Below are 57,671 nucleotides of genomic sequence, written 5' to 3'. Positions count from 1 at the left end.
GGTGCGGCTCGCCTTCGCGCCGCCACTGGTACTCGCCGCCGGTCTCCAGCCGACGGTGCGGCGTGGCTCCCCCGCCCCGCGGGTACGCTCGCGCGTGGCGACGGCGGACCTCCTCGGCGAGCACATCGAGCCCGACGCCGCCGAGGCGGGACGTGGTTCCGGTGAAGTACCGGTCGATGACCTCCTGGGCCAGTCCCACCGCTTCGAAGATCTGCGCGCCGGTGTACGACGCGACGGTCGACACCCCCATCTTGCTCATGACCTTGAGCACACCCTTGCCCAGAGCCTTGATGAGGTTCGCGACGGCCTGCTCCGGCTCCACCCCTGGCAGCAGCGTGCCCCGGCGGGCGAGGTTTTCGACACTCTCCATGGCCAGGTACGGGTTCACCGCCCCGGCTCCATAGCCGATCAGTAGGGCGACATGGTGCACCTCACGCACATCGCCGGCTTCGACGACCAGCCCCACCTTCGTTCGGCTCTTCTCACGAATGAGGTGGTGGTGCACTGCTGAGGTCAGCAACAACGACGGTATGGGCGCGAGGGTGGTGTCGGAGTTCCGGTCGGAGAGAACCACGATCCGCGTGCCCGAGTCGATCGCCTTCGACACTTCCGCACAGATCTCATCCAGCCGCCTGGCCAGCGCAGCACCGCCGCCGGCGACGTCGTACAACCCGCGCACCACGTGTGTGGCGTAGCCGGGCAGGTCACCGTCGTGGTTGATGTGGATGATCTTCGCGAGCTGGTCGTTGTCGATGACGGGGAACGGCAGCACCAGCTGGCGACACGACGCCGGACCCGGCTCGAGCACGTTGCCTTCCGGCCCGATGGTGCCGGCCAGCGAAGTGACGAGCTCCTCGCGGATGGCATCCAACGGCGGGTTGGTGACCTGCGCGAACAGCTGAGAGAAGTAGTCGAACAGCAGTCGTGGACGGTCCGAGAGCGCGGCGATCGGGGTGTCCGTGCCCATCGAGCCGATCGGCTCGGCCGCCGTCTTGGCCATCGGCGCGAGCAGGACGCGCAGCTCCTCCTCGGTGTACCCGAACGTCTGCTGCCGGCGTGTCACGCTGGCATGCGTGTGCACCACGTGTTCGCGCTCGTGCAGGTCGTCCAGGCGCATCAGACCGGCGTGCAGCCATTCGCCGTACGGCTCGGCGGCGGCCAGCGCGTCCATCACCTCGTCGTCGTCCAGGATGCGGTGTTCGACGAGGTCGGCGAGGAACATCCGGCCGGGCTCCAGCCGGCCCTTACGCGCGATCCTCGCCGGGTCGATGTCCAGCACGCCGGCCTCGGAGGCCAACACCACCAGGCCGTCGTCGGTGACCCAGTAGCGCCCCGGACGCAAGCCGTTGCGGTCCAGGACAGCGCCGATCTGCGCGCCGTCGGTGAACACGACGCACGCCGGGCCGTCCCACGGCTCCATGATCGTGCTGTGGAACTCGAAGAAGTCGCGGCGAGCCGCCGAGATGCCGTGGTGGTTCTCCCACGCTTCGGGGATCATCATCCGCACCGCGTGCGGCAGGCTCCGCCCGCCGAGATGCAGTAGCTCCAAGACCTCGTCGAAGGAGGCCGAGTCGCTGCCGGCGGGGTCGATGATCGGGTACAGGCGCTCCAGATCCCCCGGAATGACCTCGCTGACCAGCTGTGACTCTCGGGCGCGCATCCAGTTGCGGTTGCCCTGCACGGTGTTGATCTCGCCGTTGTGGGCCACGAACCGGTACGGGTGGGCCAGTGGCCAGCTCGGGAAGGTGTTGGTGGAGAACCGCGAGTGGACGACGGCCAGGGCCGAGGTCAACCGGTGGTCGGACAGGTCGCCGAAGAACGGCTCCAGCTGGCCGGTGGTCAACATGCCCTTGTAGACGATGGTGCGCGCCGACAAGCTCGGAAAGTACGTGTCGGTACTGCGTTCGACCCGCTTGCGCAGCGCGAAGGCCCGGCGGTCGAGGGCGATCCCGGTCACCGCCTCGCCGGTCGGTGTGGGCTCTTCAGCGGCCACGAAGACTTGCCGGATGACCGGCAACGTCGACCTGGCCGTCCGCCCCAGCAGCTCCGGGGTGGTAGGCACGTCACGCCAGCCCAGGACCCGCAGGCCCTCGTCAGCGGCGATCCGCTGCACGGCTTCGACGCCGGTCTCCGGGTCCTCCGGGGAGAGGAACACCAGGCCGGTGGCATAGGAGCCGACCGGCGGCAGGTCGAAGTCGACGACGTCGCGGTAGAACGCGTCGGGGATCTGCAACAGGATCCCGGCGCCGTCGCCGGAATCCGGTTCCGCCCCCGAGGCACCCCGGTGGTCCAGATTGCTCAGGGCAGTCAGCCCGTGGTCGACGATCTCACGGCTGGCCACGCCGTCCAGGGTGGCCACGAAGGCCACGCCACAGGCATCGTGTTCGAAGCGCGGATCGTACAAACCCTGGGCGTGAGGGGTGAAGCGCATGTGCACTCCCGTCGGCGAAATTGGCGGCGGGTGCAGGGACAGCGCTGGCCCGTGCGTTTTGGGGTTGTGGAGATTACACCACTTGACGACATGGTGCGTTGTCGAGTGCTTCGATGATACGGTGCGTCGGGACCTGCAACGATGTCCGTCGCGCCCCGAACGTCAAGAATCCGCGCTGACACGACCGCCGAGGCCACAGATCATGAGGTCTGTGCCGCCATACACCGGCAGATTTCCGGATTATTCGGCCTCTTGCCGTGATACATGTCCAACCCAGAATTTCAAGCCACGCCGACCGCGCACCTGTGGGTTCAGGAGGTCTCGCCGGGACCGTTGTGTGCCGCCGACCGGGTCGGCGCGTCGCTGGCGTCAGCATCCCGCTCGTCGACGGCACTGTCGGCATCGTCGGCCTCCCCCGAGCCGGCGTCGTCAGCGGCGGCCTCGTCCGCATCGCCGTCGTCGGCGGTGCCATCGTGCTCGCTGGTGCTCGACGTGTCGTCGTCGGGCAGCGCGAACACCTCGTCGTCACCGGTGCTCTTCCGGTCCCCGTCCGAGGCGTCGGACGACGACGCTGCGAACGGATCGGTGTCGTCGTAGAAGCCGCGCAGCGTCTCAGGATCCTCCCGGCCCGGCCGCCGCCGCGCGGAGATCACCACGTAGGCGATCGCACCCAAGAACACCAGCCCGGTGACCCAGAGGTTCACCCGGATTCCCGCGATCTCGTTGGCCGGATCGACGCGCAGGTACTCCCAGAACCCGCGGCCCAGGGTGTAGCCGGCGACGTACAGGGCGAACACCCGGCCGTGGCCGAGGCGGAAGCGCCGGTCGGCCCAGAGCAACAACAACGCCACGAACACGGCCCACAGCGACTCGTACAGGAACGTGGGGTGGAACGTCGGCGAGTCGGCGTACTCGACCGGCCGGTGGTCGGCGTGGATCTCCAGGGCCCACGGCAGATCGGTCGGGCGGCCGAACAGCTCCTGGTTGAACCAGTTGCCCCAACGCCCGATCGCCTGCGCCAGCAGGACGCCGGGGGCCAGCGCGTCGGCCATGGCCGGCAGCGGAACGCCCCGGCGCCGGCAGCCGATCCACACACCGACCGCACCCAGGGCGATCGCACCCCAGATCCCCAGGCCGCCCTTCCAGATCTGCAGCGCCCGCCACGGGTCGGCGCCGTCGGTGAAGTAGAGGTCGTAGTCGGTGATGACGTGATACAGCCGGCCGCCGACGATGCCGAACGGAACCGCCCAGACGGCGACGTCGGCCACCACACCGGGCTCGCCGCCGCGGGCCAGCCAGCGCTTGTTGCCCAGCCAGATCGCCACGACGATGCCGGCCATGATGCACAGCGCATAGGCGCGCAACTCGAACGGGCCGATGGACCACTCCGCCTGGCTGGGGCTCGGAATGGACGCGGGCAGCATGGCTGGAATCACTGGCCGACCGTATCGGGCCGGGCCCGGTGGGGTGTCATCGAGGTCCCTCCTATGACCGGGCGAGCCTCACGGCGTCGCGTCACCCGCCGGCGTCTCGGCGCCCTCGCCGGCCGCGTCATCGCCTGCGTCGCCAGCCGGCGTCTCGATGCTGCCGCCGGCCGCGACGGTCTCGACAGCCTGGGTGATGCCGTCCGGCGTCCACGACGTGCTCGGTAGCAGCTCACCGTTGATGAACACGGTGGGGGTCCCGGTCACGTCGAAGTCGCGGGCACCGTCTTCCACGGCACGAGACCAGTCTTTGTAGGTGTCGTCACGCACGCACGACTCGTAGTCGCCGCCGATGCCGGCCTGCTCGCCCAGGTCGACCAACGAGCCCGTCGACCACTGCGTGCCCTGGGAGGCGAACGCGGCGTCGATGAACTCCGTGCTCATGTCCTCATCGGAGGCGCAGGCGAACGCATTGTTCGCCCGGCTGGAGTAGACCCCGCCGGTGTAGGTGACCGGGTGGTACACGATGTTCGCCTCGCCGGACTCCACCAGCTGGTCGATCGCGGGAGCATTGGTGTTCTTGAACTCCGCACAGTGCGGGCAGAGGAAGTCCATCCAGTAGTCGATGGTCACCGGCGCGGCCTCGTCGCCGACCATGATGCCTTGCGCCTCGTCGTTGGCGATGTCGAGGCCCTTGCCCTCGTTGACGTTCGCCGGCACGGCCGTCGGGCCGTCGTCGCCCCGGCTGGCCGCCACGGCAACCGCGATGATGGCCACGGCTGCCACGACTGCGCCGGCGATCCCGAAGCGCATCGTGCGTTCGCGTTTGCGGTCACGACGGGCCTGCTCTTCGCGCATCGCCTTGACACGTTCGCGGGCCTCAGCCTTCTTGCTGCTCATCGGTGCGCTTCCTTCTCAAGCGGGACGACGGACGATAGTTGACGACGGTAAAACTGTGCTGCTGATGCCGAAGTTCCTCGACACGGTCACGATGACGTCACGGCGTTGTCGACCGCGGCGCGGAACTCCTCGGCCGACATGCCGGCCGGGTCCTCGAGGGGTTCGCCGTTGAGCATCACCGTCGGAGTCGACTCGATGTCGTGTTCTCTCATCGCGTCGAGGACGGTAGCACCCCAGTCACTGTACGTGCCTTCGCGCACGCAAGACTCGAATTGCGCGCTGGTGATGCCGGCCGCCTCACCGTGGGCCACCAGCTCGTCCACAGTGTACCCACCAGCTCCTTCCTCCGGCTGGTGTGCGAACAGTTCCGCCTTGTACTCGGCCGGGCGGCCTGCGTCGGCGGCACAGCCGAAGGCGTTGGCGGCCCGCTCGGACTCCTCGCCGAGGAACGCCGCGGGGTGGTAGATCACCTGCGCGGTGCCGTCGGCTGCGATCTCGGTCAGGACCCCGCCGTTCTCGGCCTCGAACTCGCCGCAGGCCGGGCATTGGAAGTCCAGCCAGTAGTCGATCGTCACCGGCGCCGAAGCGTCCCCGACCGCCACACCGGTCCCATCCGCCGTGGCGGCCTCGGGCACCGCACCGGTGCCCTCCGGACGGTCCGGACGCAGCAGCACGATCGCCACGACGACCACCACGAGCAACACCACGCCGGAGATGCCGAAACGCAGCATCCGCTCGCGCTGACGGGCCCGCCGTGCCTGTTCCAGCCGTTCGGCTTCGGCCCGTTGGCGGGCCGAAGCCTTCTTGGCGCTCATCGCCGGCGGACGCCCTCGGCCAGGGAACCGGCGAGCTCGGCCACCTCCGCAACACCGGCAGCGTCGTCGTCGGCCTCGAGCATCCTGCGCACGAACGCCGAACCGACCACGACGCCGTCGGCGAAACCGGCGATCTCGGCGGCTTGGTCGGCGTTCGAAACCCCCAGGCCCACGCTGATCGGCAGGTCGGTGGTCTTGCGGGTCCGTTCCACCAGGACGGCCGCCGCGTCGCCGACCTGTTCGCGCGTGCCGGTGACCCCCATGACCGACGTGGCGTAGACGAAGCCGCGGCACTGCGCCGTGGTCATCGCGATGCGCTCGTCCGTGGACGACGGCGCTACCAAGAACACGGTGTCGAGGTCGTGCGCTCGCGCGGGCGGGATCCAATCGTCGGTCGCATCGGGGGTGAGGTCGGGAGTGATGACCCCCGCGCCGCCCGCGGCGGCGAGATCACGCGCGAAGCGCTCGGGACCGTAGCGAGCCAGCGGGTTCCAGTACGACATCACCACCGCTTGCGCGCCGGTCGCCGCGACGGCTTCGACCACCCGCAACACGTCCGGCGTCGTCGTCCCCGCACGCAGGGCGGCGTCGGCCGCGGCCTGGATGACGGGACCGTCGATGAGCGGGTCGCTGTACGGCAGCCCGACTTCGATGATGTCCACGCCGGAATCGACCAGGGCCCGCATGGCCGTGATGGACCCCTCGACGCTGGGGAAGCCGGCCGGCAGGTAACCCACCAGCGCCGAGCGTCCCTCGGCGCGCGCCTTCTCGAACACCACCGCCGTCGTCACTGCTGGTCTCCGTTCTCGTCGAGCAGATCGAACCACCGCGCCGCGGTGTCGAGGTCCTTGTCACCGCGCCCGGAGAGGTTGACGACGATCACGGCGTCGGGTCCCAGCGCCTCCCCCAGCCGACGCGCCCCGGCCAGGGCATGGGCGCTCTCGATAGCGGGGATGATGCCCTCGGTCCGGCACAGCAGCTGGAATGCCTCCATCGCCGCGGAGTCGTCCACCGGCTCGTACGTGGCCCGGCCGGAGTCCTTCAGCCAGGCATGCTCCGGTCCGACACCGGGATAGTCCAGGCCCGCGGAGATCGAATGCGACTCGACGGTCTGCCCCATGTCGTCCTGCAGCAGGTACGAGCGTGCCCCGTGCAGCACACCGGGCGCGCCCGCGGTGATGGTCGCGGCGTGCCGGCCGGTGGCGACGCCGTCCCCGCCGGCTTCGTAGCCGTGCAGGGCGACGTCGGCGTCATCGACGAAGGCGCTGAAGATGCCCATGGCGTTGGAGCCGCCTCCGACGCAGGCCGCCACGGCGTCGGGCAACCGGCCGACGGTGTCGAGGATCTGCTGTCGAGCCTCGACACCGATGACGCGCTGCAGATCGCGGACCATCGTGGGGAACGGGTGCGGGCCGGCGACCGTGCCGAAGATGTAGTTGGTGGTGTCGACGTTGGTGACCCAGTCGCGCAACGCTTCGTTGATCGCGTCCTTCAGTGTCCGCGAACCCGTGGACACCGGCACCACCGTGGCACCGAGCAGTCGCATCCGAGCGACGTTGAGCGCCTGCCGGCGGGTGTCCTCCTCGCCCATGTAGATGACGCACTCCAGGCCCATCAACGCCGCGGCCGTCGCGGTGGCCACGCCGTGCTGGCCCGCACCGGTCTCGGCGATGACCCGCTGCTTGCCGATGCGCCTGGTCAGCAGCGCCTGCCCGAGCACCGCGTTGATCTTGTGCGCACCGGTGTGGGTGAGGTCTTCGCGTTTGAGGAAGACACGCGCGCCGGACGCGGCCTCCGCGCCGAACCGCTTCGCCTCGGTCAACGGCGTCGGCCGGCCGACGTACGTGGTGAGCAGGTGATCGAGCTCGGCGCCGAAGCTGTCGTCTGCGCGGGCCGCCTGATACTCGCGGTCGAGCTCATCCAGCGCCGCGATCAGCGCTTCCGGAACGTACCGGCCGCCATACGGGCCGAATCGGCCGCGGGTGTCCTGCATGGGAACGTGCTCCGCCTCGGGCAACGTGTCCACCCGATCTCCTCGTGATGAGTGTGGTTCTACTGAGGTGTGGTGCTCACGGCCGCCTTGCCGTCAGTCACGTCTACGGCGACGGTATCGCAGCCGGGCCTGGGCAGCTCAGCCGCGGCCGGATGCTGTGGATCGTGTCGATCCGCTTGACGAGCTGTCAGTGCCGTAGTTACGTTCCTGCGATTCGAGAAAGCTACCGGCGCGTAACGAACGAGCCGGTTCAGGCGCCGCGAAAGGTCTGTCATGTCAGCATACGAAGGCATCGGCCGCCGGACGTTCCTCGCCCGGATGGGGGTGCTCGGCGCCGTCGCCGCCTCCGGCGGCCTGCTCGCCGGAGGCCGCGGCACGGCGTCCGCGGCCGGCCTGCACCTGCCGGGCCTGGTGGACCTGCTGCGGCCCGTACTCGCCGAGCTGTCCCGCGACACCATCAACGGCCTGGTCGTCATGGTCTGCCCCGGGCCGGACGACTACTCCGCAGCGCAGGGCACACCCCGGCCCGAACCGGGCGCCCTCGAGGCCGGCGCCACCGACTTCATGCTGGGCGCGCTGGACAATTTCGTCCCGTTCCCCGACCAACTCGCGACTCCCCTGGCCGCAGCGTTGTCCACGGCGGTGGACGACATAGGCATCCAGCTACCGCCCTCGTTGCTCGGGCCGCTGCTCGACTCCATCGGGACGCTGGACCAGGCCCTGGCCGTTCTGTTGCGCAGCGATACGGCACTGCCGCTGTCGATCGCCGTCGCCCTGCTGCTCAACGTCGTGGCTACCCAGGTCAACCCGCTTGCCGTCAACGGAGCGTTCCTCTCCCCGTTCGCCCGGCTCACGCTGGAGGAGAAGTGCCGGGCGTTCGAACTGCTCGAAGGGCCCGACGCCGACCTGGTCGCGCTGCTCGACGCGCGGCTGACCGAGCCGCTGCGCAGCTCGGTCTCGGGGCTCTTGCAGTTCATCGGCGGTGCGCTGCTGGAGTTCTCCGCCTTCGGCGCCTACAACGAATCCGCCGTCTTCGATCCGCAGACCAAGACACTCACCGCCCGGCCGGTCGGCTGGCAGCTGGCCGGCTACCAGCCGGACGGCGTGGTAGACGGCTGGGACGACTTCATCGGCTACTACGAGGGACGTACTGAGGTGGACGCCTGATGCGCGACGTCATCGTGATCGGCGCCGGCGGCGGTGGCCCCGTCGTCGCCAAGGAGCTGGCGGCCCAAGGGCTGGACGTGCTGATGCTCGAAGCCGGCCCCCGCCACGCCGATCCGGCCAGCGAGTGGACGCACTACGAGAACGACGCCAACAACCCGCTGACCGGATTCCTCCGGTTCGGGCCGAGCGACCGTTCGGCTCCCGCGTGGTACCGCGAGACGCCGCAGAACTCCTTCGTCTGGCAGCTCAGCGGCGTGGGCGGCACCACCCAGCACTACTTCGGCAACTGCCCGCGGGCCTACCCCGGCGTGTTCAGCGGCTATGACGGACCGGACCGCGACGCCTACGACACCGCACACGTGTTCCCGTTCACCTACGACGAGCTACGGCCGTACTACGAATGGGTCGAGACGACGCTGCCCGTCCAGACCTCGGCCATGGGCACCAAGGAGCAGACGTTCTTCCGCGGCTGCGAAGGCATCGGGTTGCCGGTCCAGACGACGAAGACGACCACGCGCGACTCGTTCCGGCCGCAGGAGAACGCCATCCTGCAACCCGGCGGCTGGGCGGGCAAGGTGAGCGGGCGCGACGATCCCCGGCTGCGCTATCCGGAGTCCACCGGGTGCACCTTCTGCGGATACTGCTTCCAGGGGTGCACGAAGCCGCACGGGGCGCCGCGCAACCTGGCCGCCAAGCGCTCGACAGACAACAGTTACGTGCCGATGGCGCTGACCGCCGACGTGTGGGCGTCCGGCGGGAAGCCGGTGACGCTGCTCGCCGACGCCTACGTCACCGAGATCCACACCGAGAAGCGCGCCGGGGAGCTCGTGGCCACCGGGGTCACCTGGCGCACCGGAGCTACCGGGGAGACGAACCGCGAAGACGCGCGCGTGGTCGTCCTGGCCGGCGGCTGTACCGAGAACCCCCGGCTGTGGCTCAACAGCGGGCTGCCCAACCCGAACGACTGGGTGGGCCGCGGCTACACCGACCACTTCTTCGACTGGGTCATCGGCCTGTTCGACGAGCGCACCGAGTCGAGCAAGGGTGCGGCTTCAGCAGCACGAGCCGACTTCCCCGGCCACGGAAGCATGGAGAACGTCGGACTGCCGCCCGGGCTCCAGCAGTTCGCCGCGGTCTTCTCCGACAGCGGCATCCGCGGCCATTACGACAACGGTCGCGGTGCGACCGGGCCGTGGGACGGCGCGGCGGGGCGCATGATCGGTGCGGAGTTGAAGGACGCGCTGATGAACGGGGTCGACCGGCTGCTGAACATCCTCGTGATCACCGACGACGACGTGGAGGCCCAGAACCGGGTGACGCTGTCGGCGCTGCCGGCCGACGAGCACGGACCGGTGCCGAAGGTCCGGTTCGCTCAGCGTCGGCGCTCGGCGCGCACGCTGCGCAATCGCGAGTACGTCTCCGCCCGGGCGGCGGAGACGCTGCGGGCGGCTGGTGCTCGGACCGTGATCCGGATCGACTGGCCGCCGCTGTTGTTGCACGTGCAGTCGTCGATGCGGATGGGGACCTCCGAAGCGGATTCCGTGCTTGACGCGAACGGCGAGGCCCGGTGGGTGAAGCAGCTGTTCATCGCGGACAACTCGGCGCTGGCGAACTCGCTTGGTGGGCCCAATCCGACGTTGACGACGCAGGCTCTGGCCACGCGGACCGCGGAGAAGATCTTCTCGATGTACTTCGGCGGTCAGGGCTGGGTGCACGCCGAGTCGCCGGTGCCGTCCACCGATACGCGCATCTCCGAGCGGCTCGGCGAGCTCGGGCTCTGACGAGCAGTCAGGCGCTGGGGCGGCGGGGTTTCACACCGGTGGACTCAGTCGTCGTCGGACCATTCTTCGTCCAGGCGATCCATCTCGGCGGTACGCTCCCTGGCGCGGGCGATGGCGGTCTCAGCCTCCTCGACCGTGTCGTACGGGCCCATCCGGCGATCGTTCGGGCACCCCAGCTGCGGCTCCACCGCTGCGTGGTCCAAGCACCAGTACCAAGGTCCCTCCGCCATGCGGTTGCCCTCCTGTCGGTCGTGCTTCGCCCGGCTCGGTCGCCGTGCCGATCATTACCTAGACTGGCACACCATGTCCTCCGTCGTCCCTGGCATCGTTTCGCCACGCCGCCCGGTCCCCGCGTCCATCGCGCGTCCGGAGTACGTCGACCAGCCCGGTCCCGCCCCGTTCACCGGGTCGGAAGTGAAGGATTCCGAGACCATCGAGCGAATCCGCGCCGCGGCCCAGTTGGCGGCACGCGCGCTGGCCGAGGTCGGCAAGCGGGTCGAACCGGGCGTCACCACCGACGAGCTCGACGCCGTCGGCCACGAGTTCCTCTGCGACCACGGCGCCTACCCGTCGACGCTCGGCTATCGCGGCTTCCCCAAGTCGTTGTGCACCAGCGTCAACGAGGTCATCTGTCACGGGATCCCCGACTCCACGGTCGTCACCGACGGCGACATCGTGAACATCGACATCACCGCGTACCTCAACGGTGTCCACGGGGACAACAACGCCACTTTCCTCGCCGGCGACGTCGACGAGGAGTCGCGCCTGCTGGTCCAGCGCACCCGCGAAGCCCTCGATCGCGCCATCAAGGCGGTCAAGCCGGGCCGTCAGATCAACGTGATCGGCCGGGTCATCGAGTCCTACGCGAAGCGTTTCGGTTACGGTGTGGTGCGCGAATTCACCGGCCACGGCGTGGGCGAGGCGTTCCACTCCGGGTTGGTCATCCCGCACTACGACGATCCGGGCTCCACCACCGTCATGGAGCCGGGCATGGTGTTCACCATCGAGCCGATGCTCAATCTCGGCACGCACGAGTGGACCATGTGGGACGACGGCTGGACCGTGGTCACCAAGGACCTGCGCCGCTCGGCCCAGTTCGAGCACACCCTGCTCGTCACCGAGTCCGGCGCGGAGATCCTCACCCTCCCCTGACCCCTCCACACCTGTAGCGACACCAGCCGCCATCGGCCAAGCTTGATCCTGTGACTTCCACGACGCACGGCTTCGGCATCGACATCGGCGGCAGCGGCATCAAGGGTGCGCCGGTCGACCTCGCCGAGGGCGCGTTCGCCGACGACCGCGTGCGCATCGACACCCCGGAGCCGTCCACCCCCGACAACGTTCTGGACGTCGTCCTCGAGATCCTCGCGCGCTTCGAGTGGCGCGGGGCGTTCGGGTGCACGTTCCCCGGCATCGTCCGGAACGGCGTCATCGGCTCTGCCGCCAACGTCGACGACGCCTGGCTCGACTTTCCGCTGGAGAAGGTGCTGCGGGAACGGACCAGCCAGCAGGTCGTCGTGGTCAACGACGCCGACGCCGTGGGCGTGGCCGAGGACCAACGCGGCGCGGCCGCCGACGTCGACGGACTCGTCATCGTCACCACGCTCGGCACCGGCATCGGCAGTGCCCTCCTGCACCACGGGCAACTGCTGCCCAACACCGAGTTCGGGCACCTCTATCTCGCCAACGGCCAGGAGACCGAGCATTGGGCGGCCGCATCGGTGCGCAAGGACGAAGACCTGAGTTGGGCGGCGTGGGCGCAGCGGCTCCAGGACTTTTACGCCCACCTGGAATTCATCTTCTCCCCCGACCTGTTCGTCGTCGGCGGGGGCGTGAGCAAGAAGGCGGACAGGTTTCTGCCGTTGCTCGATCTGCAGACGCCGATCGTGCCCGCCGTCCTGCGCAATGACGGCGGAATCATCGGGGCCGCCATGCTCGCGGCCGAACGGTTCACGTGACCAGATGCACGACGACCCGGTTCACAGACCGGGTCGTCGTACGTCCTGGAGGACTCGTCGAGCAACCTGGCCGGGGACAGGGCCGACGATGTCTCCGTGACGTTCGGAGCCGGTCACCCGTACATGATGTACGGGACCACGAGCAACGCGATCAGGGCCACCAACAGGCCGACGCCCTTGACCGGCTGCCCGGGGCCCACCAGCCAGCGGCGTAGCTGACGAAGCCGCAGCGGGCGGTACCGACCGTAGGGTAGACAAGACACCTGAGTACCTCCGATAGTTCTGTGGTCTCCGGTCGCCCTTTCCTACGGCCGTCCGGAAACCCCAGGTTCATACTGGTCAATCCCGGACGGGACTCCTTTATTCACTTGTACCGATGATCTTGATCATGCTGAGTCCACCGGTCAATCACGATGTCCGCCATGTGGGCGGCGGTCGGTGCCGTTCGGGCTCGACCTGTGCCGGAGGTATCCTGGACGGGGAGGACGAGTCGGCCGGGCGGCCGCGTCGGGACCTACACAGGTCTCGCCGAGGAAAGTCCGGACTCCACAGGGCAAGGTGGTGGGTAACGCCCACCCGGGGTGACCCGCGGGACAGTGCCACAGAAAGCAGACCGCCGCCGTGTCCTGCACGCGCGGTAAGGGTGAAACGGTGGTGTAAGAGACCACCAGCGTCCCGGGTGACCGGGACGGCTCGGTAAACCCCACCTGGAGCAAGGTCAGACAGGGAACGTCCGAGGGCTGCCCGCCCGAGTTCCCGGGTAGACCGCTCGAGGCCGTCGGCAACGGCGGTCCTAGATGGATGGTCGCCGGTTCCGGTTCGCCGGAACCACAGAATCCGGCTTACAGGCCGACTCGTTCTCCAGTTCCGTCGCCGAGGTCCCCTGTCTCGGGGTTGATCTGCACCATCATCGGTTTGTAACCGTTGGCCACAGCTGGCTGTTTGCGGACTTCTTACGGACCAAGATCACGTGGGCTCCCCGTTGCTGCGTCAACAGTCATCCGGGAACCGATCGTGCTGGTTGACCCGGATGGGCTCCTGACACCTGGCGCTTCTGTTTCAAACTCTGCTCGCCCCGGCGTTCAGACTCGGCAGATTCCGATTCCGGCCCGGAACGTGTTCATCACAACTCCCCTGTGCTGACGTGCGTACCACGCCGCGGACGCCGCCACTGAGTTACGACGCCCGCGCCGGGTGCCAGGCGGGCAGGTGTTCGGGGCTACGTGGGTACAGCTCCTGGTCCTCGATGAGCAGCTCCGGGTCGGCTTCACCCTCGGAGTCGTCGGAGGCGATGCCACCGTACGGTGCATTCTCGTAGTCGAACTCAGCCCTGATCTCACCACCAGCGGCCACCTGAAACGTCGCGTTGTACCAGGTGCCGGTTTGCTCCTGGTACATATCCTCGCGCAGTTCCGAAGCGGCAATGACACCGTCCTCATCCATGCGGACCTTCTTGCGAGGGCTACTGTCGTCCGTGGTCACGTACAGCCGCCCGCGGATCATGTCCCCGGCCGCGGTGACCTCCAGCGTGAGCAGGTGCCAACCATCCGGCGCGGACGCGACCATCGCCCGGCCGATTTCGTTCAGCTTGCTCTGATCCGGGATGCTCACTTCGGCTTCCTCTTCGTCGGGCGGTTCCTGATGATCTCGGTATCGGGTTCCTCGCCGGTCGGTCCATGGATGATCACGAACATCGTAGGTCGTGGCCCCTCCCTATAGCGGACCTTGATCTCCACGTCGACCGTCCCGCCGCTGCGGACGATCTTGCGCCAGCGATTCTCCAAGGTGGCGAACTTGGATCGGTCGACCTGCTGACCCATCGGCACGAGGTTGATCCTGTCCCCGTTACCACCGAGGACACTGGCGATGAGGTGGCCGGCGTCGTCCTTGTCTGCTTTCCCGGGAAGGGTCCGCTGGTGGTGCTCGTTGCGCGGTGCTGGCGGGCCATCGGTCAAAGTCGCCTCGACCAGGACCACGCGCCCCTGATCATCGGTCGTGTACACAGCGCCCTCGTCGACCACGATGATCGTGTTGGGCGGGGGGTTCTTGCGGATCTCCTCGTGCTCGTCACCGGCACCCCTGATGTGGATAACGGGCAGCGGCGAAGGGGTGAGCGCGACGGCGGCGGCGTTGTCAGAAACCCCACCTTCTGGCGAACTGTCGTCATGACGCCGTAGTTCTTCGAGTTTGCCGATCTCCCCGGTGAGGACAGTGCCGAGCTCGTTGCGGAGCGAGCGCACGTCGCCCTCCATCGCCCGCTCGGCGGCGTCCAGTTCGCCGAGAAGAGAGGCGTTCTGGGAGCGTTCGACCAGTCGGCGCACATTCTCCATCTCGCCGCGCAGGACGTCGAGTACGCCGTCGGTCTCACCCGGAACATCCTTGTCCCGGACCTCCGTCAGCGCCTCGACCGCGTCCGCGATCGGCCGCTCCGCTTCGCCGCCCTGCATGAAGGTCAGACTTTCACGGGCCTTCTACGGCCCTCAACAGGGCGGGCCAAGACGAGGCCGCTCCCACGATCCCGACGCCGGTCAGGGGCTGGATGCTCCCCCCTTCACAGAATCCGGCTTACAGGCCGACTCGTTCTCCAGTTCCGTCGCCGAGGTCCCCTGTCTCGGGGTTGATCCGCACCATCCGACGCGCGACGCTGAAGAGTCCGTCCCGCTCACTACGCTCCGCATCCACACCAAGGGCAACATCAAGGGGCAACACGAAGGGGCGACATGGACAGCAAACTCAACAACCATCTGGCTGCACTGTTGTGGCTCGGCTGCGTCATGCTCAGCCTCGGCTTGGTCCTGCTCCTAGCGGGGGTCAACGAAGGGCCAGGCCTCTACGACGACGGCGCAGGCGACGGCCTGATCGGCCGGGGTCGTCCTGGACTCGCTCGGGACGATCCTGCTGGCCGGCTGGCTCGTCGCCGGTGCCGCCTGCTGGCAGATCCGCAACCCCCGCAAGAGCGGTCGGCTGGCCTCGTCCTCGGCGACGAGCCACGCGCCGTGACCCGGCGGGAAGACGCACCGTGAGGGGATCAATCCGGTAGCGGAGATCATGAGGCGAGGACGGCGCCAGCGCGCCGCCAGCTGCCCATGATCATCGGCAGTGCGACGGTCAACGCACCGCACCAGCCGCACCGACCCGTCGAAGACGACAGCACCGCCGATTTCACCGCTGCGGTGTGCTGCGCAGCTCGGACAACACTGCGCCGTACAAGAGGTGGTCCGCGGCCAGCGCGAGCCGTTCGCCGGTGCTGCGCCGACGAGCCGGCTGCAACCCGAGCGCCGGCGACAGCCCCAACTCGAACGCCAGCCACAGCGCGAGGCCGAACGCGGGTCCCGCACCGGGACGTCGCCGGATCCGGGCCGGCAAGGCTCCGAACAAGGCGCCGCCCATGGCGCCGTAGCCCCAGTGCAGCAGCACGATGAACGAATCACGCGCCTCGTCGGACAGGTTGCGTACCAGATTCGGCGCCTGCTCGGAGGTGATCATCTCCGGCGGGGTCTTCTCCAGCAGCCCGAGTGAGGTGCTGAGCACGCGCAACCCGCCCATGCTCATGGCCGCGACCGTGCCACGCAACGCGCCGTGCACGATGTCGGTACTGCCCCAGGTGGTGGGTTCGGATGACGTGCTTGGCATCGTGAGCTCCCGCCGTCATGCCCGATCTGTCCACGTCGATCTGTCCACGTCGACCACGAGGTACCCGGCCGGTGTACCGGCAAAACCCACGGACGTTGGCGTCTCAGCCGAGTGCGGTGTCCAGCGCGGCCCAGTCCACGTCTCGAGGGCTGTGTGCCAGCGCCGTGGCCAGCAATCCCAGCCGAGCCTGCCGGACCTGCGCATCGTCAGCCATGACGAGCACGTCGTCGAAGAACGCGTTCACCGCTTCGACCCAGCTACCGGCGGCGTCGGCGAAGTCGACGACGCGGTCGCCGGAGCGGTCGCCCAGCGCCTGAACCGCCTCGATGAGGCGTTGTTCGGCCGGCTCGGTCAGCAGCGCCGGATCGTAGCTGGGCGAGGTTCCAGCCGGGACGATCCGCGCGATGCGCTGCACGGCGGCCACGACCTCGCGGAACGAATCGTCGCTGGCCCGGGCGCGCACCGCCTCCAGGGTCTGCACCGCCTGGCGCGGAGCGTCCGCACCCGGCAGCACGGCGTTCACGAAGTCCGGTGGAGCACCTTCGTCCCGCAACTGCTGGGCGAACCGGGCGGCGACGAACTCACGAGCCGCACTCGCCGCTTCGTCCGGCACGTCGATGCCCTGGGCCCGCAGCCGGTCGGCCGCTGTGGCGAGCCCGCCGTCGACGGTGACGCTCGCCAGGTCCGGCGTTTCGCGCAGGATGCGCACGACGCCCAGCGCGGCTCGGCGCAGCCCGAACGGGTCGGAGCTGCCGGTCGGCTTGGCGCCCAGCGCGAACATCGTCATCAGCAAGTCGAACCGGTCGGCCAGCGCGAGCACCGCGCCCGGCAAGCTCGCGGGCAGCGCATCGCTGGTGTGGCGCGGCAACTCCAACTCGTACAGCGCCTGCGCGACCGCCTCGCTCTCGCCGGCACGCAGCGCGTACTCCCGCGCCATGACGCCGGCCAGGCTCGACAGTTCGACGACCATCTGGGTGGCGAGGTCGAACTTGGCCAAGGCCGCAGCTCGCGCCAGCGCCGCAGACCCGTCGGCTCCGAGGGCCAGCCCTTTGCCCAGATCACCTGCGATGGCCGCGATGCGCGCCGCGCGGTCGGCCATCGACCCCGCCTTCTCCTCGAAGGTCAGCTGCGTCAGCCGAGCCCGGAACTCTTCGGGCGCCACCTGCAGGTCGGCACGCCAGAAGAACGCGGCATCCTCGTAGCGCGCCCGCAGCACGGCCTCGTTGCCGGCCCGGACGCGGTCGGCGTCGCACGCGCCGTTGGCCACCGCGACGAACTTCGGCAACAACCGGCCGTCCTGATCGCGCACCGGCAGGTAGCGCTGGTGCTTGCGCATGACGGTGGTCAGGACCTGCTCGGGCAGGTCGAGATAGGCGGTGTCGAAGTTCCCGAGCAGGGCGTTCGGCTCTTCGACGAGGTTGGTGATCTCGTCGATCAGCCCAGCCTCCCCGTCGACGTCGATGCGCCCGCCGGCCTGTTCGGCCAGGGCTTCTGCGGCGGTGACCACGTCGGCGCGGCGCGCCGCGGTGTCGACGACCACACCATGCCCGGCCAGGAACTCGCGGTAGCCCGCCGCCGAGGCGACCTCGACCACCGGTTCGTCGGCCTCTCGGTGCACGCGGGTCGTGCGCCCGCTCACCAGCGACGACACGACCACGGGTACGCGCACCTCGCCGAGCAACGCAGTCAGCCAGCGAATCGGGCGCGAGAACGACAGCTCGGGGTCGTTCCAGCGCATGTTCTTCTCGGCGCGCAGTTCGCTCACCACGGCGCCGAGTACCTCGGCCAGGACATCGACCGCTCCCCGCCCGGCATCGGTGACGGTCAGTGCGACGTGCTCGTTGCCGCCGAAATCTGCCTGCGACAGTTCGTCGATGCTGACCCCCTGGCTGCGGGCGAAGCCCTGCAGGGCCTTGGTCGGCGCGCCGTCGGCGTCGTAAGCGGCGCTGACCTTGGGGCCGCGGATGGTTCGTTGCGCGTCCGGTTCACGCGGGTGGACATCGTCGATCTGGACCACGATCCGCCGCGGTGTCCCGTCGACGACGACGGCGCCGTGCTGGAGGCGCGTAGCACCGAGTTTGGTGGTCACGGCCGACCGCACAGCCTCGACGGTGTTGGTGACCTCGTGGGGAGGCAACTCCTCGGTGCCGATCTCGAACAACAACGGCGCTGGCGCCGTCGGCTCGGCCTGGCGCGCATCGGGCGCTCCGGGCAGCAACGGCTCGGTGTCCGAGGACGCCCGCGGCTGCGGCGCGGTCCCCAACGGGTGGCCGAGCTCGTCTCGCCGCTCGGCCCACAGCGACGCCACCTCGCGGGCCAGGCCGCGCATCCGGGCGAAAGACTTGGCGCGCTCGGTGGTGCTGATGGCACCCCTGGAGTCGAGGACGTTGAAGGTGTGGGAGCACTTCAGCACGTAGGTGTAGGCCGGCACCGGCAGGCGCTGCTCGATCAGCCGGCCCGCCTCGGTCGCGTAGGTCTCGAACAGGGCCCGGTTGGCCTCCACGTCGGCGTCGTCGAGGTAATAGCGCGACATCTCGTACTCGGCCTGGCCGAACGCTTCGCCGTAGGTGATGCCGGGCGCGTAGACGATGTCCTTGAAGTGCTGGACACCCTGCAGCGCCATGATGATGCGCTCGATGCCGTAGGTGATCTCGACCGAGACCGGGTCGAGCGTCTGGCCACCGGCCTGCTGGAAATACGTGAACTGGGTGATCTCGAGCCCGTCGAGCCAGACCTCCCAGCCCAGTCCCCAGGCGCCGAGGGCCGGCGAGGCCCAGTTGTCTTCGACGAACCGGATGTCGTGGGCCCGCACGTCGATGCCCAAGGCCTCGAGGCTGGCCAGGTAGATCTCCTGCGGATCACCCGGATCGGGTTTGAGGATGACCTGGAATTGCGTGTGCGTCTGCAGCCGGTTCGGGTTCTCGCCGTACCTGGAGTCGTCCGGACGCACGCTCGGCTCGACGTAGGCCACGTGCCACGGCTCGGGACCGAGGACGCGAAGGATCGTCGCCGGGTTCATCGTTCCGGCGCCGACCTCGGTATTGAACGGCTGCACCATCAGGCAGCCGCGGTCGGTCCAGTACTTCGTGAGCGCAAGCAGCGCGTCCTGCATCGTGAGCACGGGGAAGACCTTAATAGCGCGCGCGCGGCGGGACTAATCCAACCCGAGGAACGGTGCGAATCCGATCGGAGCGGCTACGGCCCGGACGCAGCGCCGGCCCGAGCTCGCCCGGCCGCGACGATCTCGCCGTGTGGGACGGCGAACCAGCCGTCGTCGTGGTCCGCCCAGCGCTGCCAACCGCGTGCCAGCCGGTCGAGGTCGCCCCAGGTGGCCAGTCCGCGGTCGATCGCTTGGCGCGCGAAGGCGGACTCCCGCACGCGGTCCGCCCACATCCGGCCCCACCAGAGCCGTTCCTCCGGTGCCGCGAAGCACCACACGCTCGCCGTCGCCGCGACGTCGGTCAGCCCAGCCGTCCTCGCCCACGAGAGCAGCCGACGGCCCGCGTCGGGTTCGCCCCCGTTGCCCCGGGCCAGCGTCCGGTACAGATCGAGCCACTCATCCAGCTCCGGGACCTGCGGGAACCAGTGCATCCCGGCGTAGTCACTGTCGCGAGCTGCTACCACGCCGCCGGCGCGGCAGACTCGATCCATTTCTCGCAGCGCCGCCACCGGGTCTGGAACATGTTGCAACAGCTGGTGGGCGTGAACGACGTCGAACGACGCCGCGGGGAAGTCCAAGCCGAACACGTCACCGACGCGGAACTCGACGTTGTCGATACCCTCCGCCGTCTCGCGCGCGCTGTCCAGTGGCGCGTCGGTGCTGTCGACTCCGACCACCAGGCCGGGCGCCACGAGCGTGGCGATCTCCGCCGTGATGCTGCCGGGCCCACAGCCGACGTCCAGGACGTCGGCGCCGGGCACGAACCGGTCAACCACGTAAGCCGCCGAGTTCGCCACCGTCCGCCACGCGTGGGACCGCAGCACGCTGGGGTGATGCCCGTGTGTGTAGGTGGCGCCGGCCATGACCGTTCACCATAAGCCGGACGGGCGTGATCATCGCCAGCGCCCCGCGTACGCTGAACCGTTGTGTTGATCCTGCTGCCCCCGTCCGAGGGCAAGACACGCCCGGTCGACGGTCCACCGCTGGACCTCGAGACATTGTCCTTCCCCGAACTCACCGGGCCTCGCGCCGAGGCGATGGCCGCCTTGGTCCAGCTGTGCCGAGATGAGCCGGACGTCGCAGCCAAGGTGCTGGGTCTCGGCCCCACCCAGGCCGGTGAGGTCGCGATGAACGCCGGCCTACGCGAGGCGGCGGCAGCTCCCGCGCGTGCGGTGTATGCCGGCGTGCTCTTCGACGCCCTCGACCTGCGCGGCCTGTCCTCGGCCGCGCGGCGCCGGGCCGACCGGTCGGTGGCCATCACCAGCGGTCTGTGGGGGTTGCTGCGCCCGGGCGACATGATCCCGGCTTACCGGCTCGGCGGCGGTACGAATCTCCCCGGCGTCGGGCGACTGGCCGCGTTCTGGCGGCCAGTCCTGCGTTCCACCATGGCGCACGCGGCCGGCGACGGGCTGATCGTCGACCTGCGGTCCGGCACCTACACGCCCTACTGGCGCCCCGGCCCGGACGTCGCCGCACGCCTGGCACATGTGCGTGTCCTGCATGAACGTGACGGGCGACGCACGGTCGTCAGCCACCACAACAAGGTCACCAAGGGCCGCATCGCCCGTGAACTACTCACCGCCGCGAGCTCGCCGCACGAGCCGGTCGGGCTCGCCGAGCTATTGCGTTCGGCCGGCTGGATCACCGAGGTGACCGCGCCGGCCCGTCGCGGCGCGGCCACCACCATCGACGTCGTGGTCACCCACGTGCCGACGGCGGCTACGGACGCAGCCCGAAGCCGGTGACCGAGGTCGCGCCGTCGGGGTAGACCTGGATCTCGGTCACCGAACCGGGTGCGGGCTGCAGCCGAAGCACGGCCCGCGCCGGCGCCTCGAGAGTCATGGCCACCATCGAGCGCACCGGCATGGAATGCGTGACCACGATGATCGGCTGACCAGGATTGCGGGCAGCGGCCTTGTCTCGCGCCACGGCGATCCGGCGCACGACTTCGTCGATGGTCTCGCCGCCGGGCGGACGCACATCCGATGACGTCAACCACCGCGCGGCCTCGTCCGGATACTTCTCGGTGATCTCGGCCAGCGTCAGGCCTTCCCAGGCGCCGAATTCAAGCTCGCGCCACGAATCGTCGATCCGCATCGCCAGGCCCAGGCGTTGCGCGATGGCGTCGGCCGTCTCTCGGGTCCGTCGCATCGGCGAGGCGACCACGGCGACCGCACCCGACTGCGCCAGCAGCTCCGCGGCCCGCTGGGCCTGCTGGCGACCGGTGTCGTCGAGCGAGGGGCCCTCGACGCCGCCGCCGCTGAACCGGCGCGCGGCCGTCATCGGCGTCTGGCCATGCCGGACGAGCAGAAGCGTCGTCGGCGTGGCTAGCTCCGGTGCCCACGAGGCCACCACCGACGCGGTACCCGCGGGTTCGGCATCCGCGGCCGTCGCCTCCGGCTTGATCACCGTGGCGACGCCGATGGGCTTGCCGTCGAGTGCCTGGTTGACCAGCTGGTCGGCATGGGTGTTCTGCGCCCGCGGAACCCAGGTGAACGTGACGTTCTCAGCCGGCAGGACACGCTTGGCCTCCAGAGCCAACGGCTGCAGGTCCGGGTTCTTGATCTTCCACCGCCCGGACATCTGCTCGACGACGAGCTTGGAGTCGAGCCGGGCTTCGACGACGGCCTCGGGGTCGATGGCGGACGCCGCCTGCAGCCCGGCGAGCACACCGCGGTACTCGGCGACGTTGTTGGTGGCCACCCCGATCGCCTCGGCCACCTCGGCGAGGACCTCTCCGGTCTCGGCGTCGCGCACGAGCGCCCCGTAGGCCGCCGGGCCGGGATTTCCGCGCGATCCGCCATCCGCCTCGACGATCAACCGGCGCAAGCTCATACCCCCGACTCAGCGGTTCGGACGAGGATGCGGCGGCATTCCTCGTGCCGGACGACCACATCGGGAGCGAGCCCGCGGATGTGGTTGAGCTCGGCGGCATCGAGCTGGAGCCGGCAACCCTCGCAGCGCCGTTGGCTCAGCGCCGCAGCGCCGATGCCGTCACGTTCGGCCCGGATCTTCTCGTACAGCGACATCAGTTCGGCCGGGATCTCTGCGGCGATCGCGGCTCGTTCGGCGCGCAGCGACTCGGTCTCGGCGTCGATGGCTGCCCACGCGGCGTCGCGAGCCTCTTGGACCTCCTGTGCCTTGCGGCCGATGGCGTCGCGCTCGGCGGCCAGGGTCTCGGCCTCGCGCTGGGCCTGCTCGATGCGCTCCATGATCTCGAGCTCGGCGTCTTCGAGCACCCGTTGGCGCCGTTCGAGCGAGGCGATCTCACTCTGCAGGTTCTCCAGCTCTTTTGGCGAGGACACCTGGCCGGCGTCGAGTCGTTGCTGGTCGCGGGCTTTGCGTGCCCGCACCTGCTCGACATCGGCGTCGGCGCGCTTCTGCTCGCGCTCGAGGTCGGCGACGGTGGTGGAGGCTACGACCTCGGCATCGCGCAGCCGGGAGTGCTCGGCGGCCAGCTTCTGGAGCTCAGCCGCTTCCGGAAGCGTGGAGCGTCGGTGCGCCAGCTGGTCGAGCTTCTGATCTGCTGCCTGAACATCGAGCAGGCGCAGCTGGGCAGCAGGGTCAACGTTCAGGGCTGGCTCCCTTCGTCGGCCACGGACGCACCGGGCTCGCGGGCTGATTCGTGCAGGGTCCACGGGTCGGTCGGCGTTGCCGAGACGTGAGTCTCCACCGTAGTCCCCCACGGCGACAACCCCTCGGCCAGGCGTTCGGCGGCCGGGGCCAGCCACGGCCACTCGCTGGCCCAGTGAGCGACGTCGACCAGGGCCGGCCCGCCGGACTCGCCAGCCTCCGACGACGGGTGGTGGCGCAGGTCGGCGGTCACGAACGCGTCGACACCGGCCGCGCGGACGGTGTCGAGCAGGGAGTCGCCCGAACCTCCGCACACGGCGACGGTTCGCACCATCGCCGCGGGGTCGCCGCTGGCGCGCACGCCGTGCACCGTACGCGGCAGCCGGTGCGCCACCCGCTGGGTGAAGGCGCTCAGCGACTCCGCGGCCGGCAATGTTCCGATCCGGCCGAGCCCGGTCGGCGTGACGGTGTCGGCCTCGCCGGCCACCGGGTGCGGCACCAGGGGCCGCAAGTCCTGCAGGCCCAGCACGCCGGCCAGGGCGTCGTTGACGCCCGGCGCGGCCTTGTCGGCGTTGGTGTGCGCGACGTAGAGACCGATGCCGTGGGTGATCAGCCGGTGGACGAGCCGGCCCTTCGGCGTCGTGGCCGCAACGGAGTTGACCGGACGAAGGAACAGCGGGTGGTGCGTGACGACCAGGTCGGCACCGGCCTCGATGGCCTCGTCACCGACCACGGCGACCGGGTCGACGGCGAACAGGATGCGCCGGATCTCAGCGTCGGGATCACCGCACACGAGGCCCACCGCATCCCAAGCCTCGGCCAGCTCGGGCGGGAAAAGCTGCTCGAGGACCGTGATGACGTCTGCGAGTCTGGGCACAGCAGGACCCTATCGGTGCTGGCACCGCCGCCGGCCGGGCCGCCGATCGCGCCACTGCCGCAGGCACGAGAGCGTACGGACACGAGTTCGATTCATTTTCACTGACTGGAGCTTCGTCGACATGTTCGGTTGACGTCGAATCACATCGGTGTCATTCTGGGGTGGCGCGGATGCTGGACCTGTTCCGATCCGCGTGCTCGTCATGAGGCTCCTGCGCACAGCGCGTCGGCGCGCCCGGCGCTGCGGGAGGCCCTCATCGCACTCCAGGTCGTTTCAACGACCTCGAGTCGGCTGGTTCGCCGCTTCCGGCGGGCCGTGTGCCGCGACCCCAGCGCTGGCCACGACGTGCCGGTTACGGCCGCTCGTCCGAACCCGCGGCGACACTGCGCGCCGCCGGCGTCGCGGAATCAGGAGGACCGGCCGTGGCCGACGATGAGCACCGGCATCAACCATGGTGCGTCGAGCACGATCCGAGCGGTGTATGCCTCGGTGACGTGACCGAACTTCCACATGACGGTGCGGCGTGGCTCGAGTGCGGGCCGACCACCGCCATCGTCGTCGCGCTCGGGCATCGGCTTGGCTCCGACCGCCACCTCGCCGAGTTGAGTCCGGCCGAGGCACGTGCCGTGGCAACGGCCCTCCAGCATCTGGCCGACCAACATGACGCCGTGTCAGGCTAGGCCGCCGGCGTCAGCGACGCGACCTGCGGCGCGAGATCGCGACCCCGGCCAGGCAGATGGCCCCGCCGACGAAACCGTGCACGCCGGGCACCTCGGCCAGCAACAGCCACGACAACAGCACCGACACCGCGGGGACGGCGTAGGTCGATGCGGTGAGCCGTCCCGCAGGCGTGCGGCGCAGGGCGTACGCCCAGGTGCTGAAGCCGATCGCGGTGGGAAACACGCCCAGGTAGATCGTGGCCACGATCGCGCCAGCCGGCGCGTGGCGCAGTTGCTCGATCAGTTGCGGCAGCCAGGGCAGCAACACCACGGTGGCCACGATGCAGCCCAGCCACGTCGCGACCAGGGCGTCCACCGAGCGCAGGATCACCTTCTGCACGAGTACGCCGAAGGCGTAGAGCACAGCGGCCAGCAAGCACAGCACGACGCCGATCGTGTCCCGGTCCCCCGACGAGCCGGTCGCGATCACCACAACGCCGCCGAAGGCCACCAGCGAGCCCAGCAGCAGGGGAACCGGAAACCCCTCACCCAGCAGCAGGCCCGCACCGAAGGCCACCAACAGGGGCGCGACGTTCACCAGCATCGCGGCCGTTCCCGCATCCACATGGTGCTCGGCGGTGTTCAACGCGACGGTGTAGGCGCCCAGCCACACCACTCCATAGGCCATCACCAGGACGATCGACCGGCGCGAAGCCGGGAACCGCAGGGCGCGTCCGCGCGAGGCCGCCATGATCGCCGTCAGCGCGGCCGCGGCGACCGCGAGGCGCAGCAGTGCCATCGGAGCCGGCGCGAGGGAATGCCCGATGTCGCGGATCGCCACGAACGACGATGCCCACAACACGACCGTCACGCCGGCGGCGATCGCTGCCTTTCCAGCGTCGGAGCCGCCGGCGCCTGTCCGCGAGGACGCCGGGGCCGGGGTCTGGATGATTCGACTCACGCCCCCCATCGTTTCGCCCGCACATTCGAAAGCACAAGCGATTGTTTCTTCACCATCGTTAAGTTCAGCTGTACTATGCTGTCATGCTCGACGTTCAGCGACTCCGGCTGCTACGTACGGTCGTGGCTACGGGGTCCATCCGGGCCAGCGCGTCCGCGCTGGGCTACACGCCCTCGGCCGTCAGCCAGCAGCTCGCCGCGTTACAGCGCGAGACGCACCTCCAGCTGCTCGAGCGCGTCGGGCGAGGTATCGAGCCCACCGCCGCCGGACGCGCCCTGGCCATGGCGGCCGAACCACTGTTCCAGGAGCTGAGCAGGGTCGAAGCCCTTGTCAGCGACCTTCGCGCCGGGCGCGTCGGCAGCCTGTCCATCGGGTATTTCGCTTCCGCCGGGGCAGCCTGGCTGCCACCCGTCGTGGCCACGCTGCGCGCGGAGTTCCCCGAGCTCCGCCTCGATCTGCGGATGACCGAGCTCGGCAACGCCGAGCGCGGCGATCCGGACATCGACATCTTCGTCGAGGGCCCGCAGTCAGACGTGGCCGATCAGGTCATCGTCAAGCGCCTCGTCGACGATCCCTATGTCGCCGTCGTCACCGACGACGATCCCCTCGCCTACCGCACCGAAGTACCGCTGGCCGAGCTGGCCTCCCGGCGCTGGGTCGACAACGACGTCACCGACGGCCCGTGCCGGCAGGTCCTGCTCGCGGCGTGTACGCAGGCCGGCTTCTCCCCCGAGTTCGCCGTCGAGACGCACGACTACCGCACCGCCATCCCCTTCGTCAGCAGTGGCATCGGCATCACTGTGCTCCCCGCGCTCGGCGTGGTCGACCTGCCCCGTGGCCTGGCGACCGTGCCGGTCGTGGCGCCGACGCCGGTGCGCCATATCAGCGTGGCCATCAAGAAGGCCGTCGCGGACCACCCGGCCGTCCAACGTGTCCTGGAACTTCTCGACGCCGCGGTCACTGCTGCTGCCGCGCCGTCCACGCGAGCAACTCGTCCACCGGCCACGAGTTGACGATCCGCTCCACCGGAACGCCACAGGCCATGGCGCGCTCACAGCCGTAGGGCTGCCACTCCAGCTGGCCCGGCGCATGAGCGTCGGTGTCGATGGCGAACCAGCAACCCGCCTCCACCGCCAAGCGCAACAGCCGCTTCGGCGGGTCCAGCCGTTCCGGCCGCGAGTTGATCTCCACCGCAACCCCGAACCGGGCACACGCCGCGAACACGATCTCGGCGTCGAAAGTCGATTCCGGCCGGGTGCCTCGAGATCCGGTCACCAGCCGCCCGGTGCAGTGCCCCAGGACGTCGACGTGCGGATCGGCGATCGCGGTGACCATCCGGCGCGTCATCTCGTCGCTGGGCATCCGCAGCTTCGAGTGCACGCTGGCGACGACGACGTCGAGCTGATCGAGCAGTTCGGCGGACTGATCCAGCGTGCCGTCCTCGTTGATGTCGACCTCGATCCCGGACAGGACCCGGATCTGCGACTCCCGGTTGATGTCGGCCACGACCTCGAGTTGCCGGCGCAACCGGTCCGCCGAAAGACCGTTGGCGACCGTGAGCCGCGGCGAGTGGTCGGTCAGCGCCATGTACTCGTGCCCCAGCGCCGACGCCGCCGCGACCATCTCGTGGATCGGGCTGCCGCCGTCGGACCAGTCCGAGTGTGTGTGCAGGTCGCCACGCAGCGTAGCGCGGATCCGCTCACCGCCCGCCGCGATCGGCTCGCCGCCGGTGGCCTCGAGTCGGCGCAGGTAGACCGGCACCTCGCCGGCCAACGCCTCGGTCACGACCTCTGCGGTGACCTTGCCGATACCGCGCAGTTCGGTCAACGTGCCCGCCGCGACCCGCGCGGCGAGTTCCTCCGGGGTCACGGCGTCGACGGCCTGGGCAGCAGTGCGAAACGCCCGCACCCGGTACGTCGGCTCTCGAGCACGCTCGAGCAGGTACGCGATGCGCCGCAAGACGTCGCCGGGTGTCGGGTCCGCAGTCACCGTCCCAGTGTCGCTGACGGCGGCCTCGCGAGCGAGGAAGAACAAGGCCGACTCCGCGCGCATACCCCCACACCCGGCGGGGTAGAACGACCACCATGGTGATAACGGGGCGCCAGCTGCCCGTTGTGCCCGACCTGGCCGCACTCGTCGAACTGGTGCGGCTACGCCCGGGCTTGTATTTGCGCCAGTCCGAGGGTCCTGATGCCGACCTCTCCGGAAAGACCAGCGTCGACTGCGAGGCCAGGGTGCACATGCCCGGCTTGTCGGTGACGACGATCGATCCCGAGCCATGGTGGCCGCGGCCCGCGATCGACTGGATCGCCCGCCGCGTCTGCAAGTACGCCGACCTCGCCGACGTCCAGGGCCGACATCCGTGGTTGCTCACCGCCCGGCCGGTCGGCCTGGGCCCGGACCACGAGCCGCTCGTCGTCGACGTCGAGCCGGTGGCGTGGCTGGCTCCGAGCATCGTCGACGAGGCACGCGCGCACTATCACGCGGCGTTCGACGTGGCGCGCGATTCGAGGGCCTGATCCGCGCAACCCTCCTTCATCGTGCCCTCGGTCGGCATCGGAGGGCACGATACGGTGCAGCAGTCCGCCCAGGCGCCGAACCCATGGCACGGCAGGAGCAACCCTGATGAGCACCGCGAAGGAGAACCAGCCGCGCGGCATCCGCGCGGTGGCCCGCGTGGCCGGGGTGTCGATCGGGACGGTGTCGAACGTCCTCAACCGTCCTGAACGGGTGGGGCCTGAGACGCTGCGCCGGGTGCACGCGGCCATGAGATCCACCGGCTTCGTGGCCAACCGAGGTGCGGCGAGCCTGCGCAAAGGACGCAACACCACGATCGGGTTGATCGTGCCCGACATCAAGAACCTCCTGTTCGCCGAGGTCGCGCATGGCGCGATGGAGATGGCCGATCGGCACGGCTACGTCATCATGCTCGCCACCAGCCAGGGTGGCACCGATCGCCAGCTGCGCTATGTGGAGAACTTCGAGGGCCAGCGGGTGGCGGGGCTTCTCGTGACGCCCGTACGTTCGGCCATGCCGGTGGTCAAGCACGCCCGGGAACGCGGGATACCCGTGGTCGTCATCGACGACGGCGCGCCCCGCAACACGTGCTCGGTCGCGGTGGACGACGAATACGGCGCCCAGCTCGCGTTGAATCATCTGTTCGCCGGCACCGACCGCCCCGTGGCCGTGGTGAACGGCCCGCAGCGCATCGGCCAGTTCGCCCGGCGCCGAGCTGGAGCGCGCGACGCTGCCACGGCGGCCGGGCGCGAGCTCGTGGAAGTCACCGTCGACGATGTCACCGTCTTCGACGGCGCCGCCGCGGCCGACCGCCTGCTCGCCGCGCACGGAGCGATCGACGTCTTCTGCACGAGCGACTTGCTGGCCATCGGGGTGGCGCTGTCGTATCGGTCTGCCGGCCTGCAGCTGGGGCAGGACGTCCAGCTCATCGGCTACGACGACATCGACCTCGTCGCCGAGTCGCACCTGTCCCTGTCGACCGTGCGCCGACCCAAGGCCGAGCTCGGCAGTGCGGCCGTGGAGCTCGTCCTTCGCGAGGTGAGTCACGACGCGAACCATCACCACGAGAACCGCGTGCTGACCCCGTCGCTGGTGCTGCGCTCCTCCACTCGCTGAGGGGGCTTCACCAGCGAACGCGCCCAAACAGGGCAATCTGATGAACCGGTTCATCTCCCAAACACCCGACATCCCGCCACTCGCCGTGCCACTTCAGCCAGTTCAGTCACGTCTTGTCGACGACCCCTTGGCCGACGCCCGCGGTTGGTGCTAGGTTTCATCACCTCAGATTTGTGAAAGGTTTCAACGCGCCTGCGGACTGCACGACCAACCCCGGGCTTCGGCCGCCACGACAGCAAGGAGTAGCCAGCCATGAAGGTCGCTCGTACCGGCCAGCGCCGTCTTCTTGTCCCAGCGATCGCCCTGGCCTTGCTGGCCAGCGCCTGCGGTGGCGGTTCCGACGACGGCTCGGCGACCGACGCCCCGGACGGCGCCGTGCACCTGACGTGGTGGGGGTGGAACGTCGCCGCGGTCGAGGACGTCGTCGAGGCCTTCGAAGCTGAGCACCCCGGTATCACCGTCGAGTTTCGGCCCTACGGGTACGACGACTACGTGCAGGCGTTACGCCCGGCGCTGACCAGCTCCGACGGCCCGGACGTGTTCCAGTTGCAGCCCGGTGGCATGGTGGCCAACTACGAGCCGCTCGCTGCAGATCTGGCGCCGCTGCTCGAGGCGGATCTCGGCGCAGGCTGGCGTGATCAGTTCCACGAGGAAGGCCTGACCCAGCTCGCGGTGGACGACAAGCAGGCCGCGATGCCCAGCATCATGAGCGCCGCCGGATTGATCTACTACAACCAGTCGCTGCTCGACGAAGCCGGCGTGGAGGTACCCACGACCTTCGACGAGTGGGAGAAAGCTTGCGCGGCCATCGTCGCCACGGGCGCTCAATGCCTCGCCCACGGCGCCAAGGATGCCTGGGTCAACATCGACCTGTTCCTGTCCATCATCAACTCCGACGAACCCGGCCTGGTGTACGAGGCCATCGCCGGCGAAACAGCATGGGACGCACCGGAGTTCGTCACGGCAGCCGCGGAGTTCGCGCGCCTGTTCGACGGCGGCATCGTCGCCGAGGGCGCGGCCTCGCGGGCCGAGTACCCGGACGCGTTCAACGCGTTCATCTCCGGCGAGGCCGCCTTCATCGCCTTGGGCACGTGGAACACCGCCGGCACCATGACCAACACCGGCCTGGCGGCATCGGCCGAGGGCATCTCCGGTGAGCCGGCCGGCCCGTTCTTCTCCGCTCCGTTCCCGGCGGCGCAGGCCGGCAAGGAACCGACGGCGCTGTTCGGCGGTCCGGACAACGGCTGGGCCGTATCGGCGCAGAGCGAGCATCCCGACGAAGCCTTCGCCTTGCTGACGTTCCTGACCCACGGCGAGGGGCAGCAGATCCAAGCCGGTCTCGCGAACATCCCCGCTGCCACAGACGTCGACGTCAGCACCGACGACGTCGTGGTGCCCGAGCAAGCCGCCAACATCGAGCAACAGCAAGCCGCCGTCGGTGACCTGATCGGCGCGCGCCAGATCCCGTACCCGGACCTGGAGGCCGCACTCGGCCAGGCGCTGTCGAGCATCGTCGCCGACCCGGACTCCGCTGCTGAGGCGATGGCGCAGGTCGAGCAGGTCTCGGCGGGCCTCGAGCGCTGAGCACCGACCGGACCGAGCACACGATGCCCGTCACCGAGACCCGCCGGGAGCACGAAACCGCAGCACCGGCCCGGGCCCGTCCCGCCGGGCGTGCCCGGACGACGTGGCCGCGACACCGCGCCCGGGCGGCCGCCCTGCTGTGGGTGCTGCCGGCGGTGATCTTGGTCGCCGGTGTAGTGCACGTCGGTATCGCGTACAACGCCGCCGTCGGCACGACCGAGTGGAACGGGATCTCCCCCACACGCCTGCCGGTCGGGTTCGACAACTACGTGGCGATGGCCCGTGACGACGTGTTCCTCGCGGCCCTGCGCAACACCGCCGTGTACGGCGTGGCGATCATCGTCCTGCAGCTCAGCCTCGGCCTCGGCCTCGCCGTCCTGGTGCGGACCCAGACGCGTGGGCGCCACCTGCTGCGCGTGCTGGTCTTCGTGCCGGTGGTCCTGTCCCCCGCCATCATCGCCACCTCGGCGCGCCACGTGCTCGACCACGACGGCGCGCTGAACGCCGCCCTGGACGCGATCGGGCTGGGTTCGCTCGCCCAACCGTGGCTGGCGAACCCCACCACCGCCCTGGCGACCCTGGTCGCGATCACGGTGTGGCAGTACACCGGCTACAGCTTCGTCATCTACGACGCGGCGATCGCACAGGTCGACGAGGCGACCTTGGAGGCCGCGCAGATCGACGGAGCCGGGAACGCCCGCATGTTCACCGCCGTGATCCTGCCCAGCCTGCGTGGATCTCACCTCGTCTTGATCGTGCTCACCGCCATCAACGCGCTCAAGACGTTCGATCTGGTGATCTTGACGACCGGGGGCGGGCCGGGCATGTCCACCGAGATGCTCACCCTGCACGTCTACGAGCAGACGATCGTGCGCTTCCACGCCGGCTACGGAGCCGCCCTGTCGATGGTCCTGGTGATCATCGCTCTCGTCTTCGCCGTCCTGCAGGTTCGTCTCTCGCACGTCAGGGAGGCCTGAGCCCGATGTTTCGCTACCAGTCCATCGCGAGCCGCGTGGTCAGCCAGGTCCTCGTCGTTCTGGCCTTGTTGGTCGTCATCGTGCCCCTGGGCCTGGTGCTGAAGGAATCGTTGGCCGGCGCGGGTTGGCGGAACTACACCGAGGTGCTGACGGGCACGCCGTTCCTGCGCTTCTTCCTCAACAGCCTGATCATCTCGGCCTCGACCGTGGCCGTCGTGACGACAGTCGCCATGGCCGCGGCGTACGGCCTGGTGATGCTGCGAGCGCCGTTCGGGCGGACCAGCCAGGTCGCGGTCATCGCCGGTCTGGCGCTGCCCGCGGTGGCTTTGACGGTCCCGTTGTTCGTCACCATCCAGCGGCTGGGACTGTTCGACTCACCGTTGGCCGTGATCGTGCCGCTGTGCGCCTTGAGTGTGCCGTTCGGGTTGCTGGTTGGTCGCAACTTCCTCGCCGGTATTCCGGGAGAGATCCACGAGGCGGCCAGGCTGGACGGCGCCGGGACGGTCACGATCTTCGTGCGGGTGGTGGCCCCGCTGGCGCGCCCGATCATCGCGGTGATCGTCATCTTCACGTTCCTGGCGGCGTGGAACGAGTACTTCCTGCCGCTGCTGCTCCTCCAGGACTCGTCAGCTCAGGTGATCACGCAGGTTCCCACGTACTTCCAGAGTGAGCGGCAGGTCGATCTGCCCAAGGTCTTTGCCGCCAACGTCCTCATCAGCCTGCCGATCATCGCCGTGTACCTCGTTCTCCAGCGCCAGATCCGGGCCGGGTTCGTGGCCGGCGCCATCAAGTGACCGGTCGAACACGTCGCACCACCACGCACCTTCTCACCGCAGCCCTGTCGACACCCATGATCAAGGACACCCATTGAGACCCGACGTACTCGCCTACTACTTCCCGCACTGGCACGCCGATGAACGCGACAGCCGATGGTTCCGGCCGGGATTCACCGAATGGGAGTTGGTGCGAAACGCCACGCCGAGGTTCCCCGGGCATCGCCAACCGCGGATTCCCACGCTCGGCCATCGCGACGAGACCGATCCACGCGTCATGGACTCCGAGGTGCAGCTGGCCCGCGCACACGGCATCGACGGCTTCATCTTCGACTACTACTGGTACGACGACGGCCCCTACCTGCAGCGTGCTCTGGACGAAGGCTTCCTCGGCCGCGGCCAGGACGCTACGCCGATGCGGTTCGCGTTGATGTGGGCCAACCACGATCTACTCGACCTGTATCCGTTGCCGGCGCCGAGCAGCGGCGCGCAACCGCGGCTGCTGCGCCCCGGTGGTGTCGGCTTGGAGAGCTTCGAGCAGATGACCGATCACGTCGTGTCGGCGTATTTCGCCCACCCGGACTACTACACCGTCGACGGCAAGCCGTTCTTCTCCATCTACGAGCTCGGCACGTTCGTCGCCGCCATCGGTGGGGTCGAGGCGGCTGCGGAGGCCTTGGCCGGACTCGACCGCAAGGCCCGGCAGGCCGGCCTGCCCGGGGTGCACGTCGACGCGGTCGTCTGGGGAGCCGGCATCCTGCCCAACCACGTCACCATCTCCCGTCCTCGCGAGCTTTTGAGCGCCCTGCCCGTCGCGTCGGCCAGCTCGTACACGTGGCTGCACCACGTCGACATCGATGCCCACCCGTTCCCGGTCGGCGACTGGGACCGCGTCCGTGCGGAGGCGTTCGCGGCCTACTGGTCCTACCCGGACGATCTGGCGTTGCCGTTCGTCCCGAACATCTCCGTGGGGTGGGACAACTCGCCGCGCACGTCGCCGGAGGCGGTGTGGGAGCGCAATGTCGGCTACGGCTGGACGCCGTCGTTCGAGTGTTCGGTGGAGTCCATCACGCTGGCGGCGGCGGAGTCGGTCAAACTGCTCGCCGCGCAGCCGGGCGCACCGGCGATGGTGACGGTGAATGCGTGGAACGAGTGGACCGAAGGCTCGTACCTGTTGCCCGACACCGAGCGCGGAACCGAACTGCTCGAGGCCCTCGGCGCGGCGTTCCCGCGCTGAGGGCCTGCTGAGAGGGCTCGAGCCGTCAGTCGATCTCGATGCTGTCCACGTGGAAGGTGCCGCCGGCCGCGCCCTCGGCCGGGTCCACCCGGAGCTGGCGCAACACCCCGCGCCAGCCGTCCACACCCGTCATGTCCAGCACGTAGTCGACGTACCCGGTGGCATCGGGATCGAGCGGAATCCGCACGCTGTTCGCTTCACTGAAGTTGGGGCTCGCTTCGGTGGTGAAGTACACCGTGCCGTACTCCGCTTCGGTCTCGATCGCCATCCGCACGGTGATGGTGCTCAGCTCGGTGAGGTCGAGCCAGAGTGTGGGTTGCGAGTAGAACTGCGGGTCCGGGCCGGCGATCGTCCCGCCGACACCGCCGTCACGCCATCCGAACCCCTCGATCGCCCCGGCGTTTCCCCAGCCTTCGGTGCCGGTGTCGAACGTCCACGACCGCTTCGTGTTGAGCTCGTTGAGCACGAACGGCTCGACGCGCACGGCGTCCAGCACCACCTGCTCGCCCGGCGCGGCGCCGCTGAACTCCACCTGGAGCTGGTGGAGCAGCCCCTCCCACCCGGGGGCGTTGCTCATGTCGACCTGATAGGTCCGGACATCCTCGTCGTGGGCGACGAGATCGAATGACACGCTGCGCTCGGGGGCGAACTCCGGGCTGGCTTCGGTGGCGAAGCGGACGGTGCCGCGGGTGGCCGACGAGGCGTTTCGCAGCCGGAGGGTCACGGTGTCGGCGTTGGTGATGTCGGCTTGCAGGTTCGCCGGCGAGGTCAGGACGTCGTCGGTGCCGTTCACGGCCAGGCTGATCGAGCCGTCCTCGCTCCAGCGCGGGTCCGCCGACTGTCCGGTCCAGCCGTGCCGGTCGGTGGTGAAATGGGACGCGACGACCGCGTGATCGGGCGCCATCCGGACGTATTGCACGTCGATCCGGCCCGAGTCGGCTGACACCTCGAGACCCAGCTGCTCGATCGTGCCCGACCAGCCGGGCGCGTCGGTCAGGTCGACGACGTAGTCGACGTAGGAGCTGTCGGGTTCGATACGGAAGGGCCGGCTCTCGGTGACGGTCTCGCCGGATTCGCTGGTGGCGACGTAGCGCAGCCGGGCCTGGCGGGCCTCGGTGCCGTTGCGCAGCTTCACCAGGACCGATGGGTAATCACGCGCGGCGACGTCGAGGCCGTCGGGTGACAGCAGGCTCGCTGCGGCCCCGCTGACGTCACCGCCGATGGCGCCCTCCTCGGACCAGACCGGTCCGTTCAGGGGGCCGTCGGCGCTCCACCCGTCCACGCCGGAGGTGAACTCCCAGGACGTCGCCGAGCGCTCGGGCGTGGGCACGTGTCGCGACCCGACAGAGAGCTCGGCGATCTCCGGCGGCCCACCGGAGGTCTCGTCGACCACCAACCGGATCCGGTCGCCCCGGGTCGCGCCGAGCTCGATGGTCGACGCCGCGGTGAGTTCGCCGCCGCGGTGTACGACGCTCCAGCCTCGATGGTCGTGCACCTGCAGCTCGAACGACGTGACCGTGGTGTCGGTGGTGCGCGGAACGATCCGCACCCGGTCGAACGGGACCGTACGCCCGAACGACAAGGTGACGTCGTCGCCGCTCTCCCGGGTTCCGCGCCAGTACGTCGCGGGGTTGCCGTCGTTGACCTGACCTGCGTTCGTCGCGAACCACTCAGCGGGGTCGAACGACGACGCCGTGGCGAAGGCGGTGGCTGCCGGGTCGGCGGGGTCGATGCCACCACCCAGACCGGCCGGGCCGACGCCGTACTCGAAATAGTCGTGGTAATAGGTGCCGCTCTGCGGCTCGAACACCACCATGATCTCGTGGCGGCCTTCCGGCAGACCTCGGGCCTCGAAGACGGACTGCTGACGCGCGGGCTGGGAACGGTAGAGGTTCACCACGCCTTGCGACAGTCCGTCAATGAAGACCTCCGCCTCGGTGCCGTCCGGCCCTGTCGGGGCGACCCAGCGCACCGAATTGCCGTCGAATCCGGCCCGGACGAAGGTCCGGAAGAACCGGTCTGCGCCGCCACCGGGGTTGTAGAGGTAGCTGTGGGAACCACCTGAACTGTCCGGATCGTCCACCTCGACCCAGGTGGCGGCCTCCGGCGTGACGAAGGCCTCGTAGTCCGTCGCCCGGTCGTCGTTCTCGATGCGGTACTGCCCCGGGCGTTGTTCGGGCGGCGCGGCGACGTCCGGCGGCTCCGGGGCCGGTTCAGCGGCCGGGTGCTCGCCGGCGTCGTAGAGGTAGTTGAACCGCCCGTCCGGTGCCGCGTCACCGGAGACGTAGGCGTCCATGATGGTGTCGTCCTGCTGGTTGTCCCACCAGCTGAATTCCAGCCGCAGCGGATCCGCGCCGAGCCCGATGTCGTCGCGGGCGATCGCGACCATGAGCTCGTCACCGGCGGTCCGGAACGCCACGTCATCGGCCACGACCTGCCACGTCTCACCGTCTGCGCCGGCCCGCTCCAGCCGGGCCGACGTCGGGTCGTCGGCCCGGAACCGCACACGGTGGTCGTAGCCGTGCCATCCGTTCGTACCGTCGGCGTCGGTGCCCAGGTAGAGCGTCATCCAGTTCGTCTCGCTGATCGGGGTCAGATCCTGGGCCGTGCGAGCGTAGAAGTAGACGAACTGATCGTCACGGGCCACCTTGCTGCTGACGATGTCGTTGCGGCCGGTCTGATTGACATAAGTCTCGTTGCCCACGCCGGGGTGATGGCGAGGCTCGGTGTCGCCTCGGTAGTCGGTGTACTCCGGTGCCACGTCGGCCCACTGGCGGAAGGAGCCGTGGAGGTCGATGGTCGTCTCGTCGCTGGGTGTCGCCGGCGGGCTGACCCCCTTGTAGCGGCGGATGTTGTCGACCATCTGCAGGTAGTAATTGTCCTGGTAACCGCCGACCATGGGCGCGAGGTCGCGGCTCCACCGGGTGTTGACCACGTCGTAGAACATCAACGGGTCATCGGGCGCGTTGGCCCAGTTGCCGGCGATCCATTCGTTCCACTCGAGGATCAGGATCGTCTCGGGATCCTGCTCGATCGCATGGTCCCACTGCTCCTGGAAGTTGTAGCCCTGGTTCTGCGCCCCCGGCGACTCGTCCTCGGCGCCGTCGTGAAAGCTGCGGCTGCGCGAAGGCACCTCGTCGAGGCCGTACCAGGCGGTGTAACTGAACACCGATGAACTGCCCGAGTTCTGGGCCGGTGAGACGGCCATCTGCTCGAGCGTGCCGTCGGCGTCGTAATTGCCCCGCTGCGGGCGGTCGAAGCTGATCCAGTCCCAGCCCTGCTCTCGCTGTTCTTCGTTGGGCCACTGGGCGTAGCGGAACGTGAAGAACTGCTGCACCGTGCTGGACGGATCAGCACCCAGGATCAACGGCTTGCCGTCCCAGTGGAACCACGTGCTCGGATAGCGGTGCGGTGCGTCGTCGGCGTAGAAAGTCCGATAGATCTCGTCCATGGCGCTGGTCGAGTCCGTGTGCGTCATGAACACGACCTGCGGGGCACGCACCCCCTGCGCTTGAAGCTCCACGATGGTGCGCATCAAGACGATGGCCTGGGGCTTGTAGATCTCCCAGTTCGAGGCGTCGAGCACCAGGTAGTCCACCTGGGCATCGGCGAACATCTGCAAGTCGCGGCGGATCACCCAGGCGTCGTCACTGCGGTGGTAGCCATACAACGGCTCACCCCAGTACGCGAAATGCCCGGGCGGCGGGAACGCCCCGCTGCCGGGGTTCTGCCACGCGAGTGGATCTTCGGCCAGGGTGGCGTTGTTGTCGTAGATGTTCTTGTATTCGCGCATGTCGTTGGAGCCATGCCAGAGCACGTAGAACAGTCCGACCGTGCGATCGGGCCGCGGGCGCGGCGCGTCGGTGTAGTCGGCGAGTTCACGGCCGAGCGCGTCGGTGGCCACCAGCGGGCCGGGCGCGTTCGTCTCCAGCGTCCGCTCCGAAGTGCTCACCGTCGAAGCCAGGTGGGCCGCATCGGCCGGAGCGGTCGGGCCGGGCACGGCGGTCAGCGCCGTGGCCGCGGCCAGGCCCGCGACCAGGACACGGGGCGCCCGGACCCCTGTTCGCCACAGTCGATGGCTCGATCGGACGTCCCTGGTCATCGTCACTCCTGAAGCTGGATGCGGACCGAAGCTTGCCGAGGTGCGAGTTTGATCGATTCAACGCCGTCCGATCCGCAAGCGCTAGCATCATCGCGGCGCGAACTAGCACGATCCGATCAAGTGAGGGCGATGGTCGCTCGTTACAGGAGGCAGGAGGCCCTGCCCGAGTCCGGCCCGGCCATCGGTGCGGAGCTGATGGACGGCCTGGAGACGGTGCCCGCGCACAGCCATGACTTCATCGAGATCGTCCTGGTGGCCGACGGGCGCGCCTGGCATGAAACCCGCTCCGGCGGGCGCACCGTACGCCGCGGATACTGTGCGGTGCTGCGCCCCGGCGAATGGCACAGCTGGAGCCACTGCCACGACTTGCAGGTATGGAACGTCTACGTCGGCCCGGAGGTGTTCCGGCACGAGGTGGGCTGGCTTCGCGACACCGAGCCGGGCAGCCGCCTCATCACTCCGCCGCTTCCCGGACGAGTCACCGAACGGCTCGTCCACGAGACCGCATTGGCCCGAGTCGTGCACTGGCTCGGCGCGATGCCACCTCGGCATGCGCCCGCCCAAGTCGACATCGCCGCGCGGCGGGTCGGGGTGCTGTCGGCCGTGCTCGGCGAGATCGCCGCCGCGCCCGATCTGGGCACCACCACGTCACAGCCGTCAACCGGGGCACACCTGAACCCCACGATCGCCGCGGCCATCCGGCTGCTGGAAAGCGACGTGTCCCATCCGTGGACGGTCGCCGAACTGGCCGAGCGCACCCACCTGTCGACCGCGCATCTGACCCGGCTCTTCTCCCACGCCACCGGCATGGCGCCCATCACCTACCTGGCCCGACTGCGCGCAGAGCACGTCGCTGCCGACCTCATCGACGGGGCGGATCCGATCTCGGAGATCGGGCGCCGGTACGGGTGGGCCGATCCGAATTACCTGAGCCGGCGCTTCCGGCACTTCTTCGGCGTGTCACCTCGGGTGTTCCGCAACCGGTACAGCACCCCCCGGGATCATCCCCCGGCGTGACCGGACGCCGTCGCGGCGGCAGGTCGTTTGCTCGCCACGGCGGCGGGTACGTCGAACACAGCCGTCGCGAGCCATCCGCACATCGCGTCGTACCACCGTGATCACGAGGACCTGACATGAACAGCGACTACATCGGGCCGGGTCAGTACGGCCCCGGCCCGTTCGACGAGTTCTTCGCCCGATTCCTCGGTGGACCCGGCCAACGACGACAGTTCCACCGGGTGGACATCACCCGGCTGCTGACTCGTCAGGCACGCGAGCTCCTGGCGGCGGCGGCACGGCGAGCCGCAAAGTCAGGCAGCCGCGACCTGGACGTGACGCACCTGTTATGGGCGGCTACCAAGGACGAGACGTGCCGCCATCTGCTGACGTCGGCCGGCGCCGACCCCGACCGGATCGCCGGTGAACTCGAGGAACACTTCGACGAGGCGGAACCGCTCAACGAGCTGCCGGCGCTGACACCGATGGCCAAGCGGGCGCTGCTCGATGCGCACCGGATCTCGCGCGCGCTGGGTTCGACCTACATCGGCGCCGATCATCTCCTGTTCGCGCTCGCGGTCAACGCGGACTCCGCAGCCGGCCGCGTCCTCGCCGCGTTCCACGTCACCCCGGAGTCTCTCCAACACGCCGCCGCCGGTGGTGGCGTCGAGCGGCCTGCCGCCGCGCACTCCACGACGCCCACCCTGGACGAGTTCGGCCGCGACCTCACCGCCCGCGCCCGCGACGGCCAGATCGACCCGGTGATCGGCCGGGACTCCGAGATCGACCAGACCGTCGAAGTCCTGGCCCGCCGCACGAAGAACAACCCCGTGCTCATCGGTGAAGCCGGAGTGGGCAAGACGGCCATCGTCGAAGGCATCGCCCAGCGCATCGCCGACGGCGACGTTCCGGACATCCTGCGCGATCGCCGTGTGATCGAGATCGACTTCACCGGCCTCGTCGCCGGCACTCGTTATCGCGGTGACTTCGAGGAACGGATGAAGAAGATCATCGACGAGATCAGCAGCCACGAGGACGTCATCGCCTTCATCGACGAGTTGCACACCGTGGTCGGCGCCGGCGCTTCGGAAGGGTCCATGGGCGCCGGCAACATGCTCAAGCCCGCGCTCGCCCGCGGCGAGCTCCACGTCATCGGCGCGACCACGCTGGACGAGTACCGCCGCTACATCGAGACCGACGCGGCGCTGGAGCGCCGCTTCCAACCCATCCTGGTCGCCGAGCCCACTGTCGAGGACACCGTCGAGATCCTGCGCGGCTTGCGGGACCGGTACGAGGCACACCACCAGGTCCGCATCGCCGACGAATCGCTCGTCGCCGCCGCGGAGCTGTCGCATCGATACCTGACCGACCGATTCCTGCCGGACAAGGCCATCGATCTGATCGACCAGGCCGGCGCGCGAGTACGCCTGCGCACCAAGACACCGACCACCGACATCCGCCAGCTCGAGCAGCGTATCGAGGAGCTCCAACGCGACAAGGACGAAGCCGTCGCCGCTGAGAACTACGAGCGCGCCATGTCCCTCCGCGACGAGATCGAACAGATCCGGGACCAGTTGGCCACGACCCAGGAGCACGAATCGGCCGTACCCGAGGTCGGCGTCGCCGACGTCGCCGACATCGTCTCGCGCAGCACGGGCATTCCCGTCAGCCAACTCACCGAGGATGAGAAGGACCGCCTCCTCCGGCTCGAAGAACGCCTGCATCAACGGGTGATCGGCCAGGACGAGGCCGTCGACGCCGTCGCCGAGGCCGTCCGTCGCTCGCGCGCCGGGCTGGGCGACGCCAACCGCCCGGTGGGCAGTTTCCTGTTCCTCGGCCCGACCGGAGTGGGCAAGACCGAACTCGCCCGGGCGTTGGCCGAGGTGTTGTTCGGCGACGAGCACCGCATGATCCGCCTGGACATGAGCGAATTCCAGGAGCGGCACACGGTCAGTCAGCTCACCGGCGCGCCGCCTGGCTACGTCGGCTACGAGGAAGCCGGACAGCTCACCGAGGCCGTCCGGCGCCGGCCGTACTCGGTGGTGCTGCTGGACGAGATCGAGAAGGCGCACGTCGACGTGTTCAACACCTTGCTGCAGGTCTTGGACGACGGCCGGCTCACCGACGCGCGCGGGCGCACCGTGGATTTCCGGAACACCGTGTTGATCATGACGAGCAACCTCGGCTCGGAGCTGATCGTCGGGCGCTCCGGCCGGATCGGCTTCGGCGGCGACGCCGACGGCGGTACCGACGAGGACCAGGCGCTGAAGGACCAGCTGATGCGTCGAGTCCGGGACGTGTTCCGCCCCGAATTCCTCAATCGCATCGACGAGATCATCGTGTTCCGGCAACTGGAGCCCGAGCAGTTGCGGCAGATCACCGAGTTGCTACTGACCGATACGCGCGAGCGGTTGCGTGCTCAGGACATCTCGGTGTCGTTCACCGACGAGGCCGTCGACCGGATCGCCGCGCTGGGACATCAGCGAGAGTTCGGTGCCCGGCCGCTGCGACGCACCATCCAGCGCGAGATCGACAATCCGTTGTCCCGCAAGCTGCTCGACGGTCAGATACGCCCCGGCGATCACGTCGACGTCACCGTCCGCGACGGGCAGTTGGAATTCGACGTCCACACGGCCGCCCCGGCCGGTCAAGCTCCCTGAGCGACGCACAGCCGTGCCGCCGGCTCGACGACGGCGACGACAACAGACGAGGTGAGGTACATGGCAACGGTTGCGATCAACGGGATGGGCCGCATCGGCCGAGCGGCGATGAAGATCGTGCTCGACGACGACGCGCTCGACCTCGTAGCGGTCAACGACGTCGCCGACGTGGAGAACCTGGCGTATCTGCTGAAGTTCGACACGGTCTACGGCCGGTATCCCCACGAGGTGAAAGTCGACGGCGATTCGCTGGTCGTCGGCGGTACCCGGATCCCGGTGTTGAAGGAGTCCGATCCGGCCGCGCTGCCGTGGCGCGACCTCGGCGTGCAACTGGTGCTGGAATGCACCGGGGTGTTCACCACCGAGGACGACCTGCGCAAACACGTGCAGGCCGGTGCCTCCTACGTCGTCTTGTCGGCGCCGGCGAAGTCCGATGGTGTGCCGACCGTCGTGCACGGCGTCAACACGACCGACAGCGCACCTCAGTTGATCTCGTGTGCCAGCTGTACGACGAACTGCATCACCCCGGTGATCGAAGTCATGAGCCGCAGGATCGGCGTGCAGCGAGCGGTGATGACCACGGTGCACGCCTACACCGGCGGGCAGCGCATCGTGGACGGGCCGCACAAGAGTCTGCGCCGCGGCCGCGCGGGAGCGGCCAACCTCGTCCCCGCGTCCACAGGAGCGGCCCGGGCCACCACCCGCGCCATCCCCGAGCTGGCCGGACGCTTCGACGGTGTCGCCGTGCGGGCCCCGATCCCGGTCGGTTCGCTGGCCGACATCGTGTTCGTCGCCGACCGTGCCACCACGGCCGACGAGATCAACCAGGCCTTCCGGGACGAGGCCGACACCGACCGGTACCGCGGCATCATCGCCGTCTCCGACGATCCGCTCGTGTCCTCCGACATCGTGGGCGATCCGCACGCGGCCATCGTCGACCTCGACATGACCCAGGTGGTCGACGACACGTTGGTCAAGGTCATGGCGTGGTACGACAACGAATGGGGCTTCACCCACCAGATGATCCGCGAGGCGCGCAACGTCCTCGGCGTCGGCTGATACGCCGCGGGCCGGGCCGGTTTCGGCGTCGGTCGCGCGGGTACCGGGGCACCATGAAGGCAGTGACCTGGCAGGGCAAACGCGACGTCCGTGTGGACGACGTGCCGGATGCGCGCATCACCGAGCCGACCGACGCCGTCATCCGGGTGACGACGACCGCGATCTGCGGTTCGGACCTGCATCTCTACGAGCCGTTGGCGCCGTTCATGACGCCCGGCGACATCATGGGACACGAGACGATGGGCGTCGTGGAAGAGGTCGGTGCCCAGGTGGGCGGCCTCACCGCGGGCGACCGGGTGGTCGTGCCGTTCCAGATCTGCTGCGGCGAGTGCTTCATGTGCGGGCAGGGGCTGCACACGCAGTGCGAGACCACCCAGGTCCGCGACTACGGCATGGGCGCTGCGCTGTACGGCTACACCAAGCTGTACGGCCAGGTGCCGGGCGGACAGGCGGAGTACCTGCGCGTGCGTCAAGCCCAGTTCGCCCCCATCAAGGTGCCCGCCGACGGTCCCGACGAGCGCTACATCTACCTCTCCGACGTGTTGCCGACCGCGTGGCAGGCCGTGGAGTACGCCAGCGTCCCCGACGGCGGAAGCCTGGTCGTGCTGGGCCTGGGCCCGATCGGCGACATGGCCTGCCGCATCGCGCTGCACCGTGGGCACCGGGTCATCGGGGTCGACCCGGTGCCGGAGCGTCGCGCCCGGGTCGCCGAGCGTGGCGCCGACGTGCTCGACCCCGACGCCGGCAACGACCTGCCCGGTGTGATCCGGGAGATGACCGACGGGCGCGGGCCGGACTCGGTCATCGACGCCGTCGGCCTGGAGGCGCACGGCTCCCCCGTGGCCGGCTTCGCCCAGAAGATCGCCGGGATGTTGCCGGGCTCGGTGGCCGAGCCGATGATGCAGAAGGCCGGCATCGACCGCCTCGCGGCGCTGAAACAGGCGATCGAGATCGTCCGGCGCGGCGGCACGATCTCGATCAGCGGCGTCTACGGCGGCATGGCCGACCCGCTGCCCATGCTGACCCTGTTCGACAAGCAGATCCAGCTGCGGATGGGGCAGGCGAACGTGCGGCGCTGGTCCGACGAGATCATGAAGTTGCTCACCGACGACGACCCGCTCGGCGTGGAAGGTTTCCACACCCACCGCCGCCCGCTCGACCAGGCGCCACAGGCCTACGAGGCGTTCCAAGCCAAGACCGACGGCACCGTCAAGGTCCTGCTGTCGCCGTGAAGCCGAGCGGGGCTCGACGGCGCCGTCACCGTCCCGCCCAGCCGGTGACGAGGAATGACGCAGACCGTGCGGGGTATGTCACACGTGTGGGTCAACCCTTGGCACCCGACTGGAGGGCCATGACATGAGTACCCAAACAGTGGTGTGGATCATTGTGATAGCGGCCGTGGTCGTGCTGATCGCGATCGTGGTCGGACTGTGGCTGCGCTCGCACCGGGCCAGCAGGTCCGAGGCCGAGCGCGCTCGGCAGCGCGAGCTGGCCGCGGACGAACGGCGGCAAGCCGACGCCGAGATGCGCGCCGCGCAACGCCAGGAAGCCGAAGCCGACGAACTCGCCGCTCGGGCTCGCCGCGAGCGCGCCGAGGCCGACGAGATGGCCGCACGCAGCCGCCAGGAACGAGCGGTGGCCGCCGAGAACGAAGAGGCCGCCGAAGAACAACGCGCTGTCGCCGCCGAACGGGCTCAGGAGTCCGAGATGCGGTATCGCGAGGCCGACGCGTTGGATCCGGACGAGCACCGCGAACGCCCCTGACGGGTCGTCAGCAGGTGCGGACCGCGCTCGGGCGCGGTTCGCACCTGCGTCATCTCAGCGCACGATCACGGTGACACCGTCGGCCCGGGCCGGGATCAGCTCGCCGACCACCGGGTAGCCCGGCACGTCGCCGGCCAGCAGGAGCCCGCCGGAGGTCTGCGCGTCGGCCAGCAGGAGCAGCTCGTCCTCGCCGCCACCTGTCCTGGTGTCGTGGGCCAGCCACGGCCGCACCCAGTCCAAGTTGCGGCGAGTGCCGTCGCTGACGTACCCGGCGGCGATCGATTCGCGCGCGAGCGCGAGCACGGGGACCGCGCCGGCCTCGAGCACCGCCGTCACACCGCTGGCCCGGGCCAGTTTGTGCAGATGCCCGAGCAGGCCGAACCCGGTCACGTCCGTGGCACAGCGGACGCCGGCGTCGACGGCCGTCCGGGCCGCTGCGGCGTTCAGGGCCGTCATCGTGGCGATCGCCGCGTCGAAGACCTCGCCGGTGGCCTTGTGCCGGTTGTTCAGCGTGCCGAGGCCGATCGGTTTGGTGAGCATCAGCTGGTCGCCCGGCTTGCCGTGGTCGGCACGCATCAGCCGGTCCGGGTCGGCGATACCGGTGACGGCCATGCCGTACTTCGGCTCGGGGTCGTCGATGCTGTGTCCGCCGGCGACATGGCAGTGCGCTTCGCGGGCCACGTCGAGCCCGCCGCGCAGGACGTCCTCGGCCAAGTCGAAGGGCAGGACGTCGCGTGGCCAGCCGAGCAGATTCACCGCCACCACCGGCGTGCCGCCCATGGCGTACACGTCGGACAGCGCATTGGCAGCGGCGATACGGCCCCAGTCGTAGGCGTCGTCGACGACCGGGGTGAAGAAGTCGGCGGTGGCCACCACAGCCCGCGCGCCGTCCAGGCGCACGACGGCCGCGTCGTCGCCATGGTCCAGCCCGACCACCAGCTCGCCGTTGACGGTCGGCGGGTTCGAGTCGACGAGGCCCGCGACGGCGGCCTCGAGCTCGCCGGGCGGGATCTTGCACGCACACCCGCCGCCGTGGGCGTACTGGGTGAGGCGAATCTGCGACGTCGTCATGTCTTCACGATCTCCCATGACGGCGTGTTCACACCGGCGTGGAGCGGATAATCTCACAAGCGGAGGCGTTCAGGTGGCTGGTGCCCCTCCCGGTCTTCAAAACCGGAGTGACCCGGTACCCGGGTCAGGCGGGTTCGATTCCCGTCCGCCTCCGCCATCGCCGCGGGGAGGTCACGTGCAGGAAGCACAACCGCCGGACGCACGCCGCCGGGTTCCCCGGACCGACGACGTGCTGGCCGACCCGCGACTGGCCGCTGCCGCGAAGGTCATCGGCCGGTCGACGGTCAAGCAGTACGTCGTCGACGCCCAGCAACGCGCGCGGCAAGGCGACATCGCGGCTGACACCGTCGCCGACACCGCTGTCGCGGCGCTGCCCGAGCACGCCACCACGTTGCGCCACGTCATCAACGCGACCGGCGTCGTGTTGCACACCAACATCGGCCGCGCCGCGCTGTCCGCGGCGGCCGTCGACGCGATCCGGGTGGCAGCCGGGCACACCGACGTGGAGTACGACCTCGCCACCGGCGCCCGGGCCCGCCGCGGCCGGGGCACTGTGCACGCGCTGGCCGCGGCCGTCCCGGCAGCTGAGGACGTCCACGTCGTCAACAACGGTGCCGCCGCGCTCGTGCTGGCCGCTACCGCCCTCGCGCGAGGCCGCGAGATCGTGGTGAGCCGCGGCGAGATGGTCGAGATCGGCGACGGGTTCCGCCTGCCGGAGCTGTTGGCGTCCACCGGAGCGACCCTGCACGAGGTCGGCACCACGAACCGCACGTCGCTGTCCGATTACGCCGACGCCGTCGGCCCCGAGACCGGCTTCGTCCTCAAGGTCCATCCATCCAACTTCGTGGTGCACGGGTTCACGTCGTCGGTGCCGCTGGCCGAACTCGCTGAGTTGCCGGTCCCGGTGGTCGTCGACATCGGCTCGGGCCTGCTCGAGCCGGACCGGCTGCTGCCCGCCGAGCCCGACGCCGCCACGGCATTGCGCGACGGCGCGGCCCTGGTGACCGCCAGCGGCGACAAACTGCTCGGCGGGCCGCAGGCCGGGCTCCTGCTCGGGCGCGCCGATCTGGTCGACCGGCTGCGCCGTCATCCGCTCGCCCGCGCCGTGCGGGTGGACAAGCTCACCCTGGCCGCGCTCGAGGCGACGCTGCGCGGCCCGGAGCCACCGGCCTGGCAAGCGCTGCGGCGCGATCCCGCCGCCGTGCGAGCGCGGGTCGAGGCCGTGGCGCAGGCGCTTCGAGCGGACGGCGTACCGACCGAGGTCGTGCGGACGGCCAGCGTGGTGGGCGGCGGCGGCGCGCCCGGGGTGGAGCTGCCCTCGTGGGGCCTGGGCCTCGACGCCGCGCTGGCGGCGCCGCTGCGCACCGGGCACCCGCCGGTCGTGGGCCGGGTCGAGCGTGATCAGCTCGTCCTCGACCTGCGGTGCGTGGCGCCCGAGGACGACGACACGGTACGGGCCGCCGTCGTTGCCGCCGCGGAGGCGTGAGGTGTACGTCGTCGCCACCGCGGGCCATGTCGACCACGGCAAGTCGACGCTGATCCAGGCGCTGACCGGCATGCAACCGGACCGGTGGGCCGAAGAACGCCGCCGGGGGCTGACCATCGATCTCGGCTTCGCCTGGACGGACCTGCCCTCCGGCGCCACGGTGGCCTTCGTCGACGTCCCCGGGCACGAGCGGTTCGTGCCCAACATGCTCGCCGGTATCGGTGCCGTGCCCGCGGCGCTGTTCGTCGTGGCCGCCGACGAAGGCTGGATGCCGCAGTCGGCCGAGCACCTCGCTGCGCTGGACGCACTGGACGTTCGCCATGCCGTCCTCGCCGTCACCCGTGCCGACCTCGCCGACCCGGCGCCGGCGGCCGCCCAGGCCCGAGCCGAGCTCGCGCGCACCGCGCTCGGCGAGGTCGAGGCCGTTGCGGTCAGCGCCCCGCACGGCCGTGGGCTGGACGACCTGACGGCCGCGCTCGATCGCCTGCTGCTTCGACTGCCCGCACCCGACGCCGACGCGCCGGTCCGGCTGTGGGTCGACCGCTCGTTCAGCGTCAAAGGCAGCGGGACGGTGATCACCGGCACCCTCACCGCAGGCCGGCTGCGCCTGGGTGACGAGCTCGAGGTCGCAGCGTCGGGGCGCCGAGCCGGCGTGAAGGGGTTGCAGTCCTTGGGCCGCCCGGTGGACGTCGCCGCGGCCGTCTCGCGGGTCGCGGTGAATCTGCGCGGCGTGTCCGCCCACGAGCTGACGCGTGGCGATGCCGTGCTCTCCCCCGGCCGGTTCCGCATCGGTGACCTGGTGGACGTGCGGGTGCACGGCGATCCGAGCGCCGAGCTGCCCCGGTCGGTCATGCTGCACATCGGCTCCGCGGCTGTCTCCGTTCAGGTTCGCCCGCTCGGTGCCGACACCGCCCGGCTGCGCCTGGCCCGCCCGCTGCCGTTACGGATCGGCGATCGCGGCCTGCTCCGTGACCCCGGGTGGCATCACATCGGCGGCGGCGTCACCGTGCTGGACGTGTCGCCGCCGCCGCTGACCCGCCGCGGCGCCGCCGCGGCCCGCGCCGAGGTCTTGGCCACCCTCGACGGGCGTGCGGACGAAGATGCCGAGTTGCGCCGGCGCCGGCTGGTGCGCCGGGACGACCTCGAGCGGATGGGGGTCCCCGTCACCCGCCGGCCGGTGGCCGCCGACTGGCTGGTCGACGAGACGTTCTGGGCGCATCTCCGCAAGCGGCTGCCGCAGGTGGTGGACGAGTGGCGGGCCAGGCACCCGCTCGAGGCGGGGCCACCGGTGGACGTGGTCCGCCAGGCTCTGAGGCTGCCGGACCGGGCCCTGGTCCACGCGCTGGTGGACTCGCCGTTGACGACGAACGACGGGCGCGTGGTCCGTGCACGCGACGTCACCCACCTGCCGCCGGGCATCGCCGCCGCGGTGGAGCACCTGCGCGCGGACCTGCGCGATCACCCGTTCGCCGCGCCTGACCAGGCCCGGCTCAGCACGCTCGGGCTGGGCCCGGCCGAACTCGCGGCGGCCGAGCGGGCCGGGGTGGTGATCCGCCTGGCCGCTGGGGTGGTGCTCCTCCCGGAGGCGATGGCCCAGGCGGCGGCCGAACTGGCGGCACTCCCCCAGCCATTCACCGTCGCCCAGGCACGCACCGCGTTGGCGACGACCCGCCGGGTGGCCGTCCCGCTGCTCGAGCGTCTCGATCGCGACGGACTGACCCGCCGGCTGCCCGACGATCGCCGCCAACTGGCCTGAAGCCGGGCTAGCCGGCCTGGCCGGCCGCGGGGACGAAGCTCGCGGTCACCGGCTGGGCGGCGCGTCCGTCGAGACGTTCACGTTGTGGCACGACGGTGTATTTCGGATCCTTGGCGGCGGCCATCCCGGCCTCGAACACGCCGAAGCGGGTGCACAGCGCCCCGGCGAGCAGCGCGGCGCCGGAGAGCACCGACACCGCCCGGCTGCGCCGGCCGGCGACCACCCCGAGCGCACCAGCAGCAGCAAGCGCCCGTCCCGCGCGCATCCAGCGACCGGGCCGCCCGGTCTCGTACGGCTCGGCGAGCATGCCGAGCCGGGCGGTCATCCGGGACTCCGCGGCCAGCTCCATCGCCGCCCCCGTGACCGCCAGCGCCCGCGCCGCGTCGGCCTCGCCGCCGGTCGGCGCGGCCAGCACGCCCACGCCACCGCCGCTGAGCAGCGCGCTGCCGGCGAAGACGAACGGCAGCTCGCGATACGCCTCGTGCCAGTTGGGGACGGCGGTGTCGGCGACCAGGATCGCGGTGTAGGTCATCATCACCGGACTCAGCGCTGCCGCCCCGGCCTTGGCCAGCCGGGCGAGGCCCGGCAGTACCCCTGTGACCGACGACAACGCGGCCGCTCCGGACAAGCTGGCATACCCCGCGAGCACCCACGATCCGGTGTTCAGCGGCGAGGTCGGCTTGATGACGCGCAGCATGTTGAGAAACCGCTCCGGTCGGCCGAGGTCGTGGATCAGCGCGACGGTCCCCCCGGCCGCTCCGGCCGCCGCCGTGAGGTAACCCACCCGGGCGGCACGCTCGCGTCCGGTCAGCTCCGCCATCGCCGCCATCGCCGACGATGACCCGGCCAGCCCGCCGAGGAAGAAGTACACCGGCACGTCCGGCGTCTTCCACGTCGGCGACTTGATCACCGGCTGCCCGTAATAGGACCGGAACTCAGCGTCGGGGACCATCGAGCGCTCGGCACGGGGGCTCATCGCCGACTCCCCAGGAACGCCGCGACCACGGCGCCCGCGGCGGCCACGGCCGCGGCACCGGCATAGCGCCACATCGACGGCAGGTCCCTGGTCGTGACGACGGGATCCGGCGGCAACCCGTAGACTTCGGGCTCGTCGAGCAGCAGGAAGAACGCCCCGTCACCGCCCACGCCGTCGGTGGGGTCCGCGCCGTACAGGCGGGCCTGGCTCACCCCGTCGGCGTGCAATCGCTCGACGCGCTGCTCGGCACGTTCCCGCAACTCGTCGAGGACGCCGAACTGGATGGAGTCCGTCGGACAGGCCTTGGCGCAGGCCGGTTCCAGGCCGTCGCCGAGCCGGTCGTAACACAACGTGCACTTCCAGGCCCGCCCGTCACCCGGCCGGATGTCGATGACTCCGTACGGGCAAGCCGGGACGCAGTACCCGCAGCCGTTGCAGATGTCCTCCTGCACCACGACGGTGCCGAACTCGGTCCGGAACAGCGAGCCGGTCGGGCACACGTCCAAACAGGCGGCGTGGGTGCAGTGCTTGCACACGTCGGACATCATCAGCCACTGCAGTTCGCGGTCGGGCTCGGCGGTCTCCTGCCCACCGGAGGGCCCGCTGGCCGGCAGGCTCGGCATGCCGAGATCGACCGGTTCACGTCGAGGCGCGGTCTGCTCGATGAACGCGACGTGCCGCCATGTGCTGGCGCCCAGATCACCGGTGTTGTCATACGAAGTCCCCAGCAGATCGAGGCCGTCCTCGGGCACGAGGTTCCACTCCTTGCAGGCCACCTCACAGGCCTTGCAGCCAATGCACACGCTGGTGTCGGTGAAGAACCCCACCCGCGGTGGATGATCCTCGGGATATCCGCTGCGCGCAGCGACGTCGAACACGTCCGCCTGGGCGTCGGCCTGCGGGTCGCGCACTCGGTTGCTCACGAGGTCACCGTCCTTTCCCCACCCGGTGGCTCGTCGATGCCGGCGCGTCGCCGGTAATCGTCGAGGAATCTCAACAGCGCCGGCCCGCGCGGACGCCGTCCCGGCCGGATGTCGCAGGTTGCGGCCTTCGCCTCTTGAATGTGCACGTTCGGATCCACCACGACCGGCAGCAGCTCGTTGCCGGCGTCACCGGTGCTCAGGCCGTTCGGACCCCAGTGGTACGGAATCCCGATCTGGTGCACGGTCCGGCCCTGCATCGTCAACGGCCGCATCCGCTCGGTGACCAGGACCCGCGCCTCGACGGCCGTGCGTGCCGTCACCACCGTGGCCCAGCCCAGATGTTCCAGGCCCCGTTCCGCGGCCAGCTGCGGCGACACCTCACAGAAGAACGCCGGCTGCAGCTCGGACAGATACGGCAGGAACCGGCTCATGCCGCCGGCCGTGTGGTGCTCGGTCAACCGGTAGGTGGTGAACACGTACGGGAACACGTCGTGGCCCGGCTCCCCGGGCGGCGGATGGTAGCGGTTGGCTCGATGTGGATACATCTGGCGCGTCGGGTTGGCCTGCTGGGCGTACAGCACGTTGGCGAACGGCGACTCGTGCGGCTCGTAATGCACCGGCAACGGGCCGTCGAGCAACCCGGTGGGCACGTAGAGCCAGGCCCGCCCATCAGTCTGCATGATGAACGCGTCGGTTCCGGCCAGCGCGTGCTGCGCCTTGGCGCCCGGTTCGGGTTCGAAGTCCGGCGGCTTGGTCGCCTCGAAGTCGGGGACGTCGTGACCGGTCCAGCGCCCGGCCTCGCGGTCCCACCACACGTAGGCCTTGCGCTCACTCCACGGCCGCCCCTCGGGATCGGCCGAGGCCCGGTTGTAGATGATCCGGCGGTTGGACGGCCACGCCCACGCCCACTCGGGGGCGACCCACGACTGCTGCTCTCCGGGCTTGCGCCGGGCGGTCTGGTTGACGCCGTCGGCGTAGCACCCGCAGTAGATCCAGCAGCCACACGTCGTGGACCCGTCGTCGGCCAGCTCGGTGTACGACGACAGCAGGGCGCCGTCAGGCCCGTACCCGTTGATCTCGCGCAACACGGCGTCGGCGCTGGGCTCCTCGGTGTCACCCTCAACCGGATAGTCCCAGGTCAGGTCCAGAACGGGCCGGTCACGCTCGGCGGTGGAGCCGGCCAGCTTCGCCCGGATCCGGCGGCCGAGATGGTAGTAGAACCACAGGTCGCTGCGTTGATCACCACGCGGCTGCACGGCCTGGTGGTGCCACTGCAACAAGCGCTGGGTGTTGGTGAACGTGCCGTCCTTTTCGGTGTGGGCGGCCGCGGGCAGGAAGAACACCTCGGTGCCGATCTGATCGGTCGACATCTCGCCGGTCTCGATCTCCGGACCGTCCTTCCAGAACGTCGCCGTCTCGATCATCTGGAAGTCACGAACGACGAGCCACTCGAGATTGGCCAGGCCGAGCCGCTGGAGTTTGGCGTTGGCCGATCCGACCGCCGGGTTCTCACCGATGACGAAGTACCCCTTGACCAGGCCCTCGATCTGGTCGAGCACGGTGCGATAGCTGCCGTGGTCTCCGGTCAGCCGGGGCAAGTAGTCGAAGCAGAAGTCGTTGTCGGCGGTGGCCGCCGCGCCGAACCACGCCTTGAGCAAGCTGACGGTGTACGCCTTCATGTTGCCCCAGAACCCGGTGCTTCCCGCGTCGCTCTCGACGAACTTCGTCAGGTCGAGGTCGGCGTGAGCATGCGGCATCGGGATGTAACCAGGCAGGATGTTGAACAGCGTGGGAATGTCGGTGGATCCCTGAATCGAGGCGTGCCCGCGCAGCGCGAGGATGCCCCCACCGGGACGGCCGATGTTGCCCAGGAGCAACTGCAGGATGGCCGCAGTACGGATGTACTGCACACCGACGGTGTGCTGAGTCCAGCCGACGGAGTAGACGAACGACGTCGTGTGGTCCCGCCCCGAGTTGCGCGTGATGGCATCGGCCACCGTGGCGAACGTGTCGCGATCGATGCCGCAGACCTGCTCGACCACCTCCGGCGTGTACCGGGCGAAGTGGCGCTTGACGATCTGGTACACACACCGCGGATGTTGCAGCGTGGGGTCCATCTGCGGTTTCGCCGACAGCGACGCTCCGGCGGCGCCGTGGGTGTCGCCGTGCGCGGTACGCGCCGCACCCCCTTTTGGCATCTCGCGGCTGCCGGCCGCCGCCGCGGCCTGCGCGTCTTGATAGGCCCAGCTCTCCGGGTGATAGGTCATCGTCTCGGGGTCGTAGCCAGAGAACAGCCCGTCGAGGTCCTCGGTGTCTTGGAAGCGCTCGTCGACGATCGCCGCGGCGTTGGTGTAGGCGAGCAGGTAGTCGCGGAAGTCGAGCTCGTTCTGCAGGACGTGGTTGACCAGTGCGCCCAGGAACGCGATGTCCGAGCCGGCCCGCAGCGGAACGTGCAGGTCAGCCAGTGCCGAGGTGCGGGTGAACCGTGGGTCGACGTGGATCACCGTGGCGCCTCGCTGCTTGGCCTCCATGACCCATTGGAACCCGACCGGATGGCACTCGGCCATGTTGGAGCCCTCGATGACGATGCAGTCGGAGTTCTGTAGGTCCTGCTGGAAGGTCGTGGCGCCGCCACGTCCGAACGAGGTCCCCAGACCGGGAACCGTGGAGGAGTGTCAAATCCGCGCCTGGTTCTCGACCTGGATCGCGCCGAGAGCCGTGTAGAGCTTCTTGATGAGGTAGTTCTCCTCGTTGTCGAGGGTGGCGCCGCCGAGGTGCGAGATGCCCATGGTTCGGCGCAGGTGGCGGCCTTCCTCGTCGGTGTCCTGCCAGGTCCGCGCGCGCGTGTCGATGACCCGGTCGGCGATCATGTCCATCGCGGTGTCGAGGTCGAGGTCTTCCCACTCGGTGCCGTACGGCCGGCGGTATCGAACGACCGTCTCGCGGGTCGGCGAATTGACCAGCTGCTCGCTGGCGGCGCCCTTCGGGCACAGCCGCCCCCGCGAGATGGGGCTGTCGGGATCGCCCTCGATCTGGGTGACCTTGTCGTCCTCGACGTACACGTTCTGGCCGCAACCGACGGCGCAGTACGGGCAGACCGATTTGACGACTCGTTCGGCGGTTCGTGTTCGTGGGGTGAGCTCGGCGCTGCGCTTCGACTTGCTGGCCGCTCCCCGGCCCAGCGGGTCGTCCCCCGTCAGTTGCCGGTAGACCGGCCACTGCCCGATCCAGGTCTTGACTCCCACGGCCGTCCCCCTCAAATGATCATGTTCACTAGGGTATCGCCTGCTGTACCACCCGTACACGCCTCTTGATGCGACATAACTCCTCGTGGTGTACCCGACGTGGTGTACCCGGCATCACCGTGACCCATGCGCGACACGCTCGGCGGCGATCTCGGCCACACGCTCGAACCGGGCGAGCTCGCCCGCGGCAGATTCGCCTTCACCCCCGGTCAGCAACGCGAAGGTCACCAGGCGGAAGATCACCGCGCGCACCAGCAGCTGGGCACCGACCGGCCCTGGCACAGCCAGAGCGACCAGCTCGTCCCCGGCGTCGTGGTACAGCAGGCCGTCTGCGGCCACGATGGCGTCGGCGTAACCAACCGGTCGCCAATAGGGCGAGAAGTCGATGATCACCGGCGGTTGCCCGGGGGCGAACAGCACGTTTCCAGTCAGGTCACCATGCACGAGCTGTGGTCGGGCCCGCACCGGCCCGACCACGTCCCGCAGCCGCTGCAGCACCGTCGCCACGTGCGCCGGGACTCCGACGTCAGCCTCACCCCAAGCGACCTGGTCAGCTCTCGCCCAGGGATCGACACGCCTACCGAGCACCGGTGGCCGCTCGACATCGCGCAACGCCTGGTGGAAGGAACGACCAGCGGCCAGGATCTCGGCCCAACGACCGTCCGGACCGGGCTCACCCGGAACGTAGCGCGTCGCCGCCCAACCATCGACCACGAACGCACCGGAGGTGGCACGGATCGGATCAGGCACCCGAAAATCGTGGCTTCCCGCCAGCGACGCCAGCACGCCGGTCGTCCATACGGCCACGGCATCGTCGCCCGCAGGCTTCAGGACCACGTCGCCCACCCGAACGCACGTCCCCTCCCCTCCAGGAAGCCGCTGGACGGGTCCATCCAGCCCGAACTCCACCAGGACGGTCGCGGGCGGCACGGCGGCGGCGTCGTCCTCGCTCACTTCGACATCATCGTCCTGGCAGCCGACACGTGCACGGAAATTTCCGTCGACCGACGTTGCCGAACCCAACGCTGCACCCGTTCCCGTAACCTCGGGTGGCAGGGCAGGTGATGTACACGTGGCAGCGGTGATCGGCGTCGTGGGTCCCCACGATGTCGTCGATGCCGTGATCCCCTACTGCTTCGAGCAGGACGACGTCACCGCGCTGAGTCTCGACTACGCGGACGAGGCCGAAGCACCGGCCATCGTGGCCGCTCAGGCCGACAACGTCTCCGGTTGGCTGTTCACCGGCATCGGCCCGTACACGCGAGCCGAACGAGCCGGCGTCATCGACCGCCCGGCCGTCTACCTCCCCTACACCCGCGAGGCCTTGCAGCTCGCGCTCGTCGGGCTGTTGCGGTCGCACCAGGACATCGACCGGCTGTCGATCGACACCATGTCGAACAACGCCGTCCAGCACTGCTTCGAGCACGCCGGGATCGACACGTCGCACATCCGGGTCCTTCCGTTCCGGGCGGACCTGACCACGAGCGACTACGCCGAGTTCCACCGTCGCGCCCATCGCGACGAGACCGCCGCCAGCCACGCCATCACCTGCTTGTCCTCGGTGCACGAACTGGTCGGTGCCGAGTTGCCGACGATCCAGCTGCGCCCCACCAGGCACGCGATCCGCAACACGCTGCGGCACCTGAAACTCAGTGTCGACGAAGCCGCGCTCGGCCACGCGCAGATCGTCCTCGGGCTGGTCGAAACCTCGCCGGGTACGTCGAACGTCGTCCGTCACCTCACCGAGTTGAACGCGTCGGTGGGGCAGCGTCCGGACGGCACCTTGCTGATCGCCACCACGCGCGGGAGGCTGGCCGCGGCGAGCCACGAGTTCACCGAACTACCCTTGCTGAAACGGCTGGCCGAGCTCAGCGACCGGGTCCACGTCGGCTTCGGGTTGGGGCGCACCGCCGCAGAAGCCGAACTTCTGGCCCGTCGCGCCTTGACCCGTGCCCGCCGCGCCGGTCCCGTCGCTGCAGTGCTCTCACGGCGCAACGACGCCGATGTCGTCCTCGCCGAGAAGGCGCCGGCAACGGCGGGACGGCCGCAGACTCTCGACGAGCTCGCCCAGCAGACTGGAATCGCGTCCAACACGCTGAGCGTGATCCAGACCCTCGACGGCGACGTCCCGGTCACCGCCATGCTCCTGGCCGACCGGCTCGGGCTCCAGGCCCGCAGTGCGCGCCGGGTTCTGGCCAAGCTCGAGGGTGCCGGGCTCGCCCAGCGTGCCGGCGAAGCTCCCAGCGGTTCCCGCGGCCGCCCGGCCACCGTCTACCGGATTCAGCTGCCGTGAGCAGGACGATCGGCGTGGTGGCGCCGCACGACCTGATGCCGGGCATCGCCTCGGTCGTGCGCGAGCAGCCGGGCACCGTCGTCCTCGAACTGGCCTACCGCGACGACACCGAGGTGCCCGGGCTGGTCGGCGCCAACGGCACCGAGGTCGACGGCTGGTTGTTCTCCGACATCGTTCCGTACGCGGCGGCGCTGGCCGCACCCGAGCCGCCCGCCGCTCCTGCGGTGTACGTCGAGTACAGCGGCCCCACCCTGGCCCAGGCCCTGCTGGTGCTCTCACGGCGCGGCCACGACGTCGCCCGGCTGTCCATCGACACCCTGCCCGCCGACGACGTCAAGCACACCTTCGGTGAGGCCGGCGTCTCGACCGACGACCTGCACATCCTGCCGTTCTCCGCGGGCGTCACCACCGCCGACATCGTCGAGTTCCACCGTCGCCGTCATCTCGGGCCCGCGCGCGCGGAGGTCGCCATCACCTCCGTCTCGGCCGTACACGACGCACTCGCCCCCGAGATCCCGACGTTCCGTCTCGCGCCGCTGGCTGCCTCGGTGCGCATCGCGTTGCGCCACCTGCTGCTGACCGCCACCAACCAGCTCGCCGAGGACGCCCAGATCGCCGTCGGACTGATCCAGACCTCCCATGGCGATACCGGCCTGGCCTCGGAGGTGTCAGCGCTCGGCGGGAGCCTTTCGACGGCCATCGGCGGCTCACACCTGCTCATCACCACCCGGGGACCGCTCTACGCCGCGACGTCGGGCTTCACATGGCTGCCGATGCTCGGACGGCTCGCCGACCATCACCGCGTCGTCCGTGTCGGCCTCGGCCTCGGCGACACTGCCGCCGCGGCGGAGACCCGAGCGCGCCACGCTCTCGCCCGGGCCCGGGTCCTGGGCGACGTCCGGGCCGTGCTGTCGTTACGTGACGGCACGGACATGGTGCTGGACGTGCCCGCCGCGCAGGCCACCACCGACACCACGAGCCTGTCGGTCCTGGCCCGACGCGTCGGCGTCGCGGTGTCCACGTTGCGTTCCCTGCAGGCACTGCGCGAGGCCACCGACGACGAACCCATCGTCATCCGCGACATCGCCGATCACCTCGGCATCCGCGTGCGCGCCGCCCACCGGATCGTCCAGCGCCTGGAACTCGGCGGGCTGGCCGAACGGACCGGGCAACGCAAGTCCGCCGGCGCAGGCAGGCCGAACACGCTGTACAAGCTGACGGTTTGACGCGTTCGGCGGCCGAACCTCGCCACGCCGATTCTCCGGCTCCGTCGTCCAAATGATCATGTTCACTTGCCAATTCCCTGCCACACCACCCATGCACGCCTTTTGGTGCAGCACAACGCCTCGTGATGCACACGCTCCAGTCGCAGGCGCGGGCCGCGCGCTCCAGGATCAGCCGCGCCTGGTACCCGGTGGCGTCGAACCCGATCGGCATGGCACAGTCGCTACCTTTCCGGCGAGGCAGGCACGACGGAGGGGCGACAGGTCCGTGGAAGCGCTCGGTGTGGCATTGACGGCGGCGTTCCTGTACGCCCTCTACTTCGTCGTTCGGGCCGGAGTCCGCGACGGCGTCCGGCAGGCTCTCAGCGATCGGGCCGCCGATACCGGTGGCGACGACGGCGCTCCGATCACGGGCGGGCAGCAAGACTGACGGCACCCGCCTGTGTAGGGAACGCGCGGGCGACAGTGCTTTGACGGACACCACGAGGTCTTCTGTTGCACCAGAAGGCGTGCATGGGTGGTGTGGCAGGGAATCGCCAAGTGAACATGATCATTTCACTGGCGCCGGAGAAACCGGGTGG

48 protein-coding genes, 1 tRNA gene and 1 other RNA gene (1 of these 50 running past the window's edge) are annotated in these 57,671 nt (G+C 69.5%); 25 read left to right on the top strand and 25 right to left on the bottom strand.

Annotated features, from left to right (window positions below):
* From gltB to trpB, 6 genes are all read right to left on the bottom strand, one after another.
* Positions 1-2,431, bottom strand: partial view of a glutamate synthase large subunit gene (gene gltB, locus M6444_RS12545; RefSeq protein WP_298327688.1) — the 5' portion only. Its footprint begins 2,093 nt before the window's first position; only the first 2,431 of its 4,524 coding nucleotides appear in the window; the start codon lies at positions 2,429-2,431; its stop codon lies beyond the left edge, outside the window.
* A gap of 311 nt (positions 2,432-2,742) precedes the next feature.
* Entirely contained in the window at positions 2,743-3,855 is a 1,113-nt protein-coding gene (gene lgt, locus M6444_RS12540) for a prolipoprotein diacylglyceryl transferase (RefSeq protein ID WP_363326346.1), read from the bottom strand.
* A 78-nt stretch (positions 3,856-3,933) separates the two neighbouring features.
* On the bottom strand, positions 3,934-4,755 hold the full coding sequence (locus tag M6444_RS12535) for a thioredoxin domain-containing protein (protein ID WP_298327682.1): 822 nt from the start codon (positions 4,753-4,755) through the stop codon (positions 3,934-3,936).
* Positions 4,756-4,841: 86 nt separating this feature from the next.
* Entirely contained in the window at positions 4,842-5,570 is a 729-nt protein-coding gene (locus M6444_RS12530; RefSeq protein ID WP_298327680.1) for a thioredoxin domain-containing protein, read from the bottom strand.
* On the bottom strand, positions 5,567-6,361 hold the full coding sequence (gene trpA / locus M6444_RS12525; protein WP_298327677.1) for a tryptophan synthase subunit alpha: 795 nt from the start codon (positions 6,359-6,361) through the stop codon (positions 5,567-5,569). The genes M6444_RS12530 and trpA overlap by 4 nt, the downstream gene beginning before the upstream one ends.
* Positions 6,358-7,563, bottom strand: a complete 1,206-nt coding sequence (gene trpB / locus M6444_RS12520) for a tryptophan synthase subunit beta (protein WP_363326345.1) — start codon at positions 7,561-7,563, stop codon at positions 6,358-6,360. Before trpB ends, trpA begins: the two co-directional genes overlap by 4 nt.
* A gap of 273 nt (positions 7,564-7,836) precedes the next feature.
* Here trpB and M6444_RS12515 point away from each other — a divergent pair, with 273 nt between their 5' ends.
* Together M6444_RS12515 and M6444_RS12510 are read left to right on the top strand one after the other, a co-directional pair.
* Positions 7,837-8,730: a hypothetical protein gene (locus M6444_RS12515; protein ID WP_298327670.1), complete on the top strand. Its 894-nt coding sequence runs from the start codon at positions 7,837-7,839 to the stop codon at positions 8,728-8,730.
* Positions 8,730-10,511: a GMC family oxidoreductase N-terminal domain-containing protein gene (locus tag M6444_RS12510; protein WP_298327667.1), complete on the top strand. Its 1,782-nt coding sequence runs from the start codon at positions 8,730-8,732 to the stop codon at positions 10,509-10,511. The genes M6444_RS12515 and M6444_RS12510 overlap by 1 nt, the downstream gene beginning before the upstream one ends.
* 44 nt (positions 10,512-10,555) lie before the next feature.
* On the opposite strand, the gene M6444_RS12505 is transcribed toward M6444_RS12510, so the two are convergent.
* On the bottom strand, positions 10,556-10,741 hold the full coding sequence (locus M6444_RS12505) for a hypothetical protein (protein WP_298327664.1): 186 nt from the start codon (positions 10,739-10,741) through the stop codon (positions 10,556-10,558).
* 73 nt (positions 10,742-10,814) lie between these two features.
* On the opposite strand from M6444_RS12505, the gene map reads away from it, so the two are divergent.
* Positions 10,815-11,663 (top strand): type I methionyl aminopeptidase, encoded by an 849-nt coding sequence (gene map / locus M6444_RS12500; protein ID WP_298327661.1) that lies wholly within the window; start codon positions 10,815-10,817, stop codon positions 11,661-11,663.
* Between the two features lie 50 nt (positions 11,664-11,713).
* Positions 11,714-12,469, top strand: coding sequence for a polyphosphate--glucose phosphotransferase (ppgK, locus tag M6444_RS12495; RefSeq protein WP_298327658.1), 756 nt, complete (start codon positions 11,714-11,716; stop codon positions 12,467-12,469).
* Positions 12,470-12,582: 113 nt separating this feature from the next.
* On the opposite strand, the gene M6444_RS12490 is transcribed toward ppgK, so the two are convergent.
* Complete coding sequence (locus M6444_RS12490) at positions 12,583-12,732, bottom strand: hypothetical protein (protein ID WP_298327655.1); 150 nt, start codon at positions 12,730-12,732, stop codon at positions 12,583-12,585.
* Positions 12,733-12,955: 223 nt separating this feature from the next.
* On the opposite strand from M6444_RS12490, the gene rnpB reads away from it, so the two are divergent.
* Positions 12,956-13,330: RNase P RNA component class A (gene rnpB, locus M6444_RS12485), an RNA gene on the top strand.
* Between the two features lie 315 nt (positions 13,331-13,645).
* Here rnpB and M6444_RS12480 read toward each other — a convergent pair.
* Positions 13,646-14,080: a hypothetical protein gene (locus M6444_RS12480; protein WP_298327652.1), complete on the bottom strand. Its 435-nt coding sequence runs from the start codon at positions 14,078-14,080 to the stop codon at positions 13,646-13,648.
* Positions 14,077-14,916: a DNA/RNA non-specific endonuclease gene (locus tag M6444_RS12475; RefSeq protein ID WP_298327649.1), complete on the bottom strand. Its 840-nt coding sequence runs from the start codon at positions 14,914-14,916 to the stop codon at positions 14,077-14,079. The genes M6444_RS12480 and M6444_RS12475 overlap by 4 nt, the downstream gene beginning before the upstream one ends.
* 273 nt (positions 14,917-15,189) lie before the next feature.
* Here M6444_RS12475 and M6444_RS12470 point away from each other — a divergent pair, with 273 nt between their 5' ends.
* The gene (locus tag M6444_RS12470; RefSeq protein ID WP_298327647.1) at positions 15,190-15,492 is read left to right on the top strand and encodes a hypothetical protein; all 303 of its coding nucleotides are present in this window, start codon (positions 15,190-15,192) and stop codon (positions 15,490-15,492) included.
* Between the two features lie 139 nt (positions 15,493-15,631).
* Here M6444_RS12470 and M6444_RS12465 read toward each other — a convergent pair whose 3' ends face one another.
* The 3 genes from M6444_RS12465 to M6444_RS12455 all read right to left on the bottom strand — a co-directional run bounded on the left by M6444_RS12465 (position 15,632) and on the right by M6444_RS12455 (position 20,125).
* The gene (locus M6444_RS12465) at positions 15,632-16,102 is read right to left on the bottom strand and encodes a hypothetical protein (protein WP_298327644.1); all 471 of its coding nucleotides are present in this window, start codon (positions 16,100-16,102) and stop codon (positions 15,632-15,634) included.
* Positions 16,103-16,205: 103 nt separating this feature from the next.
* Positions 16,206-19,214: a glycine--tRNA ligase gene (locus tag M6444_RS12460; RefSeq protein WP_298327781.1), complete on the bottom strand. Its 3,009-nt coding sequence runs from the start codon at positions 19,212-19,214 to the stop codon at positions 16,206-16,208.
* A gap of 83 nt (positions 19,215-19,297) precedes the next feature.
* Complete coding sequence (locus M6444_RS12455) at positions 19,298-20,125, bottom strand: methyltransferase domain-containing protein (RefSeq protein ID WP_298327642.1); 828 nt, start codon at positions 20,123-20,125, stop codon at positions 19,298-19,300.
* A gap of 63 nt (positions 20,126-20,188) precedes the next feature.
* Here M6444_RS12455 and yaaA point away from each other — a divergent pair, with 63 nt between their 5' ends.
* Positions 20,189-21,007: a peroxide stress protein YaaA gene (gene yaaA / locus M6444_RS12450; RefSeq protein WP_298327639.1), complete on the top strand. Its 819-nt coding sequence runs from the start codon at positions 20,189-20,191 to the stop codon at positions 21,005-21,007.
* On the opposite strand, the gene M6444_RS12445 is transcribed toward yaaA, so the two are convergent.
* The 5 genes from M6444_RS12445 to M6444_RS12425 all read right to left on the bottom strand — a co-directional run bounded on the left by M6444_RS12445 (position 20,982) and on the right by M6444_RS12425 (position 25,341).
* Entirely contained in the window at positions 20,982-22,097 is a 1,116-nt protein-coding gene (locus M6444_RS12445) for a bifunctional RNase H/acid phosphatase (RefSeq protein ID WP_298327636.1), read from the bottom strand. The two genes, yaaA and M6444_RS12445, sit on opposite strands and share 26 nt — an antisense overlap.
* On the bottom strand, positions 22,094-22,900 hold the full coding sequence (locus tag M6444_RS12440; RefSeq protein ID WP_298327633.1) for a C4-type zinc ribbon domain-containing protein: 807 nt from the start codon (positions 22,898-22,900) through the stop codon (positions 22,094-22,096). The genes M6444_RS12445 and M6444_RS12440 overlap by 4 nt, the downstream gene beginning before the upstream one ends.
* On the bottom strand, positions 22,834-23,712 hold the full coding sequence (locus M6444_RS12435) for a Nif3-like dinuclear metal center hexameric protein (RefSeq protein ID WP_298327630.1): 879 nt from the start codon (positions 23,710-23,712) through the stop codon (positions 22,834-22,836). The genes M6444_RS12440 and M6444_RS12435 overlap by 67 nt, the downstream gene beginning before the upstream one ends.
* A gap of 407 nt (positions 23,713-24,119) precedes the next feature.
* Positions 24,120-24,374, bottom strand: a complete 255-nt coding sequence (locus tag M6444_RS12430; protein ID WP_298327627.1) for a hypothetical protein — start codon at positions 24,372-24,374, stop codon at positions 24,120-24,122.
* A 28-nt stretch (positions 24,375-24,402) separates the two neighbouring features.
* Positions 24,403-25,341 (bottom strand): DMT family transporter, encoded by a 939-nt coding sequence (locus tag M6444_RS12425; protein WP_363326343.1) that lies wholly within the window; start codon positions 25,339-25,341, stop codon positions 24,403-24,405.
* A gap of 74 nt (positions 25,342-25,415) precedes the next feature.
* Here M6444_RS12425 and M6444_RS12420 point away from each other — a divergent pair, with 74 nt between their 5' ends.
* On the top strand, positions 25,416-26,345 hold the full coding sequence (locus M6444_RS12420; RefSeq protein WP_298327622.1) for a LysR family transcriptional regulator: 930 nt from the start codon (positions 25,416-25,418) through the stop codon (positions 26,343-26,345).
* Here the strand turns inward: M6444_RS12420 and M6444_RS12415 are convergent.
* On the bottom strand, positions 26,290-27,384 hold the full coding sequence (locus M6444_RS12415) for a PHP domain-containing protein (protein ID WP_298327620.1): 1,095 nt from the start codon (positions 27,382-27,384) through the stop codon (positions 26,290-26,292). The genes M6444_RS12420 and M6444_RS12415 overlap by 56 nt on opposite strands.
* A gap of 32 nt (positions 27,385-27,416) precedes the next feature.
* On the opposite strand from M6444_RS12415, the gene M6444_RS12410 reads away from it, so the two are divergent.
* The 6 genes from M6444_RS12410 to M6444_RS12385 all read left to right on the top strand — a co-directional run bounded on the left by M6444_RS12410 (position 27,417) and on the right by M6444_RS12385 (position 33,536).
* Positions 27,417-27,851: a DUF6098 family protein gene (locus M6444_RS12410; RefSeq protein ID WP_298327618.1), complete on the top strand. Its 435-nt coding sequence runs from the start codon at positions 27,417-27,419 to the stop codon at positions 27,849-27,851.
* Between the two features lie 106 nt (positions 27,852-27,957).
* Positions 27,958-28,965, top strand: a complete 1,008-nt coding sequence (locus M6444_RS12405; protein ID WP_298327616.1) for a LacI family DNA-binding transcriptional regulator — start codon at positions 27,958-27,960, stop codon at positions 28,963-28,965.
* A 252-nt stretch (positions 28,966-29,217) separates the two neighbouring features.
* Entirely contained in the window at positions 29,218-30,549 is a 1,332-nt protein-coding gene (locus M6444_RS12400) for an extracellular solute-binding protein (RefSeq protein WP_298327615.1), read from the top strand.
* 23 nt (positions 30,550-30,572) lie between these two features.
* The gene (locus tag M6444_RS12395) at positions 30,573-31,526 is read left to right on the top strand and encodes a sugar ABC transporter permease (RefSeq protein WP_298327613.1); all 954 of its coding nucleotides are present in this window, start codon (positions 30,573-30,575) and stop codon (positions 31,524-31,526) included.
* Positions 31,527-31,531: 5 nt separating this feature from the next.
* Positions 31,532-32,320, top strand: coding sequence for a carbohydrate ABC transporter permease (locus tag M6444_RS12390; RefSeq protein WP_298327610.1), 789 nt, complete (start codon positions 31,532-31,534; stop codon positions 32,318-32,320).
* 73 nt (positions 32,321-32,393) lie between these two features.
* Positions 32,394-33,536, top strand: a complete 1,143-nt coding sequence (locus tag M6444_RS12385; protein ID WP_298327607.1) for a glycoside hydrolase family 99-like domain-containing protein — start codon at positions 32,394-32,396, stop codon at positions 33,534-33,536.
* A 25-nt stretch (positions 33,537-33,561) separates the two neighbouring features.
* Here the strand turns inward: M6444_RS12385 and M6444_RS12380 are convergent, their stop codons facing one another.
* Positions 33,562-37,638: a discoidin domain-containing protein gene (locus M6444_RS12380; protein WP_298327605.1), complete on the bottom strand. Its 4,077-nt coding sequence runs from the start codon at positions 37,636-37,638 to the stop codon at positions 33,562-33,564.
* 129 nt (positions 37,639-37,767) lie between these two features.
* On the opposite strand from M6444_RS12380, the gene M6444_RS12375 reads away from it, so the two are divergent.
* The 5 genes from M6444_RS12375 (at position 37,768) to M6444_RS12355 (ending at position 44,117) form a co-directional block, all read left to right on the top strand.
* Positions 37,768-38,655 (top strand): AraC family transcriptional regulator, encoded by an 888-nt coding sequence (locus tag M6444_RS12375; protein WP_298327601.1) that lies wholly within the window; start codon positions 37,768-37,770, stop codon positions 38,653-38,655.
* A gap of 116 nt (positions 38,656-38,771) precedes the next feature.
* The gene (locus M6444_RS12370) at positions 38,772-41,294 is read left to right on the top strand and encodes an ATP-dependent Clp protease ATP-binding subunit (protein WP_298327598.1); all 2,523 of its coding nucleotides are present in this window, start codon (positions 38,772-38,774) and stop codon (positions 41,292-41,294) included.
* A 60-nt stretch (positions 41,295-41,354) separates the two neighbouring features.
* Positions 41,355-42,353 carry a type I glyceraldehyde-3-phosphate dehydrogenase gene (gene gap / locus M6444_RS12365; protein WP_298327595.1) on the top strand — a complete coding sequence of 333 codons (999 nt, stop codon included), beginning with the start codon at positions 41,355-41,357 and terminating at the stop codon, positions 42,351-42,353.
* Between the two features lie 53 nt (positions 42,354-42,406).
* Positions 42,407-43,585 carry an alcohol dehydrogenase catalytic domain-containing protein gene (locus tag M6444_RS12360; RefSeq protein ID WP_298327592.1) on the top strand — a complete coding sequence of 393 codons (1,179 nt, stop codon included), beginning with the start codon at positions 42,407-42,409 and terminating at the stop codon, positions 43,583-43,585.
* A 124-nt stretch (positions 43,586-43,709) separates the two neighbouring features.
* Positions 43,710-44,117, top strand: coding sequence for a hypothetical protein (locus tag M6444_RS12355; RefSeq protein ID WP_298327589.1), 408 nt, complete (start codon positions 43,710-43,712; stop codon positions 44,115-44,117).
* Positions 44,118-44,171: 54 nt separating this feature from the next.
* On the opposite strand, the gene selD is transcribed toward M6444_RS12355, so the two are convergent.
* Positions 44,172-45,188 carry a selenide, water dikinase SelD gene (gene selD / locus M6444_RS12350; protein WP_298327586.1) on the bottom strand — a complete coding sequence of 339 codons (1,017 nt, stop codon included), beginning with the start codon at positions 45,186-45,188 and terminating at the stop codon, positions 44,172-44,174.
* A gap of 61 nt (positions 45,189-45,249) precedes the next feature.
* Between selD and M6444_RS12345 the strand changes: the two genes are divergently transcribed.
* The 3 genes from M6444_RS12345 (at position 45,250) to selB (ending at position 48,430) form a co-directional block, all read left to right on the top strand.
* Positions 45,250-45,345, top strand: a tRNA-Sec gene (locus M6444_RS12345).
* Between the two features lie 18 nt (positions 45,346-45,363).
* Positions 45,364-46,674, top strand: a complete 1,311-nt coding sequence (gene selA / locus M6444_RS12340) for an L-seryl-tRNA(Sec) selenium transferase (protein WP_298327583.1) — start codon at positions 45,364-45,366, stop codon at positions 46,672-46,674.
* A gap of 1 nt (position 46,675) precedes the next feature.
* Entirely contained in the window at positions 46,676-48,430 is a 1,755-nt protein-coding gene (gene selB / locus M6444_RS12335; RefSeq protein WP_298327580.1) for a selenocysteine-specific translation elongation factor, read from the top strand.
* Between the two features lie 7 nt (positions 48,431-48,437).
* Here selB and nrfD read toward each other — a convergent pair whose 3' ends face one another.
* From nrfD to M6444_RS12315, 4 genes are all read right to left on the bottom strand, one after another.
* Complete coding sequence (gene nrfD / locus M6444_RS12330) at positions 48,438-49,406, bottom strand: NrfD/PsrC family molybdoenzyme membrane anchor subunit (protein ID WP_298327578.1); 969 nt, start codon at positions 49,404-49,406, stop codon at positions 48,438-48,440.
* A complete protein-coding gene (locus M6444_RS12325; protein WP_363326344.1) occupies positions 49,403-50,284 on the bottom strand; it encodes a 4Fe-4S dicluster domain-containing protein in 882 nt (293 codons plus the stop codon). The genes nrfD and M6444_RS12325 overlap by 4 nt, the downstream gene beginning before the upstream one ends.
* A gap of 41 nt (positions 50,285-50,325) precedes the next feature.
* A complete protein-coding gene (gene fdh, locus M6444_RS12320; RefSeq protein ID WP_298327576.1) occupies positions 50,326-53,574 on the bottom strand; it encodes a formate dehydrogenase in 3,249 nt (1,082 codons plus the stop codon).
* 114 nt (positions 53,575-53,688) lie between these two features.
* Positions 53,689-54,528 carry a hypothetical protein gene (locus M6444_RS12315; RefSeq protein WP_298327574.1) on the bottom strand — a complete coding sequence of 280 codons (840 nt, stop codon included), beginning with the start codon at positions 54,526-54,528 and terminating at the stop codon, positions 53,689-53,691.
* Positions 54,529-54,646: 118 nt separating this feature from the next.
* On the opposite strand from M6444_RS12315, the gene M6444_RS12310 reads away from it, so the two are divergent.
* From M6444_RS12310 to M6444_RS12300, 3 genes are all read left to right on the top strand, one after another.
* Positions 54,647-55,867, top strand: a complete 1,221-nt coding sequence (locus M6444_RS12310) for a hypothetical protein (protein WP_298327571.1) — start codon at positions 54,647-54,649, stop codon at positions 55,865-55,867.
* Positions 55,864-57,093, top strand: coding sequence for a hypothetical protein (locus M6444_RS12305; protein ID WP_298327569.1), 1,230 nt, complete (start codon positions 55,864-55,866; stop codon positions 57,091-57,093). The genes M6444_RS12310 and M6444_RS12305 overlap by 4 nt, the downstream gene beginning before the upstream one ends.
* A gap of 265 nt (positions 57,094-57,358) precedes the next feature.
* Positions 57,359-57,520: a hypothetical protein gene (locus tag M6444_RS12300; protein ID WP_298327566.1), complete on the top strand. Its 162-nt coding sequence runs from the start codon at positions 57,359-57,361 to the stop codon at positions 57,518-57,520.
* Positions 57,521-57,671: the final 151 nt, after the last annotated feature.

The organism is Haloactinopolyspora sp. (genome assembly GCF_027324685.1).
In the GTDB taxonomy this organism is placed as follows: Bacteria; Actinomycetota; Actinomycetes; order Jiangellales; family Jiangellaceae; genus Haloactinopolyspora.
Note: the sequence above shows the minus strand (reverse complement) of the source record. Positions and strands in the feature narration are given on the sequence as shown.

Excerpts from the sequence above, each read along its gene's own strand:
- lgt (WP_363326346.1), bottom strand. The coding sequence starts at position 3,855 with ATGCTGCCCGCGTCCATTCCGAGCCCCAGCCAGGCGGAGTGGTCCATC.
- M6444_RS12535 (WP_298327682.1), bottom strand. The coding sequence starts at position 4,755 with ATGAGCAGCAAGAAGGCTGAGGCCCGCGAACGTGTCAAGGCGATGCGC.
- M6444_RS12530 (WP_298327680.1), bottom strand. The coding sequence starts at position 5,570 with ATGAGCGCCAAGAAGGCTTCGGCCCGCCAACGGGCCGAAGCCGAACGG.
- trpB (WP_363326345.1), bottom strand. The coding sequence starts at position 7,563 with ATGCAGGACACCCGCGGCCGATTCGGCCCGTATGGCGGCCGGTACGTT.
- M6444_RS12515 (WP_298327670.1), top strand. The coding sequence starts at position 7,837 with ATGTCAGCATACGAAGGCATCGGCCGCCGGACGTTCCTCGCCCGGATG.
- M6444_RS12510 (WP_298327667.1), top strand. The coding sequence starts at position 8,730 with ATGCGCGACGTCATCGTGATCGGCGCCGGCGGCGGTGGCCCCGTCGTC.
- M6444_RS12505 (WP_298327664.1), bottom strand. The coding sequence starts at position 10,741 with ATGGCGGAGGGACCTTGGTACTGGTGCTTGGACCACGCAGCGGTGGAG.
- map (WP_298327661.1), top strand. The coding sequence starts at position 10,815 with ATGTCCTCCGTCGTCCCTGGCATCGTTTCGCCACGCCGCCCGGTCCCC.
- M6444_RS12475 (WP_298327649.1), bottom strand. The coding sequence starts at position 14,916 with ATGCAGGGCGGCGAAGCGGAGCGGCCGATCGCGGACGCGGTCGAGGCG.
- M6444_RS12470 (WP_298327647.1), top strand. The coding sequence starts at position 15,190 with ATGGACAGCAAACTCAACAACCATCTGGCTGCACTGTTGTGGCTCGGC.
- M6444_RS12465 (WP_298327644.1), bottom strand. The coding sequence starts at position 16,102 with ATGCCAAGCACGTCATCCGAACCCACCACCTGGGGCAGTACCGACATC.
- M6444_RS12460 (WP_298327781.1), bottom strand. The coding sequence starts at position 19,214 with ATGCAGGACGCGCTGCTTGCGCTCACGAAGTACTGGACCGACCGCGGC.
- M6444_RS12455 (WP_298327642.1), bottom strand. The coding sequence starts at position 20,125 with ATGGCCGGCGCCACCTACACACACGGGCATCACCCCAGCGTGCTGCGG.
- M6444_RS12445 (WP_298327636.1), bottom strand. The coding sequence starts at position 22,097 with ATGAGCTTGCGCCGGTTGATCGTCGAGGCGGATGGCGGATCGCGCGGA.
- M6444_RS12430 (WP_298327627.1), bottom strand. The coding sequence starts at position 24,374 with ATGTTGGTCGGCCAGATGCTGGAGGGCCGTTGCCACGGCACGTGCCTC.
- M6444_RS12425 (WP_363326343.1), bottom strand. The coding sequence starts at position 25,341 with ATGGGGGGCGTGAGTCGAATCATCCAGACCCCGGCCCCGGCGTCCTCG.
- M6444_RS12420 (WP_298327622.1), top strand. The coding sequence starts at position 25,416 with ATGCTCGACGTTCAGCGACTCCGGCTGCTACGTACGGTCGTGGCTACG.
- M6444_RS12415 (WP_298327620.1), bottom strand. The coding sequence starts at position 27,384 with ATGCGCGCGGAGTCGGCCTTGTTCTTCCTCGCTCGCGAGGCCGCCGTC.
- M6444_RS12410 (WP_298327618.1), top strand. The coding sequence starts at position 27,417 with ATGGTGATAACGGGGCGCCAGCTGCCCGTTGTGCCCGACCTGGCCGCA.
- M6444_RS12405 (WP_298327616.1), top strand. The coding sequence starts at position 27,958 with ATGAGCACCGCGAAGGAGAACCAGCCGCGCGGCATCCGCGCGGTGGCC.
- M6444_RS12400 (WP_298327615.1), top strand. The coding sequence starts at position 29,218 with ATGAAGGTCGCTCGTACCGGCCAGCGCCGTCTTCTTGTCCCAGCGATC.
- M6444_RS12395 (WP_298327613.1), top strand. The coding sequence starts at position 30,573 with ATGCCCGTCACCGAGACCCGCCGGGAGCACGAAACCGCAGCACCGGCC.
- M6444_RS12390 (WP_298327610.1), top strand. The coding sequence starts at position 31,532 with ATGTTTCGCTACCAGTCCATCGCGAGCCGCGTGGTCAGCCAGGTCCTC.
- M6444_RS12380 (WP_298327605.1), bottom strand. The coding sequence starts at position 37,638 with ATGACCAGGGACGTCCGATCGAGCCATCGACTGTGGCGAACAGGGGTC.
- M6444_RS12375 (WP_298327601.1), top strand. The coding sequence starts at position 37,768 with ATGGTCGCTCGTTACAGGAGGCAGGAGGCCCTGCCCGAGTCCGGCCCG.
- M6444_RS12370 (WP_298327598.1), top strand. The coding sequence starts at position 38,772 with ATGAACAGCGACTACATCGGGCCGGGTCAGTACGGCCCCGGCCCGTTC.
- gap (WP_298327595.1), top strand. The coding sequence starts at position 41,355 with ATGGCAACGGTTGCGATCAACGGGATGGGCCGCATCGGCCGAGCGGCG.
- M6444_RS12360 (WP_298327592.1), top strand. The coding sequence starts at position 42,407 with ATGAAGGCAGTGACCTGGCAGGGCAAACGCGACGTCCGTGTGGACGAC.
- M6444_RS12355 (WP_298327589.1), top strand. The coding sequence starts at position 43,710 with ATGAGTACCCAAACAGTGGTGTGGATCATTGTGATAGCGGCCGTGGTC.
- selD (WP_298327586.1), bottom strand. The coding sequence starts at position 45,188 with ATGACGACGTCGCAGATTCGCCTCACCCAGTACGCCCACGGCGGCGGG.
- nrfD (WP_298327578.1), bottom strand. The coding sequence starts at position 49,406 with ATGAGCCCCCGTGCCGAGCGCTCGATGGTCCCCGACGCTGAGTTCCGG.